The organism is Enterobacter sp. E14S (genome assembly GCF_055666685.1).
Map to the genome: position 1 here is coordinate 1 of NZ_JBVODQ010000014.1, position 55,369 is coordinate 55,369.

The 55,369-nt window shown below is 57.3% G+C and carries 57 protein-coding genes, 1 pseudogene and 1 other annotated feature (1 of these 59 cut by a window edge); of the genes and pseudogenes, 20 read left to right on the forward strand and 38 right to left on the reverse strand.

The window, feature by feature from the left end; translation table 11 throughout:
* From ACZ6J2_RS20210 to ACZ6J2_RS20230, 5 genes are all read right to left on the reverse strand, one after another.
* Positions 1-262, reverse strand: a 262-nt coding sequence (locus ACZ6J2_RS20210) for a POTRA domain-containing protein (RefSeq protein ID WP_471726529.1), incomplete at its 3' end; no start/stop codon positions are given.
* Positions 263-547: 285 nt separating this feature from the next.
* Entirely contained in the window at positions 548-1,501 is a 954-nt protein-coding gene (locus tag ACZ6J2_RS20215) for a GlxA family transcriptional regulator (RefSeq protein WP_471726530.1), read from the reverse strand.
* A gap of 26 nt (positions 1,502-1,527) precedes the next feature.
* The gene (locus tag ACZ6J2_RS20220; protein WP_471726531.1) at positions 1,528-2,307 is read right to left on the reverse strand and encodes an MBL fold metallo-hydrolase; all 780 of its coding nucleotides are present in this window, start codon (positions 2,305-2,307) and stop codon (positions 1,528-1,530) included.
* A gap of 122 nt (positions 2,308-2,429) precedes the next feature.
* A complete protein-coding gene (gene nlpA / locus ACZ6J2_RS20225; protein ID WP_471726532.1) occupies positions 2,430-3,230 on the reverse strand; it encodes a lipoprotein NlpA in 801 nt (266 codons plus the stop codon).
* A 147-nt stretch (positions 3,231-3,377) separates the two neighbouring features.
* The gene (locus ACZ6J2_RS20230; protein WP_471726533.1) at positions 3,378-3,797 is read right to left on the reverse strand and encodes a GNAT family N-acetyltransferase; all 420 of its coding nucleotides are present in this window, start codon (positions 3,795-3,797) and stop codon (positions 3,378-3,380) included.
* Positions 3,798-3,939: 142 nt separating this feature from the next.
* On the opposite strand from ACZ6J2_RS20230, the gene ACZ6J2_RS20235 reads away from it, so the two are divergent.
* Positions 3,940-4,236, forward strand: a complete 297-nt coding sequence (locus ACZ6J2_RS20235; protein WP_023309843.1) for a YicS family protein — start codon at positions 3,940-3,942, stop codon at positions 4,234-4,236.
* Positions 4,237-4,297: 61 nt separating this feature from the next.
* Here ACZ6J2_RS20235 and ACZ6J2_RS20240 read toward each other — a convergent pair whose 3' ends face one another.
* Positions 4,298-5,248, reverse strand: a complete 951-nt coding sequence (locus ACZ6J2_RS20240) for a LacI family DNA-binding transcriptional regulator (RefSeq protein WP_063438949.1) — start codon at positions 5,246-5,248, stop codon at positions 4,298-4,300.
* Positions 5,249-5,541: 293 nt separating this feature from the next.
* On the opposite strand from ACZ6J2_RS20240, the gene ACZ6J2_RS20245 reads away from it, so the two are divergent.
* The 6 genes from ACZ6J2_RS20245 to ACZ6J2_RS20270 all read left to right on the forward strand — a co-directional run bounded on the left by ACZ6J2_RS20245 (position 5,542) and on the right by ACZ6J2_RS20270 (position 11,466).
* Entirely contained in the window at positions 5,542-5,856 is a 315-nt protein-coding gene (locus tag ACZ6J2_RS20245) for a PTS sugar transporter subunit IIB (protein WP_039260376.1), read from the forward strand.
* Between the two features lie 11 nt (positions 5,857-5,867).
* Entirely contained in the window at positions 5,868-7,193 is a 1,326-nt protein-coding gene (locus ACZ6J2_RS20250) for a PTS sugar transporter subunit IIC (protein ID WP_023309840.1), read from the forward strand.
* Positions 7,194-7,210: 17 nt separating this feature from the next.
* On the forward strand, positions 7,211-8,587 hold the full coding sequence (locus ACZ6J2_RS20255) for a glycoside hydrolase family 1 protein (RefSeq protein WP_205916115.1): 1,377 nt from the start codon (positions 7,211-7,213) through the stop codon (positions 8,585-8,587).
* 5 nt (positions 8,588-8,592) lie between these two features.
* Complete coding sequence (locus tag ACZ6J2_RS20260; RefSeq protein ID WP_029741865.1) at positions 8,593-8,895, forward strand: PTS lactose/cellobiose transporter subunit IIA; 303 nt, start codon at positions 8,593-8,595, stop codon at positions 8,893-8,895.
* Between the two features lie 136 nt (positions 8,896-9,031).
* Complete coding sequence (locus tag ACZ6J2_RS20265) at positions 9,032-10,411, forward strand: carbohydrate porin (RefSeq protein ID WP_033144328.1); 1,380 nt, start codon at positions 9,032-9,034, stop codon at positions 10,409-10,411.
* A gap of 149 nt (positions 10,412-10,560) precedes the next feature.
* On the forward strand, positions 10,561-11,466 hold the full coding sequence (locus ACZ6J2_RS20270) for a DMT family transporter (RefSeq protein WP_063145145.1): 906 nt from the start codon (positions 10,561-10,563) through the stop codon (positions 11,464-11,466).
* A 48-nt stretch (positions 11,467-11,514) separates the two neighbouring features.
* Here ACZ6J2_RS20270 and nepI read toward each other — a convergent pair whose 3' ends face one another.
* The 11 genes from nepI to ACZ6J2_RS20325 form a co-directional block, all read right to left on the reverse strand.
* The gene (nepI, locus tag ACZ6J2_RS20275; RefSeq protein WP_471726534.1) at positions 11,515-12,705 is read right to left on the reverse strand and encodes a purine ribonucleoside efflux pump NepI; all 1,191 of its coding nucleotides are present in this window, start codon (positions 12,703-12,705) and stop codon (positions 11,515-11,517) included.
* Positions 12,706-12,807: 102 nt separating this feature from the next.
* A complete protein-coding gene (locus ACZ6J2_RS20280; protein WP_014830062.1) occupies positions 12,808-13,260 on the reverse strand; it encodes a DUF1198 domain-containing protein in 453 nt (150 codons plus the stop codon).
* Positions 13,261-13,370: 110 nt separating this feature from the next.
* Entirely contained in the window at positions 13,371-14,762 is a 1,392-nt protein-coding gene (gene uhpT, locus ACZ6J2_RS20285) for a hexose-6-phosphate:phosphate antiporter (RefSeq protein ID WP_023309834.1), read from the reverse strand.
* Positions 14,763-14,902: 140 nt separating this feature from the next.
* Entirely contained in the window at positions 14,903-16,222 is a 1,320-nt protein-coding gene (gene uhpC, locus ACZ6J2_RS20290) for an MFS transporter (RefSeq protein ID WP_033144332.1), read from the reverse strand.
* Complete coding sequence (gene uhpB, locus ACZ6J2_RS20295; RefSeq protein WP_471726535.1) at positions 16,215-17,720, reverse strand: signal transduction histidine-protein kinase/phosphatase UhpB; 1,506 nt, start codon at positions 17,718-17,720, stop codon at positions 16,215-16,217. The genes uhpC and uhpB overlap by 8 nt, the downstream gene beginning before the upstream one ends.
* Positions 17,717-18,310, reverse strand: coding sequence for a transcriptional regulator UhpA (gene uhpA, locus ACZ6J2_RS20300; RefSeq protein WP_119936437.1), 594 nt, complete (start codon positions 18,308-18,310; stop codon positions 17,717-17,719). Before uhpA ends, uhpB begins: the two co-directional genes overlap by 4 nt.
* A 98-nt stretch (positions 18,311-18,408) precedes the next feature.
* On the reverse strand, positions 18,409-18,696 hold the full coding sequence (ilvN, locus tag ACZ6J2_RS20305) for an acetolactate synthase small subunit (RefSeq protein ID WP_006808802.1): 288 nt from the start codon (positions 18,694-18,696) through the stop codon (positions 18,409-18,411).
* 3 nt (positions 18,697-18,699) lie between these two features.
* The gene (ilvB, locus tag ACZ6J2_RS20310; protein ID WP_471726536.1) at positions 18,700-20,388 is read right to left on the reverse strand and encodes an acetolactate synthase large subunit; all 1,689 of its coding nucleotides are present in this window, start codon (positions 20,386-20,388) and stop codon (positions 18,700-18,702) included.
* A gap of 106 nt (positions 20,389-20,494) precedes the next feature.
* Positions 20,495-20,593 (reverse strand): ilvB operon leader peptide IvbL, encoded by a 99-nt coding sequence (gene ivbL / locus ACZ6J2_RS20315; protein ID WP_057979964.1) that lies wholly within the window; start codon positions 20,591-20,593, stop codon positions 20,495-20,497.
* Positions 20,594-20,700: 107 nt separating this feature from the next.
* Positions 20,701-21,180 (reverse strand): Hcp family type VI secretion system effector, encoded by a 480-nt coding sequence (locus tag ACZ6J2_RS20320; RefSeq protein ID WP_420298320.1) that lies wholly within the window; start codon positions 21,178-21,180, stop codon positions 20,701-20,703.
* Positions 21,181-21,375: 195 nt separating this feature from the next.
* The gene (locus tag ACZ6J2_RS20325; RefSeq protein ID WP_420298319.1) at positions 21,376-22,089 is read right to left on the reverse strand and encodes a hypothetical protein; all 714 of its coding nucleotides are present in this window, start codon (positions 22,087-22,089) and stop codon (positions 21,376-21,378) included.
* A gap of 719 nt (positions 22,090-22,808) precedes the next feature.
* Here ACZ6J2_RS20325 and tisB point away from each other — a divergent pair.
* The 4 genes from tisB to emrD all read left to right on the forward strand — a co-directional run bounded on the left by tisB (position 22,809) and on the right by emrD (position 25,665).
* Positions 22,809-22,898, forward strand: coding sequence for a type I toxin-antitoxin system toxin TisB (gene tisB / locus ACZ6J2_RS20330; protein WP_023309830.1), 90 nt, complete (start codon positions 22,809-22,811; stop codon positions 22,896-22,898).
* 64 nt (positions 22,899-22,962) lie between these two features.
* Positions 22,963-23,409 (forward strand): GNAT family N-acetyltransferase, encoded by a 447-nt coding sequence (locus tag ACZ6J2_RS20335; RefSeq protein ID WP_096150935.1) that lies wholly within the window; start codon positions 22,963-22,965, stop codon positions 23,407-23,409.
* A 62-nt stretch (positions 23,410-23,471) separates the two neighbouring features.
* Complete coding sequence (locus ACZ6J2_RS20340; RefSeq protein WP_471726537.1) at positions 23,472-24,305, forward strand: EamA family transporter; 834 nt, start codon at positions 23,472-23,474, stop codon at positions 24,303-24,305.
* Positions 24,306-24,480: 175 nt separating this feature from the next.
* Entirely contained in the window at positions 24,481-25,665 is a 1,185-nt protein-coding gene (gene emrD / locus ACZ6J2_RS20345) for a multidrug efflux MFS transporter EmrD (protein ID WP_029741426.1), read from the forward strand.
* Here the strand turns inward: emrD and ACZ6J2_RS20350 are convergent.
* Positions 25,568-26,656 carry a cellulase family glycosylhydrolase gene (locus tag ACZ6J2_RS20350; RefSeq protein ID WP_471726538.1) on the reverse strand — a complete coding sequence of 363 codons (1,089 nt, stop codon included), beginning with the start codon at positions 26,654-26,656 and terminating at the stop codon, positions 25,568-25,570. The genes emrD and ACZ6J2_RS20350 overlap by 98 nt on opposite strands.
* 84 nt (positions 26,657-26,740) lie before the next feature.
* The gene (dsdC, locus tag ACZ6J2_RS20355) at positions 26,741-27,667 is read right to left on the reverse strand and encodes a DNA-binding transcriptional regulator DsdC (protein WP_471726539.1); all 927 of its coding nucleotides are present in this window, start codon (positions 27,665-27,667) and stop codon (positions 26,741-26,743) included.
* A 204-nt stretch (positions 27,668-27,871) separates the two neighbouring features.
* Here dsdC and dsdX point away from each other — a divergent pair, with 204 nt between their 5' ends.
* Both dsdX and dsdA read left to right on the forward strand, forming a co-directional pair.
* Complete coding sequence (gene dsdX / locus ACZ6J2_RS20360) at positions 27,872-29,209, forward strand: D-serine transporter DsdX (RefSeq protein ID WP_023309824.1); 1,338 nt, start codon at positions 27,872-27,874, stop codon at positions 29,207-29,209.
* A gap of 17 nt (positions 29,210-29,226) precedes the next feature.
* Positions 29,227-30,513, forward strand: coding sequence for a D-serine ammonia-lyase (gene dsdA, locus ACZ6J2_RS20365; protein WP_471726540.1), 1,287 nt, complete (start codon positions 29,227-29,229; stop codon positions 30,511-30,513).
* A 34-nt stretch (positions 30,514-30,547) separates the two neighbouring features.
* On the opposite strand, the gene ACZ6J2_RS20370 is transcribed toward dsdA, so the two are convergent.
* The 4 genes from ACZ6J2_RS20370 to ACZ6J2_RS20385 form a co-directional block, all read right to left on the reverse strand.
* On the reverse strand, positions 30,548-30,895 hold the full coding sequence (locus ACZ6J2_RS20370) for a DUF202 domain-containing protein (protein ID WP_224979753.1): 348 nt from the start codon (positions 30,893-30,895) through the stop codon (positions 30,548-30,550).
* On the reverse strand, positions 30,885-31,232 hold the full coding sequence (locus ACZ6J2_RS20375; RefSeq protein WP_023333944.1) for a YidH family protein: 348 nt from the start codon (positions 31,230-31,232) through the stop codon (positions 30,885-30,887). Before ACZ6J2_RS20375 ends, ACZ6J2_RS20370 begins: the two co-directional genes overlap by 11 nt.
* A 92-nt stretch (positions 31,233-31,324) precedes the next feature.
* A complete protein-coding gene (locus ACZ6J2_RS20380) occupies positions 31,325-32,647 on the reverse strand; it encodes a 6-phospho-alpha-glucosidase (protein WP_471726541.1) in 1,323 nt (440 codons plus the stop codon).
* Positions 32,644-34,266 carry an alpha-glucoside-specific PTS transporter subunit IIBC gene (locus tag ACZ6J2_RS20385; protein ID WP_471726542.1) on the reverse strand — a complete coding sequence of 541 codons (1,623 nt, stop codon included), beginning with the start codon at positions 34,264-34,266 and terminating at the stop codon, positions 32,644-32,646. Before ACZ6J2_RS20385 ends, ACZ6J2_RS20380 begins: the two co-directional genes overlap by 4 nt.
* A gap of 221 nt (positions 34,267-34,487) precedes the next feature.
* Between ACZ6J2_RS20385 and ACZ6J2_RS20390 the strand changes: the two genes are divergently transcribed.
* Positions 34,488-35,234, forward strand: a complete 747-nt coding sequence (locus ACZ6J2_RS20390) for a GntR family transcriptional regulator (protein ID WP_224979754.1) — start codon at positions 34,488-34,490, stop codon at positions 35,232-35,234.
* Here the strand turns inward: ACZ6J2_RS20390 and ACZ6J2_RS20395 are convergent.
* From ACZ6J2_RS20395 to ibpA, 3 genes are all read right to left on the reverse strand, one after another.
* Positions 35,202-36,863 (reverse strand): putative transporter, encoded by a 1,662-nt coding sequence (locus ACZ6J2_RS20395; protein WP_032662051.1) that lies wholly within the window; start codon positions 36,861-36,863, stop codon positions 35,202-35,204. The genes ACZ6J2_RS20390 and ACZ6J2_RS20395 overlap by 33 nt on opposite strands.
* A gap of 165 nt (positions 36,864-37,028) precedes the next feature.
* Positions 37,029-37,457: a small heat shock chaperone IbpB gene (gene ibpB / locus ACZ6J2_RS20400; protein ID WP_471726543.1), complete on the reverse strand. Its 429-nt coding sequence runs from the start codon at positions 37,455-37,457 to the stop codon at positions 37,029-37,031.
* Positions 37,458-37,593: 136 nt separating this feature from the next.
* Positions 37,594-38,004 carry a small heat shock chaperone IbpA gene (gene ibpA, locus ACZ6J2_RS20405; RefSeq protein ID WP_008500162.1) on the reverse strand — a complete coding sequence of 137 codons (411 nt, stop codon included), beginning with the start codon at positions 38,002-38,004 and terminating at the stop codon, positions 37,594-37,596.
* Positions 37,998-38,069 (reverse strand) — a sequence feature (ROSE (Repression Of Heat Shock gene Expression) occurs in the 5'-region of heat shock genes and acts as an RNA thermometer to modulate expression.). Its footprint overlaps the gene before it by 7 nt.
* Positions 38,070-38,317: 248 nt before the next feature.
* Here ibpA and ACZ6J2_RS20410 point away from each other — a divergent pair.
* Positions 38,318-38,650: a YceK/YidQ family lipoprotein gene (locus ACZ6J2_RS20410; protein WP_039260364.1), complete on the forward strand. Its 333-nt coding sequence runs from the start codon at positions 38,318-38,320 to the stop codon at positions 38,648-38,650.
* Here the strand turns inward: ACZ6J2_RS20410 and ACZ6J2_RS20415 are convergent.
* The 8 genes from ACZ6J2_RS20415 to ACZ6J2_RS20450 all read right to left on the reverse strand — a co-directional run bounded on the left by ACZ6J2_RS20415 (position 38,647) and on the right by ACZ6J2_RS20450 (position 46,936).
* On the reverse strand, positions 38,647-39,876 hold the full coding sequence (locus ACZ6J2_RS20415) for a DUF3748 domain-containing protein (protein WP_471726544.1): 1,230 nt from the start codon (positions 39,874-39,876) through the stop codon (positions 38,647-38,649). The two genes, ACZ6J2_RS20410 and ACZ6J2_RS20415, sit on opposite strands and share 4 nt — an antisense overlap.
* A 51-nt stretch (positions 39,877-39,927) precedes the next feature.
* Positions 39,928-41,265 (reverse strand): MFS transporter, encoded by a 1,338-nt coding sequence (locus ACZ6J2_RS20420; RefSeq protein ID WP_471726545.1) that lies wholly within the window; start codon positions 41,263-41,265, stop codon positions 39,928-39,930.
* A gap of 180 nt (positions 41,266-41,445) precedes the next feature.
* Positions 41,446-42,594: a galactonate dehydratase gene (gene dgoD / locus ACZ6J2_RS20425; RefSeq protein ID WP_471726546.1), complete on the reverse strand. Its 1,149-nt coding sequence runs from the start codon at positions 42,592-42,594 to the stop codon at positions 41,446-41,448.
* On the reverse strand, positions 42,591-43,208 hold the full coding sequence (locus tag ACZ6J2_RS20430) for a 2-dehydro-3-deoxy-6-phosphogalactonate aldolase (RefSeq protein WP_471726547.1): 618 nt from the start codon (positions 43,206-43,208) through the stop codon (positions 42,591-42,593). The genes dgoD and ACZ6J2_RS20430 overlap by 4 nt, the downstream gene beginning before the upstream one ends.
* A complete protein-coding gene (locus ACZ6J2_RS20435; protein WP_471726548.1) occupies positions 43,192-44,070 on the reverse strand; it encodes a 2-dehydro-3-deoxygalactonokinase in 879 nt (292 codons plus the stop codon). The genes ACZ6J2_RS20430 and ACZ6J2_RS20435 overlap by 17 nt, the downstream gene beginning before the upstream one ends.
* Positions 44,067-44,756, reverse strand: a complete 690-nt coding sequence (gene dgoR, locus ACZ6J2_RS20440) for a D-galactonate utilization transcriptional regulator DgoR (RefSeq protein WP_003861109.1) — start codon at positions 44,754-44,756, stop codon at positions 44,067-44,069. The genes ACZ6J2_RS20435 and dgoR overlap by 4 nt, the downstream gene beginning before the upstream one ends.
* Before the next feature lie 226 nt (positions 44,757-44,982).
* Positions 44,983-45,795, reverse strand: coding sequence for a sugar-phosphatase (gene yidA / locus ACZ6J2_RS20445; protein ID WP_023309809.1), 813 nt, complete (start codon positions 45,793-45,795; stop codon positions 44,983-44,985).
* Positions 45,796-45,910: 115 nt separating this feature from the next.
* Positions 45,911-46,936, reverse strand: a complete 1,026-nt coding sequence (locus ACZ6J2_RS20450) for a zinc-dependent alcohol dehydrogenase family protein (RefSeq protein ID WP_471726549.1) — start codon at positions 46,934-46,936, stop codon at positions 45,911-45,913.
* Positions 46,937-47,046: 110 nt separating this feature from the next.
* On the opposite strand from ACZ6J2_RS20450, the gene ACZ6J2_RS20455 reads away from it, so the two are divergent.
* Positions 47,047-47,982, forward strand: coding sequence for a LysR substrate-binding domain-containing protein (locus tag ACZ6J2_RS20455; RefSeq protein WP_471726550.1), 936 nt, complete (start codon positions 47,047-47,049; stop codon positions 47,980-47,982).
* A gap of 34 nt (positions 47,983-48,016) precedes the next feature.
* Here the strand turns inward: ACZ6J2_RS20455 and gyrB are convergent, their stop codons facing one another.
* Genes gyrB through dnaA form a run of 4 tightly spaced genes read right to left on the reverse strand, consistent with a single transcriptional unit; the run spans position 48,017 to position 54,029 of the window.
* A complete protein-coding gene (gyrB, locus tag ACZ6J2_RS20460; protein ID WP_471726551.1) occupies positions 48,017-50,428 on the reverse strand; it encodes a DNA topoisomerase (ATP-hydrolyzing) subunit B in 2,412 nt (803 codons plus the stop codon).
* 28 nt (positions 50,429-50,456) lie between these two features.
* On the reverse strand, positions 50,457-51,530 hold the full coding sequence (recF, locus tag ACZ6J2_RS20465) for a DNA replication/repair protein RecF (protein ID WP_023309805.1): 1,074 nt from the start codon (positions 51,528-51,530) through the stop codon (positions 50,457-50,459).
* Positions 51,530-52,630, reverse strand: coding sequence for a DNA polymerase III subunit beta (gene dnaN / locus ACZ6J2_RS20470; protein ID WP_014830028.1), 1,101 nt, complete (start codon positions 52,628-52,630; stop codon positions 51,530-51,532). The genes recF and dnaN overlap by 1 nt, the downstream gene beginning before the upstream one ends.
* Before the next feature lie 4 nt (positions 52,631-52,634).
* Entirely contained in the window at positions 52,635-54,029 is a 1,395-nt protein-coding gene (gene dnaA, locus ACZ6J2_RS20475; RefSeq protein WP_010426558.1) for a chromosomal replication initiator protein DnaA, read from the reverse strand.
* Positions 54,030-54,625: 596 nt separating this feature from the next.
* On the opposite strand from dnaA, the gene rpmH reads away from it, so the two are divergent.
* From rpmH to yidC, 4 genes and pseudogenes are all read left to right on the forward strand, one after another.
* The gene (gene rpmH, locus ACZ6J2_RS20480) at positions 54,626-54,766 is read left to right on the forward strand and encodes a 50S ribosomal protein L34 (RefSeq protein WP_000831330.1); all 141 of its coding nucleotides are present in this window, start codon (positions 54,626-54,628) and stop codon (positions 54,764-54,766) included.
* A 16-nt stretch (positions 54,767-54,782) separates the two neighbouring features.
* Positions 54,783-55,141: pseudogene (gene rnpA / locus ACZ6J2_RS20485) on the forward strand (ribonuclease P protein component).
* Positions 55,105-55,362: a membrane protein insertion efficiency factor YidD gene (gene yidD / locus ACZ6J2_RS20490; protein ID WP_001307474.1), complete on the forward strand. Its 258-nt coding sequence runs from the start codon at positions 55,105-55,107 to the stop codon at positions 55,360-55,362. The pseudogene rnpA and the gene yidD overlap by 37 nt, the downstream one beginning before the upstream one ends.
* Before the next feature lie 2 nt (positions 55,363-55,364).
* Positions 55,365-55,369, forward strand: partial view of a membrane protein insertase YidC gene (gene yidC, locus ACZ6J2_RS20495; protein ID WP_048976508.1) — the start only. The gene runs 1,639 nt beyond the window's last position; 5 of the gene's 1,644 nt are visible here — the first part of the coding sequence; the start codon lies at positions 55,365-55,367; the stop codon falls past the right edge of the window.

Here is a 55,369-nt window from a genome sequence, read left to right on the forward strand (position 1 = left end):
GAAGCTCCGTTATTTTCGCCATATCCAGACACCGGCCCTGCCACGGCGCAACGAGAGCCTGCCGGGTTTTCGGGGAAATGAGGGTCGCGCCGGAAAGGGTAATGGTATCAATGGTGAAGCAAGGCCCGGCGCCGGTTGCAGGCAAAGGCCTGGCAGTCGCGGGGCGAGGAATACTCCGCTCCAGCTCTTCACGCTGTTGCTGGTTCTTTAATAAAAGCTGCTGCTGTTGCTGCTGAATAGTATCGCGATCGGCTGGCGACAAGGGTGCAGCGTTAACGCTCGCTGAAAAAAGCGCAATAAATAATATAGCAACAGCATAATTTACGTGCGAAATTATTCTATTTTTTATTTCGAAGCTATTCATCCATGCCACAAAAAATGTTCGCAATAATTATTTTAGCAATATAAGAGTATTCTTAAAGCGAGTATATCTAATTTGCGTTAAGGAGCCTGAAATAAATTATTCTTTCAGAAAAGTGAGAAGGATATTAAGAAAAAATAAGAAATGATTTAACTAACCCTTAAATATTGAGTTAGCCGCAATACACTAGCTGTGAAGACGAAACGTTTTTCTCCATTCCGCAGGGCTCACCCCAAAACGCGCCTTAAACTGCTGCCGCCAGGTGACGGCGGAATTGAATCCCACCAGTTCGGCCACGCGCTCAATCGGCATATTTCCGGCTTCAAGCAGGATCTGGCTGCGCCGCAGGCGTTCGGCGGTAAGCCATTCGGCGACGCTCATCCCCGTGGCTTGAATAAAATGACGGGTCAGCGTGCGGCGGCTCATCGAAACCACCTCCGCCAGCGAGTCCAGGCTATGCGGTTCGGTGATGTGCTGCTGCAGGTAGTCGATCAGGCAGTTAATGCGTCCGTCGCGGGTATCTTTGGGTACCGGCTGGGCGATGAACTGCGCCTGCCCGCCCTCGCGGTGGGGCGGAACAATCATCCGACGGGCAATCTGGTTGGCGACCACGCTGCCAAAGCGCTGGCGAATAATATACAGGCAGCAGTCCAGCGCAGCCGCCGTTCCCGCAGAGGTGATGATATTGCCGTCATCCACGTAGAGCGCATTGATATCCAGCTGAACGTGCGGGAAAAGAGACTGGAACTGATGTTCGAACTCCCAGTGGGTGGCCGCACGTTTGCCGTCGAGGAGCCCCGCCCAGGCCAGCACAAACGACCCGAGACACAGCCCGACGATTTCCGCGCCGTTGTCTCTCGCCTGCACCAGGCTGTCGAGCAGCGTCTGAGGCGGTCGTTCAAGGACATGCTGCCAGTAGGGAACGACGACAATATCGGCCAGACCCATAGCGGTGTAATCCTGCGTGGCGTTGAGGGCAAATCCGTCTTTTGAGGTGAGAAAACCCGGCGTTTCGGCGCAGATCGTCACGTTAAAGCGCTTTTCGCCGGAGACCGAATCGCCAAACAGAATGCAGGGAACGGAGTAGTGGAACGGGCTGAACCCGTCTACCGCGACAATCGCGACGTTGATTAGCGACATCAGTTCCTCCTTTCCCTTTAACGCACTCAGAATATAACGGTTTCGCCATCCTGGGGAATGCTCACTGCGTCACTCACCTGATTGGCTTCAACGTACTCACGCAGCGCGCTGCGGGTCAACAGGCAGTGGTTAATCGCCTCCATATGGATCGCCACAATGTTGGCCTGCGGCAGCAGGAAATGAACGTTGAGCACATCCTCCTGCCCCATAATAATGGGCCCAAAACCAATGATGTGGGCATAGCCCGCGTTCAGCACCACCACGTCCGGCTGGTGCTTTTGCAGGTCGGCCGCCACTTCGTCACGCCAGATGGTATCCCCGGCAAGATAAAGCGTCTTCTCATCGGGATGACGCAGCACCACGCCGCAGGCCTCGCCCAGACGCTCCGCCAGCTCCGGCACGGCGTAAGCGCGATCGGTGCCGTGCTGCCCGCCGTGGGTTTTCGTAATCTGAATATCGCCGAAGAAGGTCGCGTCGGTCATGACCGTCAGGTTGCTGAATCCCTGGCTGCGCAGCAGCGCGGCGTCACGATCGTTTTGCACGTAGATCGGTTTTTCTTTGGCGATCAGCTCCGCCGCTGTGCGATCCCAGTGATCGTCATGGGTATGGGTGACGATCACCGCGTCGGCGTCCAGCAGCGTGTTGATGTCAACGGGGAGTTCGACCGTCGGGTTACGACGTTCGGCATACGCCGTGCCGGGAAAGCCCGGATAAGCCCCCTTCGGGGCCAGCATCGGGTCAATTAAAAGACGTTTTCCGGCGTAGGAAATCAGCTGGGTGGCGTTGCGAATGTGGGTAATGTTCATGGGCTATCCTCCGGTGGGTGTGATAAGGAGGATAGCCAGCCGTCACTATTGGCGCTGTGGGCTAAAGGGCGATTACCGATGGAATCGGGCCAATTTAAGCAACCCGTTTTCCGTCAAAACGTTTACCAGCCCGGCACTGCCCCGCCGTTAAAGATCGTCTCCGCCGCTTTTGCCACTTCAGGCGACTGATACGACTGGATAAACGCCTTCACGTTCTCCGCGTCCTTGTTGTCTTCGCGCGTCACCACGATGTTCACGTACGGCGAGTTTTTGTCTTCAATAAAGACGCTGTCATGCACCGGCGACAGCCCTGTTTGCTGAATATAGGTAGTGCTGATGATGGCGACATCCACTTTCGGGTCGTCCAGCACGCGCGGCAGCTGTGCCCCTTCCAGCTCCATAATTTTCAGCTGTTTAGGGTTGGCGGTAATATCCAGCGCCGTCGGCAGCAGCCCGGTGCCCGGCTTCAGGGTAATGAGCTTCTCCTTTTGCAGCAGCAACAGCGCGCGGCCAAGGTTGGTCGGGTCGTTTGGAATGGCAATCGTCGCCCCGTCCTTCAGGTCAGAGACGGATTTGATTTTGCGGGAATAACCGGCCATCGGAAAAACAAAAGTGTTCGCCACGGCCACCAGCTTGTAGCCATGCGCCTTGTTATCCTCAGCGAGGAACGGGCGATGCTGGAAGACGTTGGCATCCAGTTCTCCCTGGTTGGTGGCATCGTTGGGCAACAGCGAGCCGCTGAAGCCGACCAGCTCCACGTCCAGGCCATATTTCTCTTTTGCCACCTTTTTGGCGACTTCCGCCACGTCCTGTTCAGCGCCGTTGATGACGCCCACTTTAATGTGTTTGGCATCGCTGCCACTTTGATCGCACCCTGCCAGCAGCAGGCCAGCAAGTACCAGAGCACCCAATCGACGTTTCACAAGACAGTTCCTTTTGCTAAATGTTGTAGTGACTATATCGACAACGAGGCGGTGAAATAAAAACCGAAAAAGAATCAATAAGAAGGATAAGTTATATGCGGGTTTTGCCGGGTGGCGCTGCGCTTACCCGGCCTACAGATCCGGGCCTTAAAGCGCTTTCGCCAGATAATGCCGCTGCATGCCCTGATAAGGATAATCCTGCAAAGACATTTGCAGCTGGTACCCCTGTTTTTCATAGAACGGGCGCGCCTGGAAGCTGGCGGTATCGACCAGCGCGTGCCTGCAGCCTTTGCGTCTGGCTTCCTCTTCGGCCGTTTTGATGAGCTGGCTGCCCACGCCGGATCCGCGCACGGTCTCGCTGACCCAGAGATAGTCGATATTCAGCCAGTCGCCTTTACGCACCCCAATTAGCCCGCCGAGCATGACGCCTTTATCGTCTCGTACGTAAACGCCAATGTCGCCGCTAAAGGTCGCCATATCCAAAAATTGCCCGTTATAGGCTCTTAACCCCACAAATAACTCTTCTTTTTCCTGCTGCGTAACCGTATTGGTAATGCTCAGTTGCATGACGTTCTCCCTGTTTTTGTGTGCTGTTTGACTATCTCACAGATACTTTACGGAGAAAATTCATACTTTCGGCTGGCGTCGCTACACTGAATGTAACGATATATTTCATGGGAAGCATGTGACTTCTAAAAGGGGGTTGTTGATGAAAGCTGCGCACCTGGTCTGCCTGCTGGTTTGTCTGCTCTTCGCCGCGTTTGTCCATGCTCAGGAAAAGGATGACCCCGCGAAAGAGGCGCAAATAAAACAGCAGGTCCTTAAAGATATTAAGAAAACCTGTACGCCACAGAAAAAGCAGAGCGATAAGGCCTGGCAGGAGATGATTTTGTCGTCCGAGGCCAATCAGCTGCTGATCAAAAATGCCATCACCGCCGTTAAGCGCGACAACCTGGATGCCTACTGGGGGGCGATTGGTCAGGTGGATTGTATGGAAGATTATTGAGGGCTTGAAACGTGCTTCTCGCCGGGTGGCGGCTGCGCCTTACCCGGCCTACACAACATTTTTAACGCTTACGCACGTCTGGAATGATGAGATCCCCGCGCAGAACATAGGACCCGAGCATCTGCGTTTTCTCCGTCAGCCAGCTCACAATCCGCGCCGCCATCGCGTCCATGGAATATTCAATCGCCGGGATCACCGGAATGCCCGGCAGGTGCAGCGATCCGGCAAGGCTGAAGACCATAATGTCGTCCGGCACCGATTTATTAAACGCCTGCAGCTGCGGGATCACCCGCTGGGCTTCCTGCTCGTCCGCCACCAGCAGCGCGTTGAAGTTCAGGGTGCTGGCGTTGTTAAGCAGCTCCTGCAGCGCAACGGACGAAGAAGTCGCGTCCATAAAGACCAGGCTGCGATTAAAGGGCAGGAAATTTTTCTCCAGCGCGTGCTTGTAGCCGAGCAGCACCTGGTCGGCAAAACCGCTGCCGTGGGGGTGGATCAGCGCAATCTGGCGACGCCCCTGGCTGGTGAGGTAGTTACAGGCGGTTTCGGCGGCAAAGGCGTGATCGAACTGGATGCTGTTGGAATTATCAGACTCCATGCAGTCCACCAGAATGACATTGTCCATCTCCACGTCCAGCGGGAAACGGGCGCCAATCACCAGGATGTCATCGCAAAGCCCGCAGGAGAGTTCTTCAAGGGCGTGCATCACTTCCGCTTTGCTGTGCGCGAAGCGCAGCAGGAGGTGTTTTTGATGCTGGCTGAGCTGTTTTTCCAGCGCGTAGAGATAACCAGTGGTCTGGTTAATATTTTCCTGCGCGCAAATGACTCCAATGCAGCCCGTCGACTGGCTCAGCAGCGACTGGGCAATCACGTTGGGACGATAGTTCAGCTCATCCACCGCCTTCAGCACGGCCTGACGGCTGGCTTCCTTTACGCCACGCGACCCACTCAACACTCGCGATACCGTGGCTTTAGACACCCCGGCAAGACGTGATACATCATTGATTGTCGACATCTCTTTCCCCTGGCAGGCTTACCTCGCGCCTGCAAATTCCATCACCGCTTCGGCTCACATTATAGCCAGAACGGAGTATATCCGTTTCCGTTTTCCATGGAAACCGATTTTCCGTTTCCACTCAAAATGATGTCAAAACAGCCAAATTATGTGACCCACATCCGGTTAATTAGCCTCATAAGTAAGGGATCTTGATGGTTGTCACACTTCTGTCTTTTATGAATGGAAACCGGTTTCCGTATAATGTCCAATCATCCTCGCAATAACTTTTTACATTTAGAGGATGGTTGTCGATGTTCAAGATTATGCTGTGCTGTTCTGCCGGGATGTCCACCAGCCTGTTGGTCAGCAAAATGGTCGATGTCGCGAAAGAACGTGGTTTGCCGGTGAAGATTGATGCGTACGGTGTTTCCGAATTTGATACGCAGTTTCCGCAATACCAGGTTGTCCTTCTCGGACCGCAAGTGAAATACATGTTAAAGACACTCTCAGACAAGGCGGCTACGAAAGGCATTCCGGTGCAGCCCATCGACATGATGGACTACGGCATGCAGCGTGGCGATAAAGTACTGGACTATGCTCTGTCGCTCATCGAAGCGGCACACTAAAAGGTGTTCACATGAGTTCGTTATATCAATCCATGGTCGCGGTGATTGAGCAGTCAATTACCCCGCTGGCCGCAAAGCTGGGCCAGCAAAAGTATGTGATTGCCATCCGCGACGGCTTTACCGCCGCGCTGCCGTTTATGATCATCGGCTCGTTTATGCTGGTGTTCATCTTCCCGCCGTTCTCGGCGGATACCACCAACAGCTTTGCCCGCGGCTGGCTGGATTTCTCCCAGACCTATCGCGAACAGCTGATGCTGCCGTTTAACCTCAGCATGGGCGTGATGACCTTCTTCATTTCGGTGGGAATTGGGGCGAGCCTGGGGCGTCAGTTCAACCTCGACCCGGTGATGTCCGGCCTGCTGGCCTTTATGGCCTTCCTGCTGGTCGCCGCGCCGTATGCCGACGGCAAAATTTCGACCCAGTATCTCTCCGGCCAGGGCATCTTCACCGCGCTGATCACCGCCATTTACGCCACCCGCGTCTACGCGTGGCTGAAGCAGAACAACGTGACCATTCGCCTGCCGAAGGAAGTGCCAACCGGCGTGGCGCGCTCGTTTGAGATCCTGATCCCGGTGATGGTGGTGATCGGTACGCTGCACCCGCTGAACCTGTTCATCGAAGCGCAGACCGGAATGATCATCCCGCAGGCGATCATGCATCTGCTGGAGCCGCTGGTGTCCGCGTCTGACTCCCTGCCCGCGATTCTGCTCTCCGTGCTGCTGTGCCAGATCTTCTGGTTCGCCGGTATTCACGGCTCGCTGATCGTCACCGGCATCATGAACCCGTTCTGGATGGCGAACCTCTCGGCAAACCAGGCGGCGCTGGCGGCCGGCGCGGCGCTGCCGCACGTTTACCTGCAGGGCTTCTGGGATCACTACCTGCTGATTGGCGGCGTAGGCTCTACCCTGCCGCTGGCGTTCCTGCTGCTGCGCAGCCGCGTTACCCACCTGCGCACCATCGGCAAAATGGGCGTGGTGCCAAGCTTCTTCAACATCAACGAACCGATTCTGTTCGGCGCGCCGATCATCATGAACCCGATGCTGTTTATCCCGTTCGTGTTCGTTCCGCTGGTTAACGCCTGCCTGGCGTACGCGGCAACCAAACTCGGCTGGCTGGCGCAGGTCGTCTCGTTGACCCCGTGGACCACCCCTGCACCGATTGGCGCCTCGTGGGCGGCAAACTGGGCGCTGAGCCCGGTGGTGATGTGCCTGGTCTGTATGGTGATGTCCGCGCTGATGTACCTGCCGTTCCTGCGTGCCTATGAGCGTACGCTCATCAAAAACGAAGAGCAGAAGGCCCAGGCAACCGTCGGCGCCGCCGAGACCGCCAGCAATTGAGTCAAAGAGGAAGAGTCATGAAATACGCATTTCCCGATAACTTCTGGTGGGGCAGCGCAAGCTCCGCTCTACAGACCGAAGGGGCAAGAGAGGGGGAAACCACGTGGGATTACTGGTTTGCCCGCGAGCCGAACCGTTTTCACAACGGCGTGGGGCCGCAGCAGACCTCCACGTTTTATCAGCACTGGAAAACGGATATTCAGCTGTTAAAGCAGCTGAACCACAACAGCTTTCGCACCTCGATTAGCTGGGCGCGCCTGATCCCCGACGGTATCGGTGAAGTGAACCCGGAAGCGGTCGATTTTTACAATCAGGTCATTGATGAGCTGAATGAACAGGGCATCACGCCGTTTATGACCCTGTTCCATTTCGACATGCCGATGGCGATGCAGGAGATCGGCGGCTGGGAAAACCGTGACGTGGTGGACGCGTACGCCCGCTATGCGCAGATTTGCTTTGAGCTGTTCGGCGATCGCGTGCTGCACTGGTTTACCTTCAACGAGCCGATCGTGCCGGTGGAAGGCGGTTATCTGTACGACTTCCACTACCCGAACGTGGTGGATTTTCGTCGGGCAGCCACCGTGGCGTATCACACCGTGCTGGCCCATGCGAAGGCGGTGCAGGCCTACCGCGCCGGGCATTACGCGGGGGAGATTGGCATCGTGCTAAACCTGACGCCGTCGTACCCGCGCTCGCAGAACCCGGCAGACGTGAAGGCGGCGCACATCGCGGACCTGATGTTTAACCGCAGCTTCCTCGACCCGGTCCTGCGCGGCGAATACCCGGCAGATCTCGTAGCGCTGCTGAAATCCTGCGATCAATTACCCGCCTGTAAACCGGAAGACGGCTTCCTGATTGCGGAAGGGAAAATCGACCTGCTCGGCGTGAACTACTATCAGCCGCGTCGCGTGAAGTGTCGCGACAGCGCGGTGAACCCGCAGGCGCCGTTTATGCCGGAGTGGTTCTTCGATAATTACGAGATGCCGGGCCGCAAGATGAACCCGTACCGCGGCTGGGAAATCTACGAGCCGGGCATTTACGATATTCTGGTTAACCTGCGCGACAATTATGGCAACCCACGCTGCTTTATTTCTGAAAACGGCATGGGCGTCGAAAATGAGCAGCGCTTTATTGAAAATGGCCAGATTAACGATCAATACCGCATCGAGTTTATTTCCGAACATTTAGCCTGGCTGCATAAGGGTATTAGCGAAGGGTGCAATTGTCTCGGCTACCATATGTGGACGTTTATTGATAACTGGTCGTGGTGCAACGCGTATAAAAATCGCTACGGATTTATCCAGCTCGATTTAGAGACGCAGAAACGCACCATTAAGAAAAGCGGGGAGTGGTTTGCCGCCACCGCGTTAAATAATAGTTTTGATAAAGAGTAATGATGATGATCGCACTAGAAGAAGCCGTAATGGAAATTATCGTCAATGCCGGACAGTCCCGCAGCCTGTGCTTTGAAGCACTGCACGCGGCGCGCCAGGGCAACATTGACGAGGCCAAAAGCCTGCTGCGCGAAGCCGACGGCTACGCGCGCCAGGCGCACAAGATGCAGACCAAACTGATCGAGCAGGATGCGGGCGAAGGCCGCCAGCCGATGACGTTAATTATGGTGCACGCGCAGGATCATTTAATGAACTCCTTATTAGCGCGTGAACTGTCCGAAGAAATTATTCATTTATATCAGAGATAGTCTATGGCGAAATAATTAATGTAATACCTCTGTACCCTAAATAGAGATCCACTTGTTCTGATGATAGCGACATACTCTGTCAGATCGGAGCGGGATGGTTATTGTCTGAATAAAATTAAACTATATTGAGATAACCATGAATACGATTAAAAAACTTCCATTAACCATGGCGGTTATCGCCGCGCTTTGCCCAATTTCCGTGCTCGCACAGGAATTCACCCAGGAGCAAATCGACGCCATTGTGGCGAAAGCGGTGGATAAAGCCCTGGCCGAACGTCAGGCCAAAATGGATGCGGCGGTCGCGAAAAAAGCGGACGTGGTGACCGAGCCGCAAAGCGCGGCGCAATCTCCGGATATGGCGATCCCGTTCGGCATTAAATTTACCGGCTACGCCCGCTACGGCGCGCACTTCCAGGCCGCCGATCAGAAATACGTCGCGGTGGACGGTTCATACAACGGCGCGTCCGCAATTGGTCGTCTGGGCAACGAAGGCAACGGTGGGGAATTCCAGCTATCCAAGGCCTTCAAGGGTGAAAACGGCGCCATCTGGGACGTTAACGTGATGATCGATCACTGGGGCGACGAAGTTAACCTGAAAAAAGCCTACGCGGGGGTGACCAACATTATGGCCTCCAACCCGAACGCCTATTTCTGGGCAGGCCGTGACTTCCACCAGCGTCCGCAGCAGGGCATCAACGATTACTTCTGGATGAACCACGACGGCCAGGGCGCCGGGGTGAAGAACTTCGACATTGGCGGCGTGCAGTTCGACGTGGCCGCCGTGGCGGCAGTGGAATCCTGTAGCCCGGAAGTGATGGAAGACGAAGCCAACCCGTCGCGCATCACCTGTACCGGCGGTTCCGGCACGGGCGACAAAGGCAACTATGCCGCGACTTCAAAAATCCACGGCATGAAGCTCGGCCCGATCGACATGGAGCTGTACGCCAACTACGGCTTTGACTCCAAAGCGGTGGAGAGCGACGAGCGTCTGAACGCGTGGCAGGGCGGCGTGGTGCTGAGCCACACCAATGACAGCGGCGTGAACAAGGTTATTGCCCGCTACTCCGATAACGCGGACAACAGCGTGTTCAACAAAACCGAGGATCTGACCACGGTCTACGCCAGCTTCGAAGGGCTGTACAAATTCACCCAGGCCACGCAGGTGGAGTACATCCTCGCCTTCCACGACTACGACAACAGCCGCGATAAGACCGATAACCGCAAGAACTACAACGCCATCGTGCGACCGATGCACTGGTGGAACGACGTTCACTCCACCTGGCTGGAAGCTGGCTGGCAGCACGTGGATTACGACAACGGCGGCGACAACAAGGGCTGGAAGCTGACCCTGTCCCAGAACATGTCTATCGCCATGGGGCCGGAGTTCCGCCCGATGCTGCGCTTCTACGTGACCGGCGGCAAAGTGGATAACGAACGCACCGCGCGCGTGAACAACACCAAAGACGAAACGCTCGACGACTTCAACGTCGGCGCGATGTGGGAGGCGTGGTTCTAAGCAAGGTAGAAGCAAAACGGCAACGAGAGTTGCCGTTTTTAGTTTTGCCCCCTCTCCCCGTGGGTGTACGGTCCGGGGTGAGGGCATCAGGCCGCACGCAACCATGCTATGCTGTTGACCGAATTAACGACAACATCGCAGGGGAGAAAATGGGTTCCACACGTAAAGGGATGCTAAACGTCCTGATCGCCGCCGTTTTATGGGGCAGTTCCGGCGTTTGCGCGCAGTACATCATGGAGAAAAGCCACATTTCTTCGCCTTACCTGACCATGGTTCGCCTGCTGTTTACCGGCGTGATCCTGCTGACGCTTTCTTTCGTGCACGGCGATAAGATTTTCTCGGTCATCAAACATCGCAAAGACGCCCTCAGCCTGCTGATTTTCTCACTCGTCGGCGCGCTCACCGTGCAGCTCACCTTCCTGCTGACGATTGAGAAATCCAACGCAGCCACCGCTACCGTGCTGCAGTTTCTCTCGCCGACCATCATTGTGGCGTGGTTCGCCCTGGCGCGGAAAAAGCGCCCCGGCGTGTTTGTGCTGTCGGCCATTTTAACGTCGCTTGTCGGTACCTTCCTGCTGGTCACCCACGGCGACCCGACCTCGCTCTCCATCTCGCCTGCCGCGCTGTTCTTCGGTATCGCCTCGGCGTTTGCCGCCGCGTTTTACACGACGTACCCGTCAACGCTTATCGCCCGCTACGGCACGCTGCCGATTGTCGGCTGGAGTATGTTGATCGCCGGGCTAATGCTGACGCCGTTCTACGCCGGACGCGGGACCACCTTTGTGATTGACGGCAGCCTGCTGCTGGCGTTTTTCTACCTGGTGGTGATTGGCACGGCGCTGACGTTCAGCCTGTATCTGAAAGGCGCGCAGATGATCGGCGGGCCGAAGGCGAGCATTCTGAGCTGCGCCGAGCCGCTGAGCAGCGCGCTGCTGTCGGTGATTTTGCTGGGCGTGGCGTTCACCCTGCCGGACTGGCTGGGCACGCTATTGATTGTGTCGTCGGTGGTGCTGATTTCGATGGATTCGAGAAGACGGGTTCAGACATCGGCGTAGCCTGATGCCCTCACCCCAACCCTCTCCCACGGGAGAGGGAGAAAAGCACTACTTCGCCTTAACCTTCCCCGCCACCAGTAGCGCCGTCAGCAGCATCAGCGTACCGGAAATCACCAGCGGTGAGGTCAGCCCCAAATGGTCGAGCGCCACGCCGCCAATGGCCGCGCCGCAGGTGTTCGCCAGCTGGATCACCGCCACCTGAATCGACCCGGCTTTTTCCGCCTGATCGGCCAGCGTGCGGGTGATCCACGTCGACCAGCCCACCGGCACCAGCGCAAAGGCAAAGCCCCAGATAATCGCAATCGCAGACGCCACCCACTTATCGCTGCCCCACAGCACCAGCACCGCCGCGCTCGCCGCCAGCACCAGCGGCGCACCCGCCAGCGCCACCTTCAGGGAGCGTTTCAGGAACTGCGAAGACAGCGAGGTGCCGACAAAGCTGGCGATACCGAAACTCAGCAGCACCAGCGTCAGGCCGTCCACGTCAAAGCCCGCCATGGTCATAAACACCGGGCGGATGTAGGTAAAGAAAGCAAACTGCCCGGCAAAGGACATAAAGATAGCGGTCATCCCCGCCAGCACGCCGGGGCGCTTCAGCAGCGCGAACATGTTCTGTTTGTGGTGCGCCGCTTCGCCCGGCAGGGACGGCAGCGCCTTCCACACCCAAATGATGCAGAGCAGGCCCATCACCGCCGCCGCGTTAAAGACGTTACGCCAGCCGATAATCCCGCCGAGGAAACTGCCTAACGGCGCGGCGATCACCAGCGCGATAGAGACCGCACCGAAGATAACGGAAAGCGCTTTTGGCACCGTCCGCGCGGGCACCAGGCGCATGGTCAGCGAGGCCGACATCGCCCAGAAACCGCCTAATCCCAGCCCCAGGCAGGCGCGCCCCAGCAGCAGCAGGGTGAAGCTTTCCGCGAAAGAGACCAGCAGGCAGGAGAGCGTCAGCAGCACGCTGAACAGGATGACCACCCTGCGGCGGTCGATGGTGCCAATCACCTGGGTGATAAACAGGCTGGCGAACATCGCCACAAACGCGGTGACGGTAACGGACTGCCCCGCCACGCCTTCGGAAATGCCCAGATCCTGCGCCATCGGCGTCAGGAGGCTCACCGGCAGAAACTCAACGGTAATCAGGCAGGCGACGCAGAACGCCACGGCGAAAACGGCCGACCAGTTGGGGCGAGAAACCTCTTTGGTCTGCTGTCTGGTCGTGGGCTGGATATGTTCTGTCATGGCGTCACCTGAAGATAAAAACGTGCGGAAAAGTCGCGCAGTTTATCATCAAAAGTGTGACGGATTTAACGATTTGACAACTTTTGTCGTTTTTACAGGGGATCAGTGCAGGTAAAACACGCCCTCTTCCGGCAGGAAGAGCTGGTTATAGCGCAGCTGGAAGGCGTTTAGCTCCTGCGGATCGGGCTCCATCTCGCGCATAAAGCCAAGCGCCAGACGAATTTGCGCATCGGTAATGGGTGCAGCAAGGCGGGCTTTACGCAGCATGCGGTGCCATGTATGCAGGTTCTCCTCGCTGCCGTCGACGATGCAGACCTGCCAGATCAGCAGCACCTGCGCGGCGTTTTGCAGATGCGCCTCGTCCGGCCGCTCAAGGTAGCGGATAAACTCATTGCCGGGCGTTTTACCGAACTGGTCGATCATCGACTCAACCGGCATCGGGGTGATCCCCAGACGCTCGCTCAAACGTTTGATGGCGCGGCGGGAATCTGAGGTCAGGACGCGAAATCCCACCACAAACACCACGGCAAGCGTTGCCAGCATTATCCAGACCATGCGTTCTCCTATGAATAGCCGCTCATCATAGCGGGAAACGCAGGGCGTCGACAGCGACAGGCATAAAAAAGCCCGGCATCACACACCGGGCAAAGAAGTTACCTGCACACTCAGGCTGTTTTTAATTTCTGCGCACGATTCTCGCGGCGAATCTTACGTTCTTCCAGCACCGCTACCATCGCCATCAGGACGATACAGCCGATGGCCGCCGCATCCAGCGCCGCGAAGGTGCCCGCCCAGCCGGTGAGGCCGAAAATTGGCGTGCCGTCGGCGATCATCCCCAGACCCAGCTTGGCGAAGCTGTCGCCGATCAGGTAGGCGAAGGTGCCTTTAATCCCATCGGCGGCGCCGATCGCTTTTTTCGGTACGAAGCCGACTGCCGCCACGCCGATCAGCAGCTGCGGACCAAACACCAGGAAGCCGAGCGCGAACAGGGACGCCAGGTAAACGTACTGGTTGCTGGCGTGCTGGTAGACGCCGAGGGTGGCGATAATCAGCGCCAGCGCAACGCAGGCCACCAGCGCACGACGGCCGTTGGCGAGATCCGAGAGCCAGCCCCACAGCAGCGTGCCGACCAGCGCGCCCACTTCAAACAGGGTGAAGCCCTGAATCGCCACTTCTTTAGAAAGCTTCAGTTCCTGGAAGGCATACACCGTCGACCACTGGTCGATGCCGATACGCACTACGTACAGGAAAATGTTTGAGAAGCAGAGCAGCCAGATCACTTTGTTTTTCAGCACGTACTCAACAAAGATCTGCCATTTGGACATCTCGTTTTCTTCGGTCTCTTTGTCCTCTTCGCTGATCTCCTCGCCGAACAGCTCTTCGGCTTTACCGAGGCCGTACGATTCCGGGGAGTCACTACCGTAGCGCAGGCCGATAAAGCCGACAATCAGGGCGATAATCGACGGGAAGATAAACATGCCGATCACGTGGCCGTCGAACAGGTAGTTAGCGCCAAACAGCGCCACGCCAGCCGCACCGGCACCGCCGAGGTTGTGGGAGATGTTCCACATGCCGAGGTACGAACCACGCTTGCGGCGCGGGGTCCATTTGGTGATGGTGGAGTAGCTGCACGACCCGCCGGTACTCTGGAAGAAACCGCTCAGGGCGTAGAAGGCGATCATCAGGAACAAGCTAACGGACCCTGCGCCCATGCTGGCGCTGAAGCCGAGCATACAGATGGCGGAGAGGATCAGCATAAACGGCAGGAACTGCTTGGTGTTTTTGCCATCCGCGTAGTAGGACACGACGGTTTTACCCACGCCGTAGGTGATGGAGAAGCCCAGGCCAATCATCCCCAGCTGCGTCATGCTCAGCCCATAGGTTGAGATCATGTCGTTCTGCGCGATGTTAAAGTTTTTGCGGATCAGGTACATGGTCAGGTAGCCGATGAAGACCACCAGATAGGACTGCATGAACGGTTTGAACCACATCTTGCGCCGCACGTCGAGCGGCAGATCCAGGGTCGGCTTGCGCACCTGGTTGAGGAAGGCCAGCATGGTTTGCTCCTGAGCTGATTTTTACCTGCGAATGGCAGGCATTGTAAAAATCAGCCGGGAGAGATGCCTGAGACAGCGTCCAGGTAAAACCGGGAAAATTTCCTGGTTTTGCGCCATTCGGGGTGAAAAGGTGAGACGCATCACGCTTCGCTCACCTCGCGCGGGGCCTGCGCGTGCAGGAAGGGCAGCAGCAGCAGCGCGGAGATCCCCGCCGCGATAGCGATCACCGCGAAGAAACCGCTCCAGTGCCAGACGTCGATCACCCGCGCCAGCGGCCAGCCGGAGAGCGATGCGCCGAGGTAGGCAAACAGCCCGACAAAGCCCGTCGCCGCGCCTGCCGCCTCTTTGTGGGAACACTCCGCCGCCGCCATGCCGATCAGCATCTGCGGGCCAAACACGAAGAAGCCGGTGGTGAAGAAGCACGCCGCCTGCATCACGTAGCTGGCGAACGGCATCAGCCACAGCGAGCCGACGGAGAGCAAAATCCCGGCGGCGAAAATCAGGTTCATCGGGCCACGGTTGCCGTTGAACAGCTTGTCCGATCCCCAGCCCGCCACCAGCGCGCCGATAAACCCGCCCAGCTCGAACATCGTCACCGCCGAGTTGGCGGTCACCAAATCCACGCCGAGCGTCTCGGACATGTACAGGTTGCCCCAGTCGTTGATGGCCGCGCGCACCACGTAGACCAGCACGTAGCAGAGCGACAGCAGCCAGATGTACGGGTTTTTCAGCACGTACTTGGTGAGGATCTCTCTGCGGGTCAGCCCCGCGCCCTCCTGCTGCTGGGCAATCTCCATCTCGTCGTGCCGCCAGTCGCCCACCGCAGGCAGGCCGACGGTTTGCGGCCTGTCGCGCAGGCGCCAGCAGAGGAACAGCCCGGCAATTATCGCCAGGCCACCGGCAATCATCATCCCCGCGCGCCAGCCGTAGTGCAGCGCCGCCGCCCCCACCACCATCGGGATCAGCGCCCCGCCGACGTTATGCGCGGTGTTCCAGATTGCCCACCAGCCGCCGCGCTCGTTGCGCGAATACCAGGCGGTAAGCAGGCGGGCGCAGACCGGCGCGCCCCAGCCCTGGAAAAAGGCGTTCAGCGCCCACAGCAGGGCAAAGGCCCAAAGCGACGTCGAGAAGCCAAACAGGATATTCACCACGCCGGTGGCGATCAGCCCAACGCCCATGAAATAGCGCGCGTTGGAGCGGTCGCTGACGATGCCGGAGAAGAACTTCGACAGGCCGTAGGTGATGTAAAACAGCGTCGCCAGCAGGCCGATATCGGTGCGCGTCATCACGCCGCTGGCGAGGATTTCCGGCGCGGCGGCGTTGAAGCTTTTGCGGGTGAAGTAGAACAGCGCGTAGCCGAGCCAGATGGTCATCAGGATATGGCGACGCCAGTAGCGGTAGCGGGCGTCGATTTCCGCTTTATCGCCAATCGGCGCGGCGCTGGCAGGGGTTTTAAACATGGTAACTCCGTAGCGGCAGGCTGACGCTGACGCGCGTCCCGTGGGTGCAGGAGAGGTTCAGCGTGCCGCCCAGCGCCTTCACGCGCTCGCGCATGCCCGCCAGGCCAAAGCCCTGCTGGCCGGAGCCCGGCGGCAGGCCGCAGCCGTCGTCTTCAATCACCAGCATCAGGCGCTCGTCCTGCTGCCAGCCCTGGATGGTGACCGCGCTGGCGCTGGCGTGCTTGACGATGTTGTTCAGCCCCTCCTGACAGACGCGGAACAGCGTCACGCGCTGGCCTTCGCTGAGCGAAGATTCGTTAATGCGCCAGTCGAGATGGCTGACAATACCGCGGCTTTCCAGCTCCATCTCGCGCATCAGGGAACGTACCGCCTGCTCAAGCGTAAGGTCGTCAAGCTGGCGCGGGCGCAGCCGTCCTAACAGGCGACGAACGGAATCATAGACGCCCAGCGAAAGCTGTTCGATATGCGCCCCGCCCTGCTTCACGCCTGCGTTTTCTGCCGCCAGGCGCTGGACAATGCCTGCCTGGGTGCGGATAGCGGTGATGGTCTGGCCGATATCATCGTGCAGCTCGCGGGCCACCTCCTGCCGCACGCTCTCTTCGGTTTCCAGCAGACGCTCCGCCAGGCGGCGGTTGCGCGCCAGCTCGGTTTGCAGGGACTGGTTCAGCTCGCGCAGGCGCTGAATGCCCGCGCCGAGCAGCAGCCCGGTCAGGCTTTGGGCCAGCAGGGAGAGCAGCAGATCCACGGGATGATCGTGCCAGGTCTGGCTGGCGATCAGCGCGATAGCGTTCATCAGCGTGGCGATCAGCGCCCCCTGCCAGCCGTAGTGCCAGGCCAGGGCGATAATCGGCAGCGCCAGACAAAACGGCGTGAAGCGTGAAAGCTCGGCGGGCAGGCCAAGCTGGAGCCACAGGCTCACCACAAACAGCAGCAGATACCAGATGAGGTGCCGGGCGCGCCAGTTCACCGGCTGGGAAACCAGCGCCGGGCCGAGCGGCTGCCAGACGGTGCTGGTGAGGTAGTGCCAGATCACGAGGCAGGTTGGCGCGAGCGTCAGGCCGCCGGTCAGTGTCAGCAGCAACGCGTTGAGCATCTCCTTCTCGCCGATCCACGGAAGCGACTGTAGCAGCGCGGCGGCCATCAGCGCCGCCCCCTGCCGCAGCAGCGTGCGCCAGTCGCGCTGGTGGCGGTAGCGGGAAATAAGGGCAACCGGGAGAAGCGTCAGCAGGCTTCCGGTCATCAATAAGGGCAGGTGCGCGAGGGCAACCTCCTGCGCCAGCCAGACCAGCATCAGCCATTCAGCACCGAGCAAAACGGGCCAGTAGGCGCGCGGACACTGGAGCATTAACCCCAGACGCAGGCCGAAGGGGAACAGCAGCACCGCCAGCTCCGGGCGTTCCACCAGGTGCAGGCTGATGCTCCACAGGCAAAACCAGGCGGCGGAGAAGATAAAAAAGCTGGCGACAACGGCGATCAGCCGTGAAAAAGCGGAACTCATTGCCAGCTGTCAAACATACGGCGCGCCAGCTCAACGTCGTTGCTGACGTTGAGTTTTTCCATCAGGTTGGCGCGGTGGACGTGCACGGTTTTCGGGGACAGATCCAGCTCGGCGGCAATCTCTTTCACCGACATCCCCTGCGCGAGTTTTTCCGCAACCTGACGCTCGCGCCGGGTGAGCGGATCCTGACGTCCGGCCGCCAGCTTGATGGCGATATCCGGCGTTAAATAGCAGCCGCCGGTGGAGACGGTGCGCACGGCGGCGATCAGTTCGTCGGGGCTACAGCGCTTGGAGAGAAAGCCGCGCGCGCCCGCGTTGAGCGCCTGCTCGACCAGCGCCGGGCTGTCGTGGACCGACAGCATAATCGTCGACATCCCTTTCGGCAGCTGGCTTAGCAGCTCCAGCCCGGAGAGATCCGGCATCGAGATGTCGCAGATACAGACCTGCACCCCGCGCCCCGGCAGGCCCGCCAGCGCCTCGCGACCGGAGCCAAACTCGGCCACGACCTGAAAATCCGGTTCGAGGTTTAAAAGCTGGGCAAAGCCGGAGCGGACGATAAGGTGGTCGTCGATGAGAGCGATGGTGGTCATGTGTGTTCCTGCGGTCTGAAAGCGCCGGATGGCGCTGCGCTTATCCGGCCTGCAAGCGCGACGCCTGCAGGCCGACCAGGGCGCTTACCTTAAGCGATTTATTCGAAAAACACCGCAATTTTGTTAAACATGGTGGGATCGGACTGGTTGCGCGCCACTTTGGTGACGTCTTCCAGCTTGTCGATCTGCGCCATCATCTGCTCAAGACGCTGGTCGTCGTTGACCAGTAGCCAGATGCGGCTGTGCTCGCTGCCCTGAATCGGCAGACAAAGAATGCCTTCCACGTTAAACGCCCGGCGGGCAAAAAGCCCGCAGACGTGGGTCATGACGCCAGGGTGGTTGCGGACGGTGAGTTCCAGAATGACGTTTTCATGTTGTTTCTGCATGGCTTATTCTCCCACCATCTCAGTATTTGCCGCTCCCGGCGGCACCATCGGATACACTTTTTGTTTAGGGTCGATACGCACGTGGATCAGCGCCGGACCTGGGCGAGAAATCGCCGCCTGCAGCGCCGCGTGGGCATCCTCTTCGGCGTTCAGATCGCAGGTGTGCAGGCCGAAACCGGCGGCAATCTGCATAAAGTTAATCATCCCCGGATAGGTCGCGGCAAACACGCCCTGCTTGTAGAACAGGCTCTGCTGCTGGTGCACGAGCCCCAGCGCCTCGTTGTTCATCAGGATGATTTTCACGTCTAACTGGTTTTCGGCCGCGGTGGCCATTTCCTGAATGTTCATCATCAGGCTGCCGTCGCCGGAGAAGCAGATGACCTTGCGGTCCGGGTTGGCGAGCGCCGCACCCACGGCTGCGGGCAGGCCGAAGCCCATGGTTCCCAGACCGCCGGAGGTCAGCCACTGGCGCGGACGGTTCAGCGGGTAGGCCTGGGCGGTCCACATCTGATGCTGACCCACGTCGGTGGTGATAATTGCGCTGTCGTCCACGCAGGCGGCCACGGCGTTGATAAGACCGTAGTGGCTCAGCGGATCGCCTTCGGTTGGGATGGCGCCCGGGAACTCGCGCTGCAGATCGGCCACCAGCTGACGCCAGTCGGCGCGCTCGGCTGCGTCGGTCTGCGGGATCAGCTGCGCCAGCACCTCGGCCACGTCGCCCTGAATCGCCACGTGCGGCTGCTTGATTTTACCCAGCTCGGCGCGATCGATATCCACGTGAATGATCTTCGCGTTCGGGCAGAACTGCTCGGTTTTGCCAATCGCCCGGTCATCAAAACGCGCGCCCATAACAATCAGCAAATCAGCCTCTTGCAGGATGTAGTTGGTGCTGCGCGCGCCGTGCATGCCCAGCATGCCGAGAGAGAGCGGGTGCGCTTTAGGCAGCATGCCCAGCGCCATCAGGGTCATGGTGGTCGGCAGGTTGGCTTTTTCCGCAAACTGGCGGATTTCATCCGCGGCGTTAATCGCCCCGCCGCCCAGATAGAGCACCGGGCGTTTGGCGGCGTTAATCATAGCGGCGGCGTCGCGCACGCTCTCAGCGCTGAATTCCGGCGCGGGGGCACGGTCGCCCGGCTCCGGCAGGACGTCTATCTCGATCTCTGCGGTCTGGACATCCTTAGGAATGTCTATCCACACCGGGCCCGGGCGGCCGGATTGCGCAATGCGGAACGCATCGCTGATAACCTGAGGAAGCTCGCTGATGTCGCGAACTAAATAGTTATGTTTGGTGATGGGGATAGAGATGCCGTAGGTGTCCACTTCCTGGAACGCATCGGTGCCGATCATCGAGGACGGTACCTGGCCGGTAATGCAGATCAGCGGAATGGAGTCGAGACGCGCGTCGGCGATGGCGGTCACCAGGTTGGTTGCGCCAGGGCCGCTGCAGGCCATACAGACCGCCGGTTTGCCCTGAGTACGCGCCATGCCCTGAGCAATAAAGCCTGCCCCCTGCTCGTGGCGCGCCAGCACGTGGCGGATCTGCGTGCTTTGGCTTAACGCATCGTACAGCGGCAGCACCGTACCGCCAGGAATGCCCGCAACCGTGGTGATGCCCTGCCGTTCCAGCAGATGAACGATCAGCTGCGCGCCAGTAAAACACGTCGTGGTGGATGTTGTGCCCGAAATTGCCATGCTCCAGTCCTTTTATTCTGAGCCAGCCTTCCGGGGAGGGTCCTAAACGAAAAACCCCGCCCGGTTTGCGCCGGCGGGGTTTTGGATTCGTGTGTTGATCCAGTCCCTACGGCGCATTGCCGACGACCACCACCACACGCACGACGACCACTGCGGCTGGTTGCGCAGTTTTTAGTAGGGTCGAAGTGAAGATGGATGAAGTCATTGGGGACCTGTGTTTGGAATCATTGATGGAATTTATACAAACACAGGTTTTCTGGCGTGACAATGGAAATATTTTCATCTGCGCAAAAATGCGCCAGGGATCACGTTTCAGTAGGTTGCTCGCTCATTCCAGGAATCGCTATAGATGACATTGCCGTCGCAATGCTTCCAGGTGATTTTCTCGTAGCGTATGAGAACCGTTTCAAGGTGTGTTCCGGTGTTTGCGCCGGGATACAGGTCTGGTGTGATTGAGGTTATTTTCACATTCTCCAGGAGGATATTAAAATACTCCTGTTCTAAACCCGCCTCATTAACCTGGTACATCTTAATGGTGGCTGACTGGAGCGTTCTTCCTGTACTCAGCGCTCGAAATAAAACCGGGGTTACACGATCAAATTCCTTCTGAAACATAACGGGCATGTGTATGCGCGTCCCCGTCAACTTCCCGGTATTCCCGTTGACAGGAATGTTAACATTATGAGTGAACGATTTGAGTTCAATTGCACCTTCACGTCCTGACACAAGGCAAGGTCCAACCATGGGAGAACCATTTTCATCTGTTAGAAACAAATAAGCTGGGTTTGACATAAAAAATCCTTTTTATAAATTCAATCGTACTTATCAAAGCGGCCGAAAATTATCGGATGCACAATAATAAACACAACAATAGAAATGAATGTTAGTAATACCCAGTGGTCAGGCACCAACCACAGGAACAAAGAGGCGCACGCAAAAATATAAACGGGGAATAAAACATCCGAAAACAGAATTGATAGCAGACTCTTAAACATGCCTCTTGTCCTTTAAGTCGTCATAAATTGCATCGAAATCCTTATAGAATCCCATTTGTACTTTCTTAATGAGCTCGGACAGGAAAGGCTCAATAAAGTAGTAAAGCATCTCCAGTTGTGCGGCATAGAGGGTGGCGTAATACTGAGGATCCAGTGTTTTCAGGCGACGGGCAGCAAGAGCGCACTTCTGGTCTGTTCCAATCAATTGAAGCGCCATGACAACGTTAGGTACGCGGCGTGCAAGCCGTTCGACGACGATTTCCGAGAGCAGGCCTGATTCGGAAAGGGATTTGGCCAGCCCCAATGCTATCGCTAAACGCATGGCCTTGTTTGTTGGTATGTTTTTAACAAGTCCGGTGACTTTTGAATCCATCTTACGAACGCGATTTTGTTCATTTCCATTTTCAGAATCGGTAATAACACGTTCAAAATAAAGATAGAGCATGCGTGCTATTACATCGCGATAACGGTAAAGCGAGAGAATTGAGAGGTACATTCTCTTTTCTTCTGAGAGAAGCTCATCACACACATCGTGATAGCTGGGGATTACGCATGATGAGTACCAGCTTACGCGTTCGATTCCTGAGTAAATATCAGAACCGATCCCCTTTAATGCTCTCCATGTCCCTGCAACGCCTTGCTGTCCATAAATAGCCAACTGCCTGTCACTCTGGAACTTCATCTTTAAATAATCAGATGCTTGCATAATGTATCCATACAATATTTGCGACTCTTGTAATATACATTGGAAAGCGCTGAGTTTCAAATAAGTGAAATTATTTCAACAAAACATTCACGTAAAAAATAAATTAGCTCATTTTTATTTATTATTGTTATACGCGAAGTAATTAAATTACTTGAGAGGTATTAGTAAGTTATATTAGTTTACACATTAAGTGGTGTTATCTTACAAAATGAATCTAATACCTCTCCATTAAACAGAGCGGCTTAAGCGATCCGGCTAGCCCACTTCGAAGCCAAGCAGCAGAACCCTCGCTCATCCAGCAGTTTTTTATGAGGCACATCAGAAAACAAAAAACCCCGCCGGAGCGAGGTTTTTATCAGGGTTTTGCGGTTGGTCGCCGCAGAACACACTGTGTTACGTCAACGCAAAAAGTATACGCGATCGAAGACGAACGCGCAATTCAGGCACGGATTTTGACGTTTTTGAGTATGGATGGGGTTTCGGGTTTTGTCCAAAAAATACTGTTCATGCATACAGTATTTATCTATACTGAGGGTGTTCGCAGTGAGCGAGGGGGCCGCAGTTTTACCGGCGCAACGAAGTCCTGGCTGAAACGGGTGGTGCCGTCAGTGCCTTAACCCCTGAAGTGAGCACACTGTGTTACGTCAATCCAGGTGCTGGCAACAGGCGGCGGAAAGGTACGCCAGCATCGTGCTCCTTTTAACCAAAAGGAGACGCGTATGAGCGTAGTGGATATGGTGATACTTATCCTCAAACTCATTGTTGCAGTACTGCAACTGCTTGATGCTGTCCTGAAATTCCTTCGGTAATTCAGGTTCAAGTCGCACCTGAGAGGGGCGGGCAACCGCCCCTCTTTAATAACGAGGGAATGCTATGTCGCGTCTGTTAATTGAGCCTGTCACACCGGATGAACCGGGGTATATCGCCCTGAAGGCTGAAAGTATCGCACTGAATTTCAACATGCTGCGCAGGCTGGAAGAGAACTGGCAGCGCGGCGAGAACCGCTTTAACGCGCCGGGAGAAAAGCTGCTGGGCGCGTTTCTTAACGGCAAGCTGGTCGGCGTATGCGGCCTCAACCGCGATCCGTTCAGCCAGCAGCCGCGCGCCGGACGTATTCGCCATCTCTACGTCAGCGAGAAGTGCCGCGGGCTGGGCATTGGCAAACAGCTTTTAACCGTGGTGATGGCCGATGCCAGCATCTGGTTTGATTTTCTGAATACCCACGCGCCGGACACCGCGTATGGCTTCTATCGCCAGGCGGGTTTTACGCTGGTCTCGGACGAACCGCGGGTGACGCACCGCCTTTTTTGTGCCGTGTAACCGGCTGGCAGCATCAGGGTGTGAATGTTACAGTTGAGTGACAATTCATCACCCGATACGCCATGACCACCACCGTTTTCTGCATTTTGCTCTTCGCCGCGCTGCTGCATGCCAGCTGGAACGCCATCGTTAAGGCCGGAACGGACAAGCTCTATTCCGCCATCAGCGTTAGCGGATCCGCCACGGTTATCGCTCTGGTCTTACTGCCGTTTTCCCCACAGCCATCTGCTGCAAGCTGGCCGTTTTTGATCGTCTCCTGCGCCTTACAGGTGGTGTACACCGTGCTGGTAGCGAAGACCTATCAGGTCTCCGATATGAGCCAGACCTATCCGCTGATGCGCGGCACCGCCCCGCTGCTGGTGGCGCTGATCGGCGTGCTGGCGCTCGGCGATCGTCTCTCCTGGCTCGCCTGGTCCGGCATCGGGGTAATTTGCCTTTCGATTCTGGCGATGGCGATGCATGGCCGCATGCAGTCACGCAAAGGGATCGGGCTGGCGCTGCTGAACGCCTGCTTTATTGCCGGGTATACGCTGGTGGACGGCACCGGCGTGCGTCTGTCGGACACCGCGCTGGGCTATACGCTGTGGACCTTCTTTATGAACGGCTTCTGCCTGTTGAGTTGGGCGATGGTGGCGCGTCGGCGCGAGGCGTCCGGCTACCTGCGCCTGCACTGGAAAAAGGGGTTACTCGGCGGGGTGGGCACCATGGGCTCTTACGGTCTGGCGCTTTGGGCAATGACGCAGGCACCGCTGGCGGTGGTCGCGGCGCTGCGTGAAACCTCCATACTCTTTGGGGCATTGATCGCGTTTGTCCTTTTAAAAGAGAAGGTTGCGGGCCTGCGTATCGCGGCGGCGCTGGGTATTGCCGGCGGCGCCATTCTGCTGCGCATGGCGTAAATCACTGGCAACATTAGTTGCCGATCTTGTTTACAAATCCTGCCTTTCCCGGTTTTTTCATTCACCACGACAATGCTTAAATTGTCATCTCTCTGTGGTAGATTCCTCGCGCATTTATGGGAATGCGCAGTCACTTATTCTTCATTTTTCTCTTTTGGCAAAAGTATTCAGCGACATGAAAAAACAAAGGAACGTTAACTTATTGTTGATGCTGGTGTTACTGGTGGCCGTCGGTCAGATGGCGCAAACCATCTACATTCCGGCGATTGCCGACATGGCAAAGGAATTGAACGTCCGCGAGGGTGCGGTGCAGAGCGTGATGGCAGCCTACCTGCTGACCTATGGCGTTTCGCAGCTCTTCTACGGCCCGCTGTCTGACCGCGTCGGGCGTCGCCCGGTGATCCTGGTGGGCATGAGCATTTTCATGGTGGCGACGGTGATTGCCATTACCACGCACAGCCTGACCGTACTGATTGCCGCCAGCGCCCTGCAGGGCGTCGGGACCGGCGTCGGTGGGGTGATGGCACGAACCTTACCGCGCGATATGTATCAGGGCACCCAGCTCCGTCATGCCAACAGCTTGTTGAATATGGGTATTCTGGTCAGCCCGCTTCTCGCCCCGCTGATTGGCGGCCTGCTGGACACAATGTGGTCCTGGCGAGCCTGCTACGCCTTCTTGCTGGTGCTCTGCGTGATTGTCACCTTCAGCATGGCGCGCTGGATGCCGGAAACGCGCCCGCAGGACGCACCGCGCACGAAGCTTATCACCAGCTATAAAACGCTGTTCGGCAACGGGTCGTTTACCTGCTACCTGCTGATGCTGATCGGCGGCCTGGCGGGTATCGCGGTGTTTGAAGCCTGCTCCGGCGTGCTGCTGGGCGCGGGGCTTGGCCTGAGCAGCATGGTCGTGAGTATTCTGTTTATTCTGCCGATCCCGGCAGCGTTCTTCGGCGCGTGGTTTGCCGGACGCCCAAATAAACGCTTCTCCACCCTGATGTGGCAGTCGGTGATCAGCTGTCTGCTGGCGGGTCTGATGATGTGGATACCGGGGCTGTTTGGCGTGATGACGGTCTGGACGCTGCTCATCCCGGCAGCGCTGTTCTTCTTCGGCGCGGGGATGCTGTTCCCGCTGGCGACCAGCGGCGCGATGGAGCCGTTCCCGTTCCTCGCAGGCACGGCTGGCGCGCTGGTAGGCGGTTTGCAGAATATCGGCTCCGGCGCGCTGGCCTGGCTCTCGGCCATGATGCCGCAGACCGGGCAGGCTAGTTTGGGCCTGCTGATGACGCTGATGGGGCTGCTGATTTTACTGTGCTGGCTGCCGCTGGCGTCGCGCGTTCCGCATCACGAGCAGCCGGTTTAAGCGCATGATGGCCCGGCTTCTCGCCGGGCTTTTCACAGGCAGGCGTTATCATCGCCTGCAGTAAGGGCTCTGGCGCAGGCCGCCAGGCCCCCTCTTCCCCGTCGTAAAACTGGAAATCCGCGTTAAGCGCATACGGGATTTTCGCTTTTTGCAGTTCGCAGGCCATAAAGGTGGCGAAGGCCATTTGCGAAGCGGTTGGCGTGAGGTGGTTTGACTCTCCCACGCCCCAGCCCCCGACCCAGCTAACGTGACCGGTTTTTTGCTGCCAGTGCAGGGCGGTATTGATGCGATTATGGATAGCCGCTTTCTCCGCCGCCGTGCCGGACGTCCACGGGTATTTACCACCATTTTTCAGCGGCCCCCACGGGAAAATATGCCACTCCGCCAGCAGGTAGTTTTGGCTGTGCGCGGGCAGCTTCAGGCTGGATAAATCCTCCGGCGCGGCGCGCAGGCGTGGCGCAATAAAGATCATGCGCTGCGGGTCCATGTCGTGGATCGCTTTAATGGTTTTTTCATACACGCGGTTTAGCGACGCGAGGTTGTGGTTAAGCTTGTCGGCAGGCTCATAAATGAGATCAAAACCCAGCAGCGGATAGCTCTGACCGAAATAGTGCGCCACGGCAATCCACCAGTTAATCGTCTCTTTCTCGTTATCGGCTTTCGGGTCGTTTTTATATTCATCAGCCTGATAAGCGATAATCGGGATCACGCCATACTGATCGCAGGCTTCCACCAGCTTGCGCAGGTGGATGAGCCGCGCTTCCGTCGGCTCATCGGCGACGCGAATGCGCACGTGGGTAATGCCTTTTGCACGAAAATCGCGCACCACCAGCGGGTCGAATTCGCGTATGCCGCGCTCGGTGCGCGCCCAGTCCACATCCATCCCGACGCCCAGCTGCTGCGCATAACGGGCAGCCGTCAGCGGCGGCTCAGCGGCAATCGCCCAGCCGGAAGAGATCAGTAATGCACAGGCAATAAAAGGCTTTAACACGGTTTACCCTGGATAAATCGAAAGCATTACCTGTATTTAGCACGCTTTTTCACATTTCGTGTAGAGCGAAAGCGTAATAATTCTTCAACCTGCCAGTTCTTTCAGCCAGCCGATAAAGGCGTCTATTTTCGGCCACTGCCGGCCAGAAAGCGTCGAGACATAGTAGTGCTGATGACATTTCAGGGTCTTGTCACCAAACGGAGCGATCAGCTCGCCCCGTTCAAGCCGTTTTTGCACCAGCCGCTTTCTGCCTATCGCGACGCCTACATGATTGATGGCCGCAATAATCGCTAAGTCGGAACGATCGAAACCAATGCCCGACGATGGCGGCATATTCACCGAAAAGTGTTGCGCCCAGCTCAGCCACTCATCCGTACCGGAATCGTTGCTCCAGGCCTGACGGTCGTGCAGCAGCGTGCAGTGGCTGAGGTTATCGGGGTTTTTCAGCAGTTCATGCTCGCGGGCATACTGCGGCGAGCAGACGGGCAAAATCTCCTCGTCCATCAGGAAGTGATGAGAGAGGTGGTTTGGCGGCGTATCGTCGAAATAGAGCGCCAGATCGACGCCCGTTCGCTGCATATTAACGTAATCATTGCCGGTCAGGATGGTGAGTGAAATCGACGGATAGCGGCGGGTAAAGTCCCCCAGCATGGGCACCAGCCAGCACTGGGCGATCGACGGCCGGGAGTAGACCGTCAGCGTGCCGGACAGCGCCTGGTTTTTGATGTCCAGGATCTCCTGATTCAGGGTGTCGAGGGACGACTTAAGCGTCCAGTAAACGCGCTTTCCCTCCTGCGTCAGCTCAACTTTACGGTGCGAGCGGACGAACAGCTGAATGCCCAGCTCCTCTTCCAGCAGGTTGATGCGGTGGCTCACCGCGCTTGGGCTGAGCGACAGCTCCTCCGCCGCCAGGGCGAAGGACTCATGCCGGGCGGCCACTTCAAAGGTGAACATTTTCGACAGCTGCCAGCCGTTTAACAGCCGGTTTCTGGCTTCATTCGCATCGGTCATCACAATTCTCACGCGGGTTTTCTGCGCTCAGCATACCGCTCAAGGGTGAATTTATGTGAACCTAATACGAATTAAGTGCGATTTTTAGACCGCAGTCACTCAGTTGATCCAATCTGGCTCACCTGAACGCTAATTTATATCGTTTGTCAGCCCACGCCGTTTTTTCGTCCAATACCCACAGATGACATAAGGGTGAGGTGAGATATGGGATCTCAGGTCTGGGTTGTGGCAACGCTGCTGGTCAGCATTGTGTTGATTGTTTTAACCATCGTTAAGCTGAAGTTTCACCCGTTCCTCGCGCTGCTGCTGGCGAGCTTTTTCGTCGGCGCGATGATGGGGATGAGCCCGCTGGATATGGTTAACGCCATTGAGAGCGGAATTGGCGGTACGCTGGGCTTCCTGGCGGCGGTGATTGGTCTGGGCACCATTCTCGGCAAAATGATGGAAGTCTCCGGCGCGGCAGAGCGCATCGGGATCGCGTTGCAGCGCTGCCGCTGGCTATCCGCAGACGTGATTATGGTGCTGGTGGGCCTTATCTGCGGGATCACGCTGTTCGTGGAGGTGGGCGTGGTACTGCTGATCCCGCTGGCGTTTTCCATCGCCAAAAAGACCAACACGTCGCTGCTCAAGCTGGCCATTCCGCTCTGTACCGCGCTGATGGCGGTGCACTGCGTGGTGCCTCCGCATCCGGCCGCGCTGTTTGTGACCAATAAATTAGGCGCGGACGTCGGAACAGTCATTGTCTACGGTTTGATGGTGGGCCTGATGGCCTCGCTGGTCGGCGGCCCGCTGTTCCTGAAACTGCTCGGCAACCGTCTGCCGTTTAAACCGGTTCCGGCGGAATTTTCAGACCTGAAGGTGCGGGAAGAGCACACCCTGCCGTCGCTGGGCGCCACGCTGTTCACGGTGCTGCTGCCGATTGCCCTGATGCTGGTGAAAACCATTGCCGAGCTGAATATGGCAAAAGAAGGCACGCTGTATACGCTGCTGGAGTTTATCGGCAACCCGATCACCGCCATGTTTATCGCCGTGTTTGTCGCCTACTACCTGCTGGGGATCCGCCAGCATATGGGCATGGGCACGATGCTGACGCATACCGAGCACGGCTTCGGCTCTATCGCCAACATTTTGCTGATTATCGGCGCGGGCGGCGCGTTTAACGCCATCCTGAAAACCAGCGGGCTGGCGGACTCGCTGGCGCATATTCTCTCGAACCTGCACATGCACCCTATCCTGCTCGCCTGGCTGGTGGCGCTGGTGCTGCACGCCGCCGTAGGCTCCGCGACGGTGGCGATGATGGGTGCCACGGCGATCGTCGCGCCGATGCTGCCGCTCTATCCGAACGTGAGCCCGGAGATCATCACCATTGCCATCGGTTCCGGCGCCATTGGCTGCACGATCGTGACCGATTCCCTCTTCTGGCTGGTGAAGCAATACTGCGGCGCGACCCTGAATGAGACCTTCAAATACTATACGACGGCGACGTTTATCGCCTCGGTGCTTGCACTTGGCGGCACATTCCTGCTTTCCTTCATTATCTGAGCGCGAAGAGACGTATTATGGAAAACGCAACTATCACTACATTAACCGCACAGTTTCCTCTGGTTGAGGATCTGATTGCCCTGAAAGAAACCACCTGGCTTAACCCGCACACCACGACGCTTGCAGAAGGGTTGCCCTATGTCGGGCTGACCAAAGCCGACGTGGACGACGCCCACGCGCGCCTCAACCGCTTCGCGCCGTACCTGGCGAAAGCCTTCCCGGAAACCGCGGCAACGGGCGGGATTATCGAATCCGAACTGGTTGCGATCCCGGCGATGCAAAAGCGGCTGGAGCGAGAAACTGGTAAGCCTATTCCCGGCACGCTGCTGCTGAAAAAAGACAGCCATCTGCCGATTTCCGGCTCGATTAAAGCGCGCGGCGGCATCTATGAGGTGCTGACCCATGCGGAAAAACTGGCGCTGGAAGCCGGGTTGCTGAGCATCGACGACGACTACAGCATTCTGCTGGAGCCGCGCTTTAAGGACTTCTTCAGCCAGTACAGCATTGCGGTAGGCTCAACCGGCAACCTCGGGATGTCCATCGGCATTATGAGCGCACGCATCGGCTTTAAGGTGACGGTGCATATGTCCGCCGACGCCCGCGAGTGGAAGAAAGCCAAACTGCGCAGCCACGGCGTCATCGTCGTGGAATATGAGCAGGATTACGGCGTGGCGGTGGAGCAGGGACGAAAAGCGGCGGAAAGCGATCCGAACTGTTTCTTCATTGACGATGAAAACTCCCGCACCCTTTTCCTGGGCTACGCCGTTGCAGGCGAGCGGCTGAAGGCGCAGTTTGCCGAACAGGGCCGCGTGGTGGATGCGGACCATCCTCTGTACGTTTACCTGCCGTGCGGCGTCGGCGGTGGCCCCGGCGGCGTGGCGTTTGGCCTGAAGCTGGCCTTTGGCGATAACGTCCACTGCTTCTTCGCGGAGCCAACGCACTCCCCGTGCATGCTGCTTGGCGTCTACACCGGCCTGCATGATGAGATCGCGGTGCAGGACCTGGGCATTGATAACGTCACGGCGGCGGACGGTCTGGCGGTAGGACGCGCCTCCGGCTTCGTGGGCCGCGCGATGGAGCGCCTGCTCGACGGGTTCTACACCCTTTCCGACCAGAGCATGTATGACATGCTCGGCTGGCTCGCGCAGGAGGAAGGGATCCGCCTGGAGCCGTCGGCGCTGGCGGGCATGGCCGGGCCGGTGCGCGTTCATTCGCATACCAACGTTACCCACCTGGTGTGGGCGACCGGCGGCGGGATGGTGCCGGAAGACGAGATGGCGAAGTATTTAGCACAAGGCCGTTAATCGTAGGTCCGGTAAGGCGTAGCCGCCACCGGGCTTACAGGCTCAAAATTTGCTGAATATGGGTTATCGCAAACAGCAGCGACAGCGAGAGAACAGCGAGCGCGATCAGGAACTTATCCCGCACCGCTTTCGGCTGTACAAAATCGTTCTGCGCCACGTCCATCAGGTTACGGCTGCGGGTATAGCGCCATAAAATGATGGCCACCAGCGCCAGCACAACAATAGAAATCCAGAACGGCACTCCCGTGCGGTGCCAGTTGTGCTTAATCGCCAGGGCAATCAGCGCGCCATACCCCAGCAGCGTGCGCAGCCAGGCCAGCGACGTCCGCTCCGGCTGCAGGCCGGGGTCCGCTTCGCGCCGCGCTTTGCGGCTATCCGCCATAGAACACCAACACCATCACCACGCCCGCCACCGTCAGCAGAATCGTGCTGACGATCAGCAGCCCGCGCGTATAGGGCAGATCCTGCTTCAGGCGCATCGCCTTCTCATTGCGCAGCCAGCGCAGGTAGCCGTAAATCGCCAGCACGCCCGCAAACAGGCACAGCAGCAGCGCCAGCACTTCGCGAATCAGCGGCGTGGCGAAATCCGGCGCGAGCTGATCGAGACCCACTCCTGCGGCAAGAAAGCCCAGCGCGGTGCGGATCCACGCTAAAAAAGTGCGTTCATTGGCCAGAGAAAAGCGGTAGTCCGGCGCTTCGCCGAGGCGGGAAATTTTCATGAAGGTTCCTTGTCGTGCTCCAGGCAGGCTTCAGCATAGCGTAAATCGACAAGGACAAGGAGACCGGCATCGGGCGATGCCGGTCAGGACGATTAGTGCAGCTCTGGCCAGTAGTCCTTATTGGCCTCGATCAGGTCATCCAGAATCGCTTTCGCGACGGACGCGCTCGGCACGGTTTTCGACAGGGTGATCGCCTGCCAGAGTTTCTGGTACGAGCGCTGCTCCCAGGCATCCACCACCAGTTTTTCCACCGCCACCTGCTGGCTCATCAGCCCTTTCTGGAAGTGTGGAATATCGCCCACCGTAAGCGGTTCCGGCCCGTTATGGCCTACCAGGCACGGGATCTCCACCATCGCGTCGGCATCGAAGTTATGGATGGCCCCGTTGTTTGGCACAATCAGCAGCATCCGCTCCTGGGTGTTGAAGGCAATCGCCGTTGCCAGATCGACGATGTACGACGCATGTTCGTCGATTTCCAGCTCACCGGCGGCGGAGTGACCGGCTTCGATAATTGCCCGGCAGGCGCTGAACACGTGCTTTTCACGGTGATCCATCACCTCATTGGCGCGGGTGCGTTCCGGGTTCGAGTGCGCGACCACGTAGTCCGGGAACAGGTAATACTTCAGGTAGGTGTTCGGCATGGTATCCGGATCCAGCGCCTGCACGTCTCTGGCTTTGGCAAAGGTATCGTTCCAGCTCGCTTCGGTATGCGCATCTTCCGAAGGCGGAACATAGCCGTTTTTCGCCACGTATTCGCGCAGTTTCGGCATCAGATCGTTGCCGTTGAGATCTTCAATCGACGTCCACCAGCCGAAGTGGTTCAGGCCGTAGTAGCGCACGCGCATCTCTTTGCGGCTTTTCAGGCCGACAATCTGCGCCATGCGCCCTTCAATGCCGATCGGCATATCGCAGATGTTGAGGATTTTGGCGTTCGGACGCAGGCGACGCGTGGCTTCCGCAACAATTGCCGCCGGGTTGGAGTAATTCAGCATCCACGCGTTCGGGGAGTACTGCTGCATATAATCCACCAGCTCCAGCACGCCGCCGATAGAGCGCATGCCGTAGGAGATGCCGCCCGGTCCGCAGGTTTCCTGGCCCAGCACGCCGTGGCGCAGCGGGATTTTTTCATCTTTTTCACGCATCGGGTATTTGCCCACGCGGATATGCGCCATCACGAAATCCACGTCGGTAAACGCCGCTTTAGGGTCGGTGGTGTAGCTGAATTCAATCTCCGGCGCCTGCTCCCTGAGGATGATTTTGCACGCTTCGGCGATGGTTTCCTGACGTGCGCCGTCGTTGTCATAGAACTTCAGCGCGCGCAGCGGGAAACGGTCACGGTTGGCTAACAGCATCAGGACGATACCAGGCGTAAAGGTGCTGCCGCCGCCTGCAATGACAACTGAGAATTTTTTCATGATATAGCCTCTGTCAGGGTGGTTTGTTCATTTGATAAAGGGGTTTTCATCAGCGATTCCAGCTGGTCGCGCACCTGAGGAACGTGCAGGCCGACAATCACCTGAATGCCGTTGCCGCGTCGCACCACGCCGTGGGCGCCGAGGGCTTTGAAGACGTCATCGCTTTGGGTTTTGGCCATATCCACCAGCGCAATGCGCAAGCGGGTGGCGCAGTTGTTGATGCTTTCGATGTTGGCCGCGCCGCCGAGCGCCTGCAGGAACCCGGCGGCCTGCCCTACCTGCTGGCTGGCCGCCGCCGGGGCGCTGGTTTGCCCGCGCGCTGCCTTATAGTCGGCCTTGCTGTAGAGTTTGATTTCGCTCTCTTCCCGGCCCGGCGTTTTCAGGTTCAGACGTTCGATCAGCGTTTTGAAGACCACGAAGTAAATCCCGGTGAAGCAGACGCCAATGCCGATCTGGGTGAATACCGTCGAGGCGTGGTTGTGGAACATTGGGATCCAGTTTTGCGGCAGGAACTGGTCCAGCAGGCCGCCGCCCATGTTCCCGACCACGCCAAAGGCGTACATCACCGTTGCCATAGTCGCCGCCAGCACCGCATGGACGGCAAACAGCAGCGGCGAGATAAACAGGAAGGTGAACTCAAGCGGTTCAGTGATGCCCACCAGCACGGCGGTGAGCGTGGCCGGGATCAGCAGCCCCGCCACCTTGACGCGGTTTTCCGGCGACGCGGTGTACCAGATCGCCAGCGCAATCCCGACCGAGCCAAACACTTTTGAGTTGCCGTGCAGCGCGAATCCGCCTTCCGGGAAGAGGGTTTTCAGCGGCAGGGTGCTCTGGCTGAATTCCTGCAGGTGCTGTGCCCAGTAGACCTGAATGCCGCCTTCTACCGCCGCCGGGCCGAAGATGAACGGACCGTAGACGAAGTGGTGCAATCCGGTTGGGATCAGAATGCGTTCCAGGAAGGTATACACCCACACGCCCAGCGCACCGGCGGAGCGCAGGAACGCCTGCAGGGACTCGATGCCCATCTGCACTTTCGGCCAGCCCAGCAGCGTCAGCCAGGCGCAGGGGATCATGACGAAGAACGCGAGGATAACGACAAACGAGCTGCCCTGGAAAATCCCCAGAAACACCGGCAGCGGCTTGTCGAAGTAGCGGTTGTGGATAGCGGTGACGATGCCTGAGATCACAATGGCACCGATGATGCTGGTATCGAGCGTTTTGATCCCGGCAATCATCGCCAGCCCGCTTCCGGCCGTCGGTTCGGCGGAGAAGTCGACGCCGAAGAAGTGGCCCCAGGTCATCCCCATCGCGTTAATAAAGTAGTTCCAGGTCAGGAAGCTAATCAGCACCGCAAGACAGGCGCGGCCCTGCGCCTGCTTCGCCAGGCCAATCGGTAAGCCAACGGCAAAAATCAGCGGCATATTGCGAAACACCGCCCAGCCGCCCTCTTCAATGATGTGGACAATCTGCGCGAAAAGATGATCGGGGGTCGTTAAGGCTTCGCCGACAAACAGCGGGTTGCGAAGCATGATGGCGATTCCCACCACGATCCCGGCGAACGGAAACAGCAACACCGGGGTAAACATGGCACCGCCAAAACGTTGTATTTGACTGAGCATTTTTAAATCCTCATGAAACAACCTGTAGGGGTAGAGGCCTTTATGGTTTTTTGCTGGCCTGAGGTGAGCATAAGAAGTTACTGATGCGCGAACATGGCGTGCCGCTGCGATTCGTGATCGCATTCATGGTTTTATTTTGACCAATCAGGTCTACTTTTTGCGGTAAATATGGACATGTCAGAACGCAATCCACGCCCTGATAACGGCAGAGAGGTCTACTGGTGATCTACAAATCTATTGCTGACAGATTGCGGCTGCGGCTGAATTCGTCGGCCTACAACATCGGCAGCCCGCTGCCCGGCGAAAAAGCGCTTGCGCAGGAGTTCGGCGTGGCGCGAATGACCATCCGCAAGGCGCTGGATCTGCTGGTGAGCTGGGGGCTGGTTGAGCGTCGACACGGCAGCGGAACCTTTGTCTCGCGCAAAGACGTTCACCACGAAACCACCAACCTGACCGGGCTGGTGGAGGTGCTGCGTCAGCAGGGAAAAGAGGTGCAGAGTAAGGTCTTACAGTTTGAAGTGATGCCCGCCCCGCCCGCCATCGCCAGCCAGCTGCGGATTCAGGTGGATGAGCGGATCTACTTTTCCCGACGGGTGCGCTACGTGGACGGAAAGCCGCTGATGCTGGAGGACAGCTTTATGCCGGTGAAGCTGTTCCGCAATCTGTCGCTGGCGCATCTTGAGGGGTCTAAGTTTGATTACATCGAGAAGGAGTGCGGGATCACCATCAGCGGCAACTACGAGAGCCTGACGCCGGTGCTGGCAGATAAAACGCTGGCCGGTTATATGAACCTGCCGGAACAGACACCGCTGCTGCGAATTACCTCTCTCTCCTACAGCGACAGCGGCGAGTTCCTCAATTATTCCGTGATGTTCCGAAATACCAGTGATTACCAGGTGGACTACCATCTGCGGCGCATCCACCCGGATGACCTGCTAGCTCATCCCCCAGAACAGCACCGCCAGTAGCTGCGGGGTGATGATGCGCAGGAACATCACCAGCGGATAGACGGTGGCATAGGAGAGCGCGGCCGCACCGCTGGTGGCGTGCAGGTTGTTGGCAAAAGCCAGCGCGGGCGGATCGGTCATGGAGCCCGCCAGCATGCCGCACAGCGTCAGGTAGTTCATTTTGGCGAACATCCGCGCCAGTATTCCCACCGTCAGCAGCGGGATCGCCGTGATAAAGATGCCGTAGCCAACCCAGCTCATCCCTTCGCCCTTGACCAGGGTATCGACAAAATCCCCGCCGGACTTCAGCCCGACCACCGCCAGGAACAGCACGATACCCAGCTCGCGCAGCGCCAGGTTGGCGCTCGGCGGCATAAACCAGTAGAGCTTCCCGATACAGCCGATACGCCCGAGGATCAGCGCCATAATCAGCGGCCCGCCCGCCAGGCCCAGCTTGAGCGCCACCGGGAAGCCCGGCACGTACACCGGAATGGAGCCGAGCAGCACGCCGAGCCCGATACCGATAAACACCGGCAGCATCTGCACCTGCTGCAGCTTTTGCTGGGCGTTACCCACCATATCCGCCACGGCGTCGATGGACGACGGGCGCCCGACCAGGTTGAGGATATCCCCGAACTGCAGGCTGGCTTCCGGGCTGGCGACCAGCTCGACACCCGCACGGTTAAGGCGAGAGATCACTACGTCGTAGCGCTCTTTTACCTGCAGATCGCGGATTTTCTTGCCAAGAACGTGCTCGTTAGTCACCACAACGCGTTCCACGCGCATATCGGTGCCGCGGGTTGAGAGCGAGGTATCCACTTCCTGACCAATCACCAGCCGCGCGTTGTTTAAATCTCCGGGCTGGCCGACCAGGTGCAGCAGATCGCCCTGCTGAATGACGGTGCCGGGGGCGGGCACCATCAGCATATCGTCACGCTTGAGGCGGGAGCAGATGATATTGGCGCTGTTGAGGATCGGCACGTCCTGAATCGCCATATTGTTCAGGTTGGGGTTATCGACCCGAATGTTGATGGTTTTAATTGGCATATGGCCGTTGGTGAGGGTGGTTTCGTGGTCCTTCGCCTCTTTGTCGACGTTAATGCGAAACAGGACGCGGACCAGCCACATGGAAAGCAGAATGCCGCAAATGCCAAACGGATAGGCCATGGCGTAGCTCATCCCCATCTGGTCGACAATGCCGGGTTCGATACCCAAATCGCGCAGGATTTGCTGCCCGGCACCGAGCGCAGGCGTGTTGGTAACCGCCCCGGAGAAAATGCCCAGCACCACGGGGAGCGGGATATCGAAGATTTTGTGCAGAATTGCGGTGACCAGCCCGCCCATTACCACAATGCCAAGGGCAAACAGGTTGAGCCGTAAACCGGAAACCCGAAGTGAGGCGAAAAAGCCCGGTCCCACCTGAATACCGATGGTATAAACGAAGAGGATCAGGCCGAACTCCTGAGTAAAGTGGAGCATTTCGGCGCTGAGGACCAGCCCGAGCTTGTCGGCGAAGTGCCCGACAAAAATGCCGCCAAACAGTACCCCGCCTATCCCAAACCCGACGCCACGGATTTTGATATTACCTATCCACAGGCCAACAACAGCGACCAGGGCCAACACGCTGACGGTTAACGCGATATCACTCATGACCCACTTCCTTATCATAACCTTAGTTATGCTAAGGATTCTCTCAGAGCCGGGGGCGGTTGTATGGGCGATGGCGCACAAAAAAGCCCTGCCGGGGCAGGGCTTTATCTTTTCACCCTCTCCCTGTGGGAGAGGGCCGGGGTGAGGGCATCAGCCCGCAAACTATTAGCTATTCAACGCAGGCCGCTCGCTAATGGCGATACGCTGCGGCGCGATGGCTTCCGGCACGTTGCGGATCAGGTCGATATGCAGCAGACCGTTGCTAAACGTTGCGCCGGACACTTCCATATGGTCTGCCAGGGTAAAGCTCAGGTTAAACGGCTGATTAACCAGCCCCTGATGCAGCCATTTGGTCTCGGTCTCTTGTTTTTCCGGCGACCCCTTCACGGTCAGGCGAGTGCCTTCAAGCTGGATGTCCAGATCGTCCTGGCGGAAACCGGCCAGCGCAAGGGTAATGCGATAGTGGTTATCGTCGCTCTTTTCGATGTTGTACGGCGGAAACGTCTGTTGCTCGGTGGTGCTTTGCAGGGCGTTAGCCAGTTTGTCAAAACCAATCCACTGACGCAGCAGGGGGGATAAATCATAGTTACGCATACTAAATCTCCTTCTGAGAAGCGAGTTCGGCACAGTCTAATTTTGTGCGCAGTTGTTCCTGCAAATCCTGATGGATTCACATATGCTCCCGTTACGGCAAGCAAGTCCGGGTGGGCCGCTCACGCGACCCGCGTAATTAGTTAATTTCGATACGGCGCGGTTTTTTCTCTTCCGGAATCACACGTTCCAGTTCGATAAACAGCAGGCCGTTGACCAGGTTCGCGCCTTTAACGTGAATGTTCTCGGCTAACTGGAACTTGCGTTCAAAGTTGCGCTCGGCGATGCCCTGATAAAGGTAGGTACGTTCTTTCTGCTCGGCCGTATGGGAACCTTTCACCACCAGCAGGTTGTCCTGCGCGGTGATCTCCAGTTCGTTTTCTGCAAAACCGGCGACGGCAATGGCGATGCGGTAGTGGTTTTCGTCAACCAGCTCAACATTGTATGGAGGGTAGCCGTTGCTCTGGCTTTGGTTATTTTCTAAATGGTTAAACAGGCGGTCAAAACCAATTGCAGAACGGTATAGCGGAGAAAGATCGAAGTTACGCATAAATAAAACTCCTGAAATCAGCGAGAAATTGTAGCCTTCCACCATGGACAGGCCTTTGCGCCCCCGAACACCCATCAGGCGAGTTCGTTATCGGGCCACATTCTTAAAATGGGTCTGCAATCGGGCTTTTCAAGAACGACAGCTGCACTTTTTTTTGCACTTTCCTGCATCTCGCTTAGACTGGGACAACAGCACAAAGGGTTAAATTGCGATGGCTGCCACAGTGCGGGGTTATCGGGCTATCCATTTTGGATAAGGCTCGCTATAACCCAGAGTTGCAGGTCTATGCAGTGCCATTAACGATGACTGAGTGATGATGAAAAATGTTCTGATAAAGCTGACGACGTTCAGCGGGGTAGTTTTACTTTGCGGGTGTTCGAGCGTGATGTCTCACACCGGCGGTAAAGAAGGAACATATCCGGGGACGCGCGCCAGCGCGGCGATGCTCTCCGATGACGATACAAACTGGGGCACCAAATCCCTGGTCATCCTGGATATGCCGTTTACGGCCGTGGCGGATACGCTTCTGCTGCCGTGGGATATGTTTCGTAAGGATAACTCCGTGCGCTCGCGGGTAGAGAAAAGCGAGCAGGAAAATCTGGCGACAAACGCCGTCATCCCGCCCGCTGACATGCCTCCACGCTAGTACTGCGCGGTTTCCGTTACCCAAAGCTGACGGAAACCGGCTGCCTCTTCCATCCACGCAATAACGCGCCCGTCAGGGGAAAACACGACCGCATCAGCAGACGGTGGGTTGCCATGATCGGACGTCAAAAACGTCACCTCTCCGGTCCGTGCGTCGCAGCAGGCGATCCGATTTTCGAGCACAAACCCCAGACTGCCGCCCGCAGGATGCCAGTTAAATGCTGACTGAATATCGCTACCGGTACGCGTCAACTGGCGCGGCTCGCCGCCCTCAGGAGAGATCAGCCACAGCTGCACAATGCCGTTATCATCCCGCATCAGAAACGCAATCTGCGTCCCCTGCGGGTTGCTGCGAACCCAGTGACGCGGCACGTTCACCAGGCCCGGGTACGCCCTCTGATGCGTAAAGGTCAAACGACGCTGCTTCACACCCGCAGGTGGCGCTGGCAGGGTCTCCGTCGTGCCCTGTAGCGGCGCATCGCCCGCACGCTTCCAGCCCTGCTCGTCTTTCGGCAGGTCGACGATAAACAGTTCGGGTACTTTTTCGCCCTGCGCGGAGAGGATATCGCCGATAAACGCCAGCCTGTCGTTGCCCACCCAGCCCTCTTCGTAAGCGCGGTTGATTTCATCGCTGCCCGGCCGAGGGTTGGGCGTGGTACGGCTAACCAGCACGCTCCAGAAGGTTCCCGAATATTCACGGGGATGGTTCCCCTGCGGATTCACCGGGCCATAAGGCGCAGCCACGCCGACGTTGCGTAAATCGAGTTTAGGATCGCGCTCGTGCAGGACATGGTCGTTATAGGTAAAGCTGACGAGCTGCCCGTTCGGGCTGAAGACATGGACGTGGCTGCCGCCGCGCAGCGCGCCTGCGGTGTAAGGCGCGGTGATATCCATCGCGTCCAGGTTGCTCACCTGACCGTTTTGCACAATCACTCCCTGGCGATGATGAAAATCGTAATGCCAGTCGGCATCCGGGTTTTTCGGGCCGTGGATAAAAACATATTTATCTTCTGCAGGATGAACGGTCACCACGCCGACGTGCGCGCCATCGGTGGCGCGATAAATCACCTCTACCTCACCCGTACCGACATTGACCCGCTCGATGGTTTCACCGGTGAACGACGCACCGGACGGGCGCACGTCGTAGACCAGCCACTGGCTGTCCGACGTCCAGGTATTAATGTTGGTCAGCTGGTGGTTGCGGGAAGCGAAGGTGATTTGTTTCATGAGGATACCCTGATGCACGGTGAGTGCATCAGGGTAAAACATCCGCAGGGATTAGCCTACTCGTTTCACATCACCCACCAGCAGGATGTAGGAGAGTGCCCCGATCAGCGCCACGGCAGAAATATAGACCAGCGCCGGGCCGAAGCCGTAGTCCTGCGCCAGGTAGCCGATGACCAGCGGTACGGTGATCCCGCCCAGCCCGCCGATAAAGTTGAACACGCCGCCGGTCAGGCCAATCAGCCGCATCGGCGCAAGGGACGACACCAGCGACCAGGTGATAGAGGCGAAACCGTTACCGAAGAACGCCACCGCCATCAGGGTCATAATCCACACCGGATCGTTGGTGTAGTTGGCACCCATGATGCAGGTTGAGATCAGCAAGCCGCAGATGATCGGCGTTTTACGCGCCACGCCCAGCGAGTAGCCTTTTTTCACCAGCTTATCGGCCAGCCAGCCGGAGAGCAGCACGCCGAAGAACGCCGCGAGAAACGGCACGGTGGTCATAAAGCCCGCCTTCAGTGCCGTGATCCCTTTCTCCTGGGTCAGGTAGTTCGGGAACCAGGTGAGGAAGAACCACAGCGTGGAGGTCACCGCGAACTGGCCCAGATAAACACCCACCAGCTTATGATGGAAGACCAGCTTCCAGTCCGCTTTGGTCAGCGGCTGGCGCGCCTCTTTTTTCACCGGTGCATCGCCGTCCACCAGGCCACCGCCGTCACGGATGTAGTCCAGCTCGGCTTTAGTGATGCTTTTGGTCAGACGCGGCGGCTGGTAAACCTTGAACCAGATTAGCGACCAGATAATGCCAATCCCACCCGTGACGATGAATACCCAGTGCCAGCTCAGCAGCTCCTGGATCCAGATCAACAGCGGCGTCAGAAACGCCAGGCCAACGAACTGTCCGGAGGTGTAAAAGCCGACGGCTGACGCACGCTCGTGTTCCGGGAACCAGCTGGTCACCATGCGGTTGTTGGTGGGAAACGCGGGCGCTTCGAAAATACCGGTGATGGCGCGCAGGCCAATCAGCGACATCAGCCCGGTCGCGAAGCCCTGGAACAGGGTCGCCACGGACCAGCCGAAAATGGCGATAAAGTAGGTCAAACGTGAGCCCACGCGGTCAAGGAACCAGCCGCCCGGTATCTGACATAAAGTATACAGCCAGGCAAACGCTGAGAAGACGTAGCCCATTTCCGCTTTGGTGATGCCAAACTCTGCCTGAATATGGGCCGATGCCACGGCAAGGTTGGCGCGGTCGACATAGCAAATGACCACGGTAATAAAGATCATGATTAGCGTCAGGTAGCGGCGACGCCCGGTTTTTGCAGCAGTAACTGGAATATCCATCGCAATCTGTCTCCAGATTTTGGGCATAGCGAAGCCGCTCACCATGCCCTGTAATTTACAGAGGGTGTATTTGGTTTTTTTAATTAAAAACGTAAACAGAATGCGCTAAATAATTCGTGCTGGGGGAAGGCGGCAAGTTTTCGCATCCCCGGGAGCATACAAAAGTATGTGACCGGGGTAAGAAAACGCAGCCAACGCATCACCAGCGCGAAGTATGACGCGCATTTACCATTCGGCTACGCTGCCGTCCTCATGACGCCACAGCGGGTTACGCCAGTCCGGCGCACATTTACTCAGCTCAATGACTTTGGCTTCGTCTATTTCCACGCCAAGGCCCGGCTTCGTTAACGGTTTAAAGAAACCGCCTTCCATGCAGAAGTCTTCTTTATTTTTCACAAAATCGAGCAGTTCCGCACCCTTGTTATAGTGAATCCCCATGCTCTGTTCCTGGAACACCGCATTGCGGGAGACGAAGTCGACGTGCAGGCAGGCCGCCAGCGCGATTGGGCCGAGCGGGCAGTGCGGTGCCAGCGCCACGTCGTAAGCTTCGGCCATCCCGGCGATTTTGTAGCATTCAGTTATGCCGCCCGCGTGAGAAAGGTCCGGCTGCAGGATGGCAATACCGCCCGCTTCGAGCACGCGTTTAAACTCGAAGCGCGAGAACATACGTTCACCCGCCGCGATAGGAATGTGGGTCTGTTCAGCCAGCTTCGGGTAGTACTCTGCCTGCTCGGCCAGCACCGGCTCTTCGATAAACAGCGGACGATACGGCTCCAGTTCTTTAATTAGCACTTTGGCCATCGGCGCGCTGACGCGGCCGTGGAAGTCCAGACCAAACTCAATCTCGTTGCCGAAGGCTTCACGGATTTGCGCCACGGTGTTCACCGCGCGATCCACCGCACGCGAGCTGTCGATAATGCCCATCTCTTCGCAGCCGTTGAGCTTGAAGGTGTCAAAGCCGATGTTGCGCAGCTGCGTGATGCCATCAATCACTTCCGCAGGACGGTCACCGCCGACCCAGCTGTAGGCTTTGATTTTGTCGCGCACCAGGCCGCCCATCAATTGCCAGACCGGCGCGTTCAGCACTTTGCCTTTGATATCCCACAGCGCCTGGTCGATGCCGGCGATGGCGCTCATCAGGATCGGCCCCCCGCGGTAGAAGCCCGCGCGGTACATCACCTGCCAAAGGTCGTTAATGCGCGCAGGATCCTGACCAATCAGGTATTCCCCCAGCTCGTGCACCGCGGCTTCTACGGTACGCGCCCGCCCTTCAATCACCGGTTCGCCCCAGCCCACAACCCCTTCATCGGTTTCGATTTTCAGGAACATCCAGCGCGGGGGTAAACGGTACGTGGTGAGTTTGGTTATTTTCATTTCACTGCCTCTCGATACGCTTTCACAAATGCTACCGCCTGCTGTGCGGTACGCTCCACGGACTGTCCGGCACGATAAAGATCGCTGCCCAGCCCCGCGCCCACACAGCCAGCGCTGATCCACTGGCCCAGGTTTTCTGGCGTTACGCCGCCCACGGCAAAGACCGGCACGCTGGCGGGCAATACCGCTTTCAGCGCTTTGATGTAGTCCGGACCAAAAGCCGATGACGGGAAAATTTTGAGCGACTGTGCGCCTGCATCGAGGGCAGTAAAGGCTTCCGTAGCGGTAGCGCAGCCCGGGCAGACGGTCATGCCGTGCCCCACCGCGCGGCGGATCACCTCAGGCTGAATGTTGGGCGTGACGATAAGCTTGCAGCCCATTTTCGCCAGTTCATCCACCTGCTCAGGCCGTAACACGGTGCCTGCGCCAATCAGCGCCCTATCGCCGAAGGCCTCCACCACGGCCGGAATGCTTTTTTCCCACTCGGGCGAGTTAAGCGGTATTTCCACCGCGTCGAACCCGGCGTCGATAACCGCGCCGACGTGGGCTAACGCCTCATCGGGCGTGATGCCGCGCAAAATCGCGATAAGGGGAAGATCAGTTTGCCACTGCATGAGCGATGCTCCTTATTCCTGCCTGAAATGCCGTGTCGCCGGATAGCGTTGAAACGTTACGCCCCACGGCGCGAAACGCCTGCTCGTAGCGCGACGTCAGCGATGCGCCTGCGACAATGGTGATGGCCTGCTCGTGCGCGATGAAATCACGCATGCTGGCGACCTCAGCGCCAATCAGCAGGCCGGAAAGAAACTCGCTGACCTGCTCGCGCGGGAGATTTCCCAGCACGTGCGAGGCGCGAACTTCAAAAAGGTGCGGCAAAACATCAGGAGAAGCGATCCCACGTTCAAGCCCGGCAGCAAACGCCTCTGCCGAGGCTTCCTGCTCAGGCAAACCGGCCCCGACCAGCGAATGGTTGAGCAGCAAATGGTGCAGCTCGCCGGTCATCACGGTGCGAAAGTCGTGGATTTGCTCAGCGTCAGCCTGGACCCACTTGCAGTGCGTGCCGGGCATGACGTAGACAGAAGAAGGAGAAAGCGCGCGCGCGCCAAGCAGCTGCGTCTCTTCGCCGCGCATCACGTTGTGGTTGTCGTCGCGAGAAACGCACAAGCCGGGAATAATCCAGATATTGTCGCCAACGGACGTTAACTGCTCGCCAATCGCGGAGAAATGGGCGGGAACCGGCAAATAAGGGGCGATTTTCCACCCTACGTTGCTGCCTACCATACCCGCCATCACTACCGGCGTGGCGCTGTCGCGCCAGCGTTGTGTGATCTCTGCTAACACCGCCTCGGGGGATTTACCGTTCAGGCGCGTCACGCCTGCTTCTGATTGCCTGCTTTCCAGGCACTGCTCGCCCTGATACAGCCAGGCGCGCAGATTGGTCGATCCCCAGTCAATTGCGATGTAGCGAGATGTCATGTGATTTCCTTCAGCCTTCGTGTCGAGCTGGCAATCATGGTAAGTGCCGCCTGCTCTGCCGCATCGCCGTCCTGATGCCGTATCGCATCGAACAGCGCTTTATGTTCCTGGAGCGTTTTCGGCATATTGGCCTCATCGCCCATCCAGGTGCGTTCAAATACTGCTCGCTGTAGCGAGCTGATCGCTACGCTAAGCTGCTGTAATACCGGGTTATGCACCGACTGCAGGACCGCTTCGTGGTAGCGAATATCTGCCTCGTTAAACGCCTCCCGGTTCTGGTTATTGGCGATCATGTCGTTTAAAGCCGACTCGATCTGGGCCAAATCGCCGGAAGTTGCGCGTTCCGCCGCCCAGCGAGCGATGGCCGGTTCAACCAGGTTTCGGACTTCGCTCATCGCGCCGATAAGCCGTGGGTCGTAGTCGTTTTCCAGCACCCACTGCAGCACGTCGGTATCGAGATAGTTCCACTGGTTACGCGGGGCAACAAACGCGCCGCGATAGCGCTTCATTTCAATCAGCCGCTTCGCCATCAGCGAGCGGAATACTTCCCGGATGATGTTGCGCGAGGTTTCAAACTCCTCACACAGTTCGGCCTCTGCCGGCAGCGGCGAACCGGGAACGTATTTGCCACCCACAATCTGTGTACCCAGCGTGATGACGATGCGATCGGTTTTATTGAGTGTCATGGAGAGTCCTTGTGCTCTGTATGTCCATCACTACTTTACCGCGACCGCTGAATTTCACCTCAATTTTGCAGTACAAACGTGAGGGAGTTCGTCTTTGCCATGGCTGTAATGTAGTACAATCATTTAATGTTGTACTACAATCAAGATCACAAAAAGAACAATTCAATAAATTCAGCACAAAAAAAAGCCCCGGTTGATAACCGAGGCTGATGATTAAAAATAAGCGTTACTGCAGCACAAACTTCTCGATCGCGTAAGCAACGCCGTCTTCCAGGTTGGATTTGGTCACGAAGTTGGCCACTTCTTTCACGGATGGAATGGCGTTATCCATCGCCACGCCCATACCGGCGAATTCGATCATCGCGATGTCATTTTCCTGGTCGCCCAGCGCCATGATCTCTTCCTGTTTAATGCCCAGCGCATCGGCCAGTGATTTGACACCGGTGCCTTTATTGACGCGTTTATCGAGGATTTCGAGGAAGTACGGCGCACTTTTCAGCACGGTGTACTTCTCTTTTACCTCCGCCGGAATGCGCGCAATCGCTTTATCCAGGATCTCCGGCTCGTCGATCATCATCACTTTCAGGAACTGCGTCGCCGGGTCCATTTTCTCCGCTTCACAGAACACCAGCGGAATGGTCGCAACGTAGGATTCATGTACCGTGTAGTAGCTGATATCGCGGTTGGCGGTATAGAGCGTATTGCGATCGAGCGCGTGGAAGTGGGAACCCACTTCACGAGACAGTTTTTCCAGGAACAGATAGTCATCGTAGCTCAGCGCGGTTTGCGCAACCGTACTGCCGTCAGCGGCTTTCTGCACCAGCGCGCCGTTATAGGTGATGCAGTAGTCGCCCGGCTGATTCATGTGCAGCTCTTTCAGGTAGCTGTGTACGCCCGCATACGGACGCCCCGTGGTCAGGACCACATTCACGCCCTTTGCGCGCGCCGCGGCGATCGCGTTTTTAACGGCTGGAGAGATGGTGTGATCTGGCAGCAGCAGCGTGCCGTCCATGTCGATTGCAATGAGTTTGATAGCCATGAGTTCCCCGGAATAAATGAGTGCTGCCTCATGCTAACGCGATTAAGCACACAAAAATAGAGCTACATTGCGCAACAGGAATGCCCCTTTTACGTTTATTCCGGGGAACAAAGGCTTACTCGCGGGTGAGAACTATTTTACCGAACGCGCCGCGATCGAGGTGTTCAAACGCCTGTTCAAGCTCGTTAAAACGGTAGCGATGTTCGATCACCGGCTTCAGCCCCGTGACGTCAACTGCGCGGACAAAATCTTCCAGCGCCCGGCGATGCCCCACGCCAATCCCCTGAATGACGGGGGATTTCAGCAGCAGTTCGCCAGCAGAGAGCGTAATCTCCGTCCCGGCCAGCACGCCAATGACGGAGATACGTCCGTGAACGGCAACGGCGCGCAGGGAATGCTTCAGGTTCTCTCCGCCTACGGTTTCAATAATATGGTCGATGCCGCGATCCTGCGTGAGCGCCAGCGTATTTTCCGCCCAGTCGCCTTTCAGACGGTTGATGCCCTGGCTGGCTCCCAGCTTTTTGGCCAGCGCCAGCTTTTCATCACTCCCCGAGGTGACAAAAACCTCCGCCCCGTGCGCTTTTGCGATTTGCAGGGCGAATATCGCCACGCCGCCCGTGCCCTGCACCAGCACCGATTGACCGGCGCGCAGCTGGCCACGTTCCACCAGCGCAAACCAGGCGGTGAGCCCTGCGCAGGGCAGCGTGCTGGCCTCGGCGTCATCCAGAGTTTCCGGGGAGGCCACCAGCGCGCCTTCATTCACAATCACATACTCGGACAGCATGCCCTGAAAGTATCCGCCGGACGTTTTATAGGGCAGATTGCGCGCGTCCGCCTGCGGCTTACCGTCGATCCACTCAGGGAAGAAGGTTGAGATGACGCGCGCGCCGGGCTGGAAGCGCGTAACGCCTTCACCAATGCTGTCCACCACGCCCGCCATGTCTGACGCCGGGGTAAACGGGAAGGAAAGCGAGATCGGCATTGTGCCTTCAACAACCATTTTATCGCGATAGTTAAGCGCAACGGCATTCACCCTTACGCGCACTTCACCCGGGCCTGGCTGTGGAACGGGCGCCTGAATCAGCCTGAGGTTCTCGCGCCCGAGGGCATCCATGGACCAGCGTTGCATTGTCTCTGTCATTTAATTTCTCCTGCCATCAGATGAGCTTTAGTCCTGACAGTCTACCGTTGACTAAAGGTCGCCAGTGGCGATAAGTTTTCTCTTTATTGACGCCACAATAGATACAATCCATGACCGATACGCTGAAGGATATTCCTGTTTTTGTGGCCGCCGTTGAGGCGGGAAGTTTTGCGCAGGCCGCCATTCGTCTGCATTTGTCACGCTCGGCGGTCGGAAAAAGCATCGCTCGCCTTGAACAACGGCTGGGGGTACGTCTTTTTCAGCGCACCACCCGCAGCCAGAGTCTGACCGATAACGGCGCCCTTTTTTATGAACGCTGCCTGCGCGCGCTGGAGGAAATCCGTGGCGCGGAATCGCTGTTTGAAACGGGGAAACAGCAGGTCAGCGGTCGCCTGCGCGTTGCCATGCCGGTGCTGTTTGGTCGCCAGTGCGTCGCCCCGCTGCTGATAGCGCTGGCGCAAGAACACCCCGGGCTTGAACTGGAAATGTCATTCAGCGACCGCGTGGTGGATCTCGTCGAGGAAGGGTTTGATATGGCGGTGCGTAACGGCACGCTTCAGGACAGCAGCGTGCTGGTCGCCAGAAAGCTGGGAGAACACCGCATGGTGCTGTGCGCAGCGCCGGAGTATCTGCTGAAGAAAGGCCAGCCACAAAGCGTTAATGATTTATCCCAGCATACGGCCATCAACTATTTGAGCGCAGGCAGAGTGTTGTCCTGGCAGCTGATGGATAACGAAGGAACGTCGCACACCTTTACACCCCGATCGTCGCTCAATATGGATGATTTGCAGGCGATCTGCGACGCTGCGCTGGCCGGACACGGCATTGCATGGCTGCCCTGCTGGATGGTCGTCAAAGATATTCACCAGGGTAAACTCGTCCCGCTCCTGAAGCAGGCACCGGATGTGCATTTCAACGTTCATGCCGTGTGGCAGCAGACACCGCATCTGCCGCTGAGGGTAAGAATAGCGATAGATACACTGGCGAGCCGTTTACCATCCGTGATGTCGCTGGATATGCCTGCGCCCACAAAAAAGCCGCGCTAAAAGCGCGGCCAGTTATCGTGCGGTATAACGACGATTAAATATCGATGTTTGCCGCTTTCAGGGCGTTCTCTTCGATGAAGGCACGACGTGGTTCAACCGCATCGCCCATCAGGGTCGTGAACAGCTGGTCCGCGGCTATCGCGTCCTTAACGGTGACGCGCAGCATGCGGCGGCTTTCCGGATCCATGGTGGTTTCCCACAGCTGGTCCGGGTTCATTTCGCCCAGACCTTTATAGCGCTGGATCGCAAGACCACGACGGGACTCTTTCACCAGCCAGTCCAGCGCCTGCTCGAAGCTGGCTACCGGCTGACGACGTTCGCCACGTTCGATGAACGCATCGTCCTCGATCAGGCCACGCAGCGTCTCGCCGAGCGTGCAGATACGACGGTATTCCGGACCGGTCACAAACTCGTGCTCCAGCGGATAGTCGGTGTCAACGCCGTGGGTACGCACGCGAACGATCGGCTCGAACTGCTGATCGGCGTTCTGCTGAATATCACATTTCCACTGGCTGCCGTGCTGCTCTTTTTCGTTCAGATCGGTCACCAGGGCGTTCACCCAGCGGGTTACGGTCTGCTCGTTACTCAGATCGGCTTCGGTCAGGGTCGGCTGATAAACCAGCTCCTTCAGCAGCGTTTTCGGATAGCGGCGTTCCATACGCGTAATCATTTTCTGCGTAGCGTTGAACTCGGACACCAGACGCTCCAGCGGCTCGCCGGCCAGTGCAGGCGCGTGCGAGTTCGCATGCAGGGTTGCGCCATCAAGGGCGATTGCGATTTGGTACTGATCCATCGCTTCGTCGTCTTTAATGTACTGTTCCTGCTTGCCTTTCTTCACCTTGTACAGCGGCGGCTGTGCAATGTAGACGTGGCCACGCTCAACGATTTCAGGCATCTGACGATAGAAGAAGGTCAACAGCAGCGTACGAATGTGCGAGCCGTCGACGTCCGCATCGGTCATGATGATGATGCTGTGGTAGCGCAGTTTGTCCGGGTTGTACTCATCACGGCCGATGCCGCAGCCCAGCGCGGTGATGAGCGTCGCCACTTCCTGAGAAGAGAGCATCTTGTCGAAACGGGCTTTCTCAACGTTGAGGATTTTACCCTTCAGCGGCAGGATAGCCTGGTTCTTACGGTTACGGCCCTGCTTCGCAGAACCGCCCGCGGAGTCCCCTTCCACGAGATACAGTTCGGACAGCGCCGGGTCACGTTCCTGGCAGTCAGCCAGTTTGCCCGGCAGGCCTGCTAAGTCCAGCGCGCCTTTACGACGGGTCATTTCACGGGCTTTACGCGCCGCTTCACGGGCACGCGCCGCATCGATAATTTTACCCACAACGATTTTCGCGTCGGACGGGTTTTCCAGCAGGTATTCGCTCAGCAGTTCGTTCATCTGCTGTTCAACCGCCGATTTCACCTCAGAAGAGACCAGCTTGTCTTTGGTCTGAGAGGAGAACTTCGGATCCGGCACCTTCACGGAGACAACGGCAATCAGGCCTTCACGGGCATCATCACCGGTGGCGCTGACTTTCGCTTTCTTGCTGTAGCCTTCTTTGTCCATGTAGGCGTTCAGGGTACGGGTCATCGCCGCACGGAAGCCTGCAAGGTGCGTACCGCCGTCACGCTGTGGAATGTTGTTGGTGAAGCAGTAGATGTTTTCCTGGAAACCGTCGTTCCACTGCAGCGCCACTTCCACGCCGATACCGTCTTTTTCGGTGGAGAAATAGAAGATATTAGGGTGAATTGGCGTTTTGTTCTTGTTCAGATACTCAACGAACGCCTTGATACCGCCTTCGTAGTGGAAGTGGTCTTCTTTGCCGTCACGCTTGTCGCGCAGGCGAATAGAGACGCCGGAGTTCAGGAACGACAGTTCGCGCAGGCGTTTCGCCAGGATGTCGTACTCGAATTCGGTGACGTTGGTGAAGGTTTCGAGGCTCGGCCAGAAACGCACCATGGTACCGGTTTTATCGGTATCGCCGGTAACGGCCAGCGGTGCCTGCGGCACGCCGTGCGTATAGAGCTGACGGTGGATTTTGCCTTCGCGCTGGATAACCAGCTCCAGCTTCTGCGACAGGGCGTTAACAACGGAGACGCCTACGCCGTGCAGGCCGCCGGAAACTTTATAGGAGTTATCGTCAAACTTACCGCCTGCGTGCAGCACGGTCATGATCACTTCCGCAGCAGAGACGCCCTCTTCCGGGTGAATACCGGTTGGGATGCCACGACCATCATCGGTGACGGAGACGGAGTTGTCCGCATGGATGGTGACCACGATGTCTTTACAGTGACCCGCGAGCGCTTCGTCGATAGCGTTATCTACCACCTCGAATACCATGTGGTGCAGACCGGTGCCGTCATCCGTGTCGCCGATATACATACCCGGGCGCTTACGCACCGCATCCAGCCCTTTCAGGACTTTGATACTGGAGGAGTCATAAGAATTCGACATCAACGTTTCTCGCTCATTTCAACTTGGGTTAATCCGTTATTTTACCCTTTTCCACGGTAAACATCTTCGAATTTTCGTCCGACATGTCTATAACGTGTTCAGCGCTAATGGCGCTGACGAAAACCTGCGACTGCGTGGCTTTTAAGCGGCTGGCAAGCAGCCCGCGCCGCGCGTCGTCAAGTTCCGAGGCAAAATCATCTATCAGGTACAGGCAGCGTCTTCCGCTCTCGCGGGTGAGAAACTCTCCCTGTGCCAGGCGCAGCGCACACATCAGGAGCTTGAGCTGCCCGCGCGACAGCGTGTCTTCCACCGGTGCACCGTCGGCACGAATGCGGAAATCCGCCTTGTGCGGGCCGTGCGCGGTATAGGTCAACATGCGGTCGCGCTCGAAGCTTCTCTCTAACACCTCGGCATAATCCGTCTCTTTCTCCCAGCCGCGCTGGAAGGAGAAGGTGAGAGAGAACTCGGGTAAAAACTGTTTGCAGGTGTCGGCCATGTCTTCGGCGATACCTGCGCTGTATTCGGCACGCCAGTTGCTGATTTGTTCCGCGAGAGGGATTAACTCCATGTCCCACGGACGCAGCTGGGCGTAACGGGTAACCTGGCGCAGTGCAGCGTTACGCTGCTTGAGCAGACGCTTCAGGTTGCTCCAGGCGTTAAAGAAACCGGCTTCGTTGTGAAAGCATCCCCAGTCGAGGAACGCTCTTCTGTATTTGGGGCCGCCGTTGAGTAAAGTAAACCCCTCCGGCGTAATCAGCTGCATTGGCATCAGCAGCGCCAGTTCCGCCACTTTATGGCCGTCGGTGCCGTCGATGCGCACCTTACTGTCGCCCTGCTTGTCTTTGGTCAGGCCGATAGCGGTTTCCCGCTCCGCCCCCTGCAAACGCCCGTGCAGGACAAAGGATTCCTGCTCGTGGCGAATGACGCGACCAATCTGCAAACTGCGAAACGCCCGGCCGTGGCCGAGCGTATAGATGGCCTCAAGCACGCTGGTTTTGCCGCTGCCGTTTGCGCCAACCAGGAAGTTAAAGCCAGGGGATAAAGCGAGATCCGCGCTTTCGATATTGCGAAAGTCGCGGATCAACAGACGGGTGAGCGACATTACAGTCTCATTGGCATAACAACATAGGCAGCCGACTGTGATGCGGCATCTTCAATCTGTACGCTTGAAACGGAGTCGGTCAGCAGAATGCGCACGTTTTCACATTTCAGCGCATTCAGCACATCCAGTACGTAGCTGACGTTAAAGCCGATTTCCATCTCAGCGCCGGCGTAGGTGACGTCCAGAATCTCTTCTGCCTCTTCCTGCTCCGGGTTGTTAGCGGTGATTTTGATCTGGTTTTCACTCACGTACAGGCGCACGCCGCGGAATTTCTCGTTGGAGAGAATGGCCGCACGGGCAAAGGCCTGCTTGAGGCTATCGCAGCCCGCTTCCAGCGTTTTGTCCGGATTCTTCGGCAATACGCGGCGATAATCCGGGAAACGACCGTCAACCAGCTTCGAAGTGAAGACAAAATCGCCCACGTGTGCGCGGATGTTATTGCTGCCGATCTGCACGCGCAGCGGCGTGTCGCCGCCGTCGAGCATACGCATCAGTTCAATCACCCCTTTACGCGGCACGATCACCGAATGGTTTGGCAGCGCGTCGCCAATCGGCATAGAACAGACCGCCAGACGGTGGCCGTCGGTGGCTACGGTACGCAGCTCTTCACCTTCGGTTTCGAACAGCATGCCGTTTAAGTAGTAACGGACGTCCTGATGCGCCATGGAGAACTGCGTGGCTTCAATCAGACGCTTCATCGTCGCCTGCGGCAGGGTGAATTCAACTTCGCTCTGCCAGTCGTCCAGGTTCGGGAAGTCCGCAGCAGGCAGCGTGGAGAGCGAGAAACGGCTGCGGCCAGAACGCACCAGCATACGGTCGCCTTCCAGCTGCACGGCGATTTCAGCGCCTTCCGGCAGCCCGCGGCAGATATCAAAGAATTTACGTGCCGGAACCGTGGTCGCGCCCGCGTCGTGCGGCTGCGTCAGCGTAACGCGCGCGATCATTTCCATTTCCAGATCTGTACCGGTCAGCGACAGCGTACCGTCCGCGACCTGAAGCAGCAGGTTTCCGAGAATAGGCAGCGTTGGGCGGCCACCTAATGGGCCACTCACCTGTTGCAGCGGTTTTAATAAATGTTCACGTTCAACGGTAAATTTCATAGCGTCACGATGATAATGTTCTGATTAAATTGGAAAAATCTTCTTTTATGTCGTGGCTTTCTTCGCGTAACTGCTCAATCTTACGACAAGCGTGCAGCACGGTCGTATGGTCACGGCCACCAAACGCATCTCCGATTTCCGGCAGACTGTGGTTGGTTAACTCCTTTGCCAGCGCCATCGCCATCTGACGCGGACGCGCCACCGAGCGGGAACGACGTTTAGACAGTAAATCTGCCACTTTGATCTTGTAGTACTCAGCCACCGTCTTTTGAATATTGTCGATAGTGACCAGTTTTTCCTGCAATGCCAGCAAATCGCGCAGCGCTTCACGCACAAAATCGATGGTGATCGCACGACCGGTGAAGTTGGCATTGGCGATAACGCGGTTCAGTGCCCCTTCCAGCTCACGCACGTTGGAGCGCAGACGCTTGGCAATGAAGAACGCCACTTCGCCCGGCAGGCGAATGTCGTTTTCATCGGCTTTCTTCATCAGGATCGCGACGCGGGTTTCCAGCTCCGGTGGCTCGATCGCCACCGTCAGGCCCCAGCCGAAGCGGGATTTCAGACGATCTTCAACGCCGTTGATCTCTTTTGGATAACGATCCGAGGTCAAAATGATCTGCTGATTGCCTTCCAGCAGGGCATTGAAGGTGTGGAAAAACTCTTCCTGCGATCGTTCTTTATTCGCAAAGAACTGGATGTCATCGATGAGCAGCGCGTCAACGGAACGATAGTAGCGTTTAAACTCTTCGATCGCATTGTTTTGCAGGGCTTTTACCATGTCCTGAACGAAGCGTTCGGAGTGCATATACACCACTTTGGCATTGGGCTTGCGCGCCATAATGCCGTTACCCACCGCATGCAGCAGGTGCGTTTTACCCAGACCCGTGCCGCCATAAAGGAACAGCGGGTTGTAGGCCCCACCGGGGTTATCAGCAACCTGACGAGCCGCCGCGCGCGCCAGCTGGTTCGACTTACCTTCAACGAAGTTATCGAACGTGTGTTTCACGTTAACGTTAGAGCGGTAGGTTGGCTCAGCCGGTGCGGGGACATTATCCCAGCCCTGACGAGCGGGTGCGACGCGAGGGGCCGGAGCAGGCGCGGCCTGAGCAGGCGCTGCTACGTTCACGGTTTCACGAACGGTTTGGGTGACCGGCTTTGTGCCCACTTCAAAGCGCAGCTGCGGGGCATCTGACCCGCAGAAATCGTTCAGCAGTCCATTGATGTTATTAAGGTACTTGTCCCTTACCCAATCGAGCACAAAACGGTTTGGCGCATACAAAGCCAGCGTGTTATCGCTCAGTTCCGCCTGCAACGGGCGGATCCACATACTGAATTCTGTGGCTGGTAACTCATCCTGCAATCGGGCAAGACACTGCTGCCAAAGCGAAAGTGACACGGCGGACTCCACTCGAACAATAAAAGAAAACTATTGAATATTCATGATTGTTGGCGCACATCGACATGACCCAATGAGGGTGATGTGCGAACCGCTATCTGCGGTTATACCCGGCCAGGATCGCTGGATCCCGATCGGGACCGCGGATCATAGCCTAAACTGAGCCAGAGATCTTCTGTTTCTCACAGATTCTTCCCGATTTATCCACAGGAAGATCCGGAACCGGATAAGTGTAAACGATCCTGGCGCCAGTGCCCCACGATTTAGTCCGCATATTGGAAAAATTAATGAGCACAGACAATTTATTGCTTAAATGATCTAACGAAGATCCGGGACGATCCTTGCGCTTTGTTGGCGAGGCCGTATAATCCTCGACCCGGCGCGTGATGCTCATCTTCCTGCGTCGTCCGTTGCTCATTTTCCACGCGAAAACGTGCGGAAATACGCGGGAAATAAGGAAAGAGAATTGACTCCGGAGTGTACAATTATTACAATCCGGCCTCTTTAATCACCCACGCTGAGGCGTTAGTCGTTCGAAACTCGTTCGGGTATACGCAAAAGTCAGTGAATTTATTCAAGTTTAGGTAGAAATCGCCATGAAACGCACTTTTCAACCGTCTGTACTGAAGCGCAACCGTTCTCACGGCTTCCGTGCTCGTATGGCTACTAAAAATGGTCGTCAGGTTCTGGCACGTCGTCGTGCTAAAGGCCGCGCTCGTCTGACCGTTTCCAAGTAATAAAGCTAACCCCTGAGTGGTTAAGCTAGCATTTCCCAGGGAGTTACGTTTGTTAACTCCCGCTCATTTCACTTTCGTCTTCCAGCAGCCACTACGGGCTGGCACGCCGCAAATCACCATCCTCGGCCGCCAAAATTCGCTGGGGCATCCCCGCATCGGTCTCACAGTCGCCAAGAAAAATGTTAAGCGTGCGCATGAACGCAATCGGATTAAACGTCTGACGCGTGAAAGCTTCCGTTTACGTCAGCACGAACTGCCTTCAATGGATTTCGTGGTGGTGGCTAAAAAAGGGGTTGCCGACCTCGATAACCGTGCTCTCTCGGAAGCGTTGGAAAATTATGGCGCCGCCACTGTCGCCTGGCTCACGGGTCCTGATAGCCCTCATTCGGGTCTATCAACGCCTGATTAGTCCGCTACTCGGGCCGCACTGCCGTTTCACACCAACATGCTCAAGCTACGGAATTGAGGCATTGCGCAGGTTTGGAGTGATAAAAGGCAGTTGGTTGACGGTGAAACGCGTATTAAAATGCCACCCTTTACACCCCGGTGGAGACGACCCCGTCCCTCCAGGACCCTTTGATACCAGAGAACACTAACGATGGA

Excerpts from the sequence above, each read along its gene's own strand:
- ACZ6J2_RS20370 (WP_224979753.1), bottom strand. The coding sequence starts at position 30,895 with ATGGCGGATAGCCGCAAAGCGCGGCGCGAAGCGGACCCCGGCCTGCAG.
- dnaN (WP_014830028.1), bottom strand. The coding sequence starts at position 52,630 with ATGAAATTTACCGTTGAACGTGAACATTTATTAAAACCGCTGCAACAG.
- ACZ6J2_RS20260 (WP_029741865.1), top strand. The coding sequence starts at position 8,593 with ATGATCGCACTAGAAGAAGCCGTAATGGAAATTATCGTCAATGCCGGA.
- ilvN (WP_006808802.1), bottom strand. The coding sequence starts at position 18,696 with ATGCAGAAACAACATGAAAACGTCATTCTGGAACTCACCGTCCGCAAC.
- ilvB (WP_471726536.1), bottom strand. The coding sequence starts at position 20,388 with ATGGCAATTTCGGGCACAACATCCACCACGACGTGTTTTACTGGCGCG.
- ACZ6J2_RS20325 (WP_420298319.1), bottom strand. The coding sequence starts at position 22,089 with ATGCAAGCATCTGATTATTTAAAGATGAAGTTCCAGAGTGACAGGCAG.
- uhpB (WP_471726535.1), bottom strand. The coding sequence starts at position 17,720 with ATGAGTTCCGCTTTTTCACGGCTGATCGCCGTTGTCGCCAGCTTTTTT.
- ACZ6J2_RS20235 (WP_023309843.1), top strand. The coding sequence starts at position 3,940 with ATGAAAGCTGCGCACCTGGTCTGCCTGCTGGTTTGTCTGCTCTTCGCC.
- ACZ6J2_RS20230 (WP_471726533.1), bottom strand. The coding sequence starts at position 3,797 with ATGCAACTGAGCATTACCAATACGGTTACGCAGCAGGAAAAAGAAGAG.
- ACZ6J2_RS20220 (WP_471726531.1), bottom strand. The coding sequence starts at position 2,307 with ATGAACATTACCCACATTCGCAACGCCACCCAGCTGATTTCCTACGCC.
- ACZ6J2_RS20410 (WP_039260364.1), top strand. The coding sequence starts at position 38,318 with ATGATGAAAAATGTTCTGATAAAGCTGACGACGTTCAGCGGGGTAGTT.
- yidA (WP_023309809.1), bottom strand. The coding sequence starts at position 45,795 with ATGGCTATCAAACTCATTGCAATCGACATGGACGGCACGCTGCTGCTG.
- yidD (WP_001307474.1), top strand. The coding sequence starts at position 55,105 with ATGGCGCCGCCACTGTCGCCTGGCTCACGGGTCCTGATAGCCCTCATT.
- dgoD (WP_471726546.1), bottom strand. The coding sequence starts at position 42,594 with ATGAAAATAACCAAACTCACCACGTACCGTTTACCCCCGCGCTGGATG.
- dsdC (WP_471726539.1), bottom strand. The coding sequence starts at position 27,667 with ATGACCGATGCGAATGAAGCCAGAAACCGGCTGTTAAACGGCTGGCAG.
- ACZ6J2_RS20270 (WP_063145145.1), top strand. The coding sequence starts at position 10,561 with ATGGGTTCCACACGTAAAGGGATGCTAAACGTCCTGATCGCCGCCGTT.
- ACZ6J2_RS20395 (WP_032662051.1), bottom strand. The coding sequence starts at position 36,863 with ATGAGTGATATCGCGTTAACCGTCAGCGTGTTGGCCCTGGTCGCTGTT.
- dsdA (WP_471726540.1), top strand. The coding sequence starts at position 29,227 with ATGGAAAACGCAACTATCACTACATTAACCGCACAGTTTCCTCTGGTT.
- ACZ6J2_RS20450 (WP_471726549.1), bottom strand. The coding sequence starts at position 46,936 with ATGACAGAGACAATGCAACGCTGGTCCATGGATGCCCTCGGGCGCGAG.
- ACZ6J2_RS20340 (WP_471726537.1), top strand. The coding sequence starts at position 23,472 with ATGACCACCACCGTTTTCTGCATTTTGCTCTTCGCCGCGCTGCTGCAT.
- ACZ6J2_RS20250 (WP_023309840.1), top strand. The coding sequence starts at position 5,868 with ATGAGTTCGTTATATCAATCCATGGTCGCGGTGATTGAGCAGTCAATT.
- ibpB (WP_471726543.1), bottom strand. The coding sequence starts at position 37,457 with ATGCGTAACTATGATTTATCCCCCCTGCTGCGTCAGTGGATTGGTTTT.
- ACZ6J2_RS20455 (WP_471726550.1), top strand. The coding sequence starts at position 47,047 with ATGACCGATACGCTGAAGGATATTCCTGTTTTTGTGGCCGCCGTTGAG.
- ACZ6J2_RS20380 (WP_471726541.1), bottom strand. The coding sequence starts at position 32,647 with ATGAAAAAATTCTCAGTTGTCATTGCAGGCGGCGGCAGCACCTTTACG.
- ivbL (WP_057979964.1), bottom strand. The coding sequence starts at position 20,593 with ATGACTTCATCCATCTTCACTTCGACCCTACTAAAAACTGCGCAACCA.
- ibpA (WP_008500162.1), bottom strand. The coding sequence starts at position 38,004 with ATGCGTAACTTCGATCTTTCTCCGCTATACCGTTCTGCAATTGGTTTT.
- ACZ6J2_RS20435 (WP_471726548.1), bottom strand. The coding sequence starts at position 44,070 with ATGACATCTCGCTACATCGCAATTGACTGGGGATCGACCAATCTGCGC.
- ACZ6J2_RS20415 (WP_471726544.1), bottom strand. The coding sequence starts at position 39,876 with ATGAAACAAATCACCTTCGCTTCCCGCAACCACCAGCTGACCAACATT.
- ACZ6J2_RS20375 (WP_023333944.1), bottom strand. The coding sequence starts at position 31,232 with ATGAAAATTTCCCGCCTCGGCGAAGCGCCGGACTACCGCTTTTCTCTG.
- ACZ6J2_RS20265 (WP_033144328.1), top strand. The coding sequence starts at position 9,032 with ATGAATACGATTAAAAAACTTCCATTAACCATGGCGGTTATCGCCGCG.
- uhpC (WP_033144332.1), bottom strand. The coding sequence starts at position 16,222 with ATGTTTAAAACCCCTGCCAGCGCCGCGCCGATTGGCGATAAAGCGGAA.
- nepI (WP_471726534.1), bottom strand. The coding sequence starts at position 12,705 with ATGACAGAACATATCCAGCCCACGACCAGACAGCAGACCAAAGAGGTT.
- ACZ6J2_RS20240 (WP_063438949.1), bottom strand. The coding sequence starts at position 5,248 with ATGTCGACAATCAATGATGTATCACGTCTTGCCGGGGTGTCTAAAGCC.
- ACZ6J2_RS20280 (WP_014830062.1), bottom strand. The coding sequence starts at position 13,260 with ATGGTCTGGATAATGCTGGCAACGCTTGCCGTGGTGTTTGTGGTGGGA.
- ACZ6J2_RS20335 (WP_096150935.1), top strand. The coding sequence starts at position 22,963 with ATGTCGCGTCTGTTAATTGAGCCTGTCACACCGGATGAACCGGGGTAT.
- ACZ6J2_RS20320 (WP_420298320.1), bottom strand. The coding sequence starts at position 21,180 with ATGTCAAACCCAGCTTATTTGTTTCTAACAGATGAAAATGGTTCTCCC.
- emrD (WP_029741426.1), top strand. The coding sequence starts at position 24,481 with ATGAAAAAACAAAGGAACGTTAACTTATTGTTGATGCTGGTGTTACTG.
- rpmH (WP_000831330.1), top strand. The coding sequence starts at position 54,626 with ATGAAACGCACTTTTCAACCGTCTGTACTGAAGCGCAACCGTTCTCAC.
- dsdX (WP_023309824.1), top strand. The coding sequence starts at position 27,872 with ATGGGATCTCAGGTCTGGGTTGTGGCAACGCTGCTGGTCAGCATTGTG.
- ACZ6J2_RS20245 (WP_039260376.1), top strand. The coding sequence starts at position 5,542 with ATGTTCAAGATTATGCTGTGCTGTTCTGCCGGGATGTCCACCAGCCTG.
- ACZ6J2_RS20430 (WP_471726547.1), bottom strand. The coding sequence starts at position 43,208 with ATGCAGTGGCAAACTGATCTTCCCCTTATCGCGATTTTGCGCGGCATC.
- ACZ6J2_RS20420 (WP_471726545.1), bottom strand. The coding sequence starts at position 41,265 with ATGGTGAGCGGCTTCGCTATGCCCAAAATCTGGAGACAGATTGCGATG.
- gyrB (WP_471726551.1), bottom strand. The coding sequence starts at position 50,428 with ATGTCGAATTCTTATGACTCCTCCAGTATCAAAGTCCTGAAAGGGCTG.
- tisB (WP_023309830.1), top strand. The coding sequence starts at position 22,809 with ATGAGCGTAGTGGATATGGTGATACTTATCCTCAAACTCATTGTTGCA.
- ACZ6J2_RS20255 (WP_205916115.1), top strand. The coding sequence starts at position 7,211 with ATGAAATACGCATTTCCCGATAACTTCTGGTGGGGCAGCGCAAGCTCC.
- uhpT (WP_023309834.1), bottom strand. The coding sequence starts at position 14,762 with ATGCTGGCCTTCCTCAACCAGGTGCGCAAGCCGACCCTGGATCTGCCG.
- ACZ6J2_RS20385 (WP_471726542.1), bottom strand. The coding sequence starts at position 34,266 with ATGCTCAGTCAAATACAACGTTTTGGCGGTGCCATGTTTACCCCGGTG.
- recF (WP_023309805.1), bottom strand. The coding sequence starts at position 51,530 with ATGTCGCTCACCCGTCTGTTGATCCGCGACTTTCGCAATATCGAAAGC.
- ACZ6J2_RS20215 (WP_471726530.1), bottom strand. The coding sequence starts at position 1,501 with ATGTCGCTAATCAACGTCGCGATTGTCGCGGTAGACGGGTTCAGCCCG.
- uhpA (WP_119936437.1), bottom strand. The coding sequence starts at position 18,310 with ATGACCACCATCGCTCTCATCGACGACCACCTTATCGTCCGCTCCGGC.
- dgoR (WP_003861109.1), bottom strand. The coding sequence starts at position 44,756 with ATGACACTCAATAAAACCGATCGCATCGTCATCACGCTGGGTACACAG.